The following is a 57,671-nucleotide window of genomic DNA, read 5'->3' on the forward strand; positions in this document are numbered from 1 at the left end:
CCCCCCCCCCCCCCCCCCCCCCGCCCGGGGTGACGGCACAGGCTGCGCGCCTGTGCCGTCACCCCGTTTTCGTGTACAGCAGCGGCGCCAGGCCGCCCGCCTTGTCGAAGGTGCGCCGCAGCTGGCCGCCGATCAGCTCCAGGGTGCTGGGGGAGCCGGGGCGGCAGGTGTCGGGCGGGCCGGAGACCACGGTGGACGGGCCGAGTCGCACCGGCGGACCGGCGCTCTTGAGGGTGGCCGCGAACCGGCAGTCGTACGTGGGCCCGGTGGCCTGCATCCGGAGCACGGTCTCGCCGGGTCTGCCCTGGATGAGGGTGAAGCGGCGGACATCCAGGGCGGAGTCGCCCACCGTCGTCGACCAGATGCCCAGGTAGCCGGCCGGAATGCCGCCGTCCGGCGCCGTGGTCCGGGCCGGGGCCTTCTCGGTGGCGACGGCGCTGCCGTCCGACCCGCCCAGCAGCGCGTACGCGGTGGCGGCACCCGCTCCGGCCAGCACCAGTGCGGCCGCGGCCAGCAGCGTCCGGCGGGTGCGGCGCGTGCGGCGGGTGCGGCGGCGGTGCGCCGGGGCCGGGGCGGCCGGCGGCGCCACGGTGGCGGGCGGCCCGGCGGCCGGGTCCGCGGCGGGTGACCCGTGCGGCCGGACGGCGGTCGGCGGGGCGGGCGTCCGGTCCGGGTCGTCGTGCGGGTTCTCCGCGTCCAGCAGCTCCACCGCGTGCCGCCCCAGGCGGGCGATCAGCGCGCCCGGGAGCCACGGTTCGTCGTCGGCCGCCCCGGTGGCGGGCAGGCCCTCCTCGGCCCACGCCGCCAGGTCCCCGGGCGCGGGGCGCCGGGCGGGGTCCTTCGCGAGGCAGGCGGTGACCAGGTCGTACAGCCCCTCGGGGAGGCCGGTCAGGTCCGGTTCCTCTTCGGCGATGCGGTACATCATGGCGTGCGGCAGGGTCGTGTCGGAGCCGAACGGCTGGCGGCCGGTGGCCGCGTACACCAGCACCGAGCCGAGGCAGAAGACGTCGCAGGCCGGGGTGAGCGGTGTGCCGCGGACCTGCTCGGGGGCCATGAAGCCGGGCGAGCCCACCGCCGCCCCCGTATGCGTCACCCCGCTCGCGGCCACCCCCTCCAGCGCCCGCGCGATGCCGAAGTCAATGACCCGCGGGCCGTCGATGGTGATCAGGATGTTGGACGGCTTGAGGTCGCGGTGGATGATCCCGGCGGCGTGCACCGACCGCAGCGCGCGGGCCAGCCCGGCGGCCAGGATCCGCACCGTGCGCTCCGGCAGCGGTGCGCCCCCGCCGACGACCTGCTGGAGGGAGGGGCCGGCGATGTACCCGGTGGCGAGCCAGGGGGTCTCGGCCTCGGTGTCCGCGTCCAGTACGGGAGCGGTCCACTCCCCGCCGACCTGCTGGGCGGCCCGTACCTCGCGCCGGAAGCGGGCCCGGAACTCCTCCTGGTGGGCCAGTTCCGTACGCACCAGTTTGACGGCGACGGTCCGGCCGCGGTCCGAACGGGCCAGGAACACCCGGCCCATGCCGCCCTCGCCGAGCCGTCCGATCAGGCGGTAGTCCCCGATCCACTGGGGATCCTGCGCGCCCAGCGGAGTCAGCCCTCCGGATCGGCCCGCCCGTCCTGAACGCCTCTGCTGTTCCATGATCCGCCGCCCCTTTGCCCGGTCTCCCCCGACCCCGCCCAGTGGGAGCGCCAACTCGTCCGCGGTGAGGATATCGAGGCCGTATGTCAGGCCGGTGGGGCGGGATTCGGCCAAGGCGTGCGCCCGTAGGGGCGGGCCGGGGCGCCGCCGTCCCCGAGGGCCGGGTTCCCCGCGGCGCGGCATACAGGGCGGTGGCCTGATGGGCTGCTGTGTCGTCAAGAGGGCTTCCCTGTCCGGGAATTGACGGAATGGATGTCTGATTCCGCGTCCCGGAACTTTACGGGGTTACCGATCGTCGAGAGCGGAGAACAACCGCACAGAGCGACGCACAGAGCGACGACAGACACCTCACGATGCCCAGGCGTGCACGATCCCCCGTCCCCCATCACAAGGAGACCGTGTGATACCCGCCGTACGAGCCCTCGCGCGCGCCGCGATGGCCGCCCGACCGGTTCCGCTGGCCGAGGTCCAGGCCCGCGCCGAACTCCTCGCCCGCTACAGCAGCACCTACCTCGTCCCGGTCGAGGTCTTCGCCGCCTTCGCGGCCGAACTCACCGACCGGCGACGCCCCGGCGGCCCGTTCGCGGTGCTGTGCATCAACGGCCGCCGCTGGTTCCGCTACCACTCCCTCTACTACGACACCCCCGACCTGCGCTCCTTCCACGACCACCGGCAGCGCAACCGGCTCCGCTTCAAGATCCGCGAGCGGCTCTACGCCGACACCGGAGAGCGGCAGTTCGAGATCAAGCTCAAGGGGCGGCACGGCGAAACGGTCAAACACCGCCAGCCGCTGATGCCCGGCGCCGCGGCCCTGGGCGACGCCCCGCGCGGCTTCCTCGCCTCCGTGCTCGACCGCACATACGGCATCCAGGCCCCCACCCAACTGGGCCGCTCCTTAGAGACCGACTACCAGCGCACCACCTTCGTGGCGGACGGCCAGCGCGTCACCTGCGACGCGGCCCTCCTCTGCCGCGACCTGGAGACCGGCCGCACCGTACGGGCCGACGGCGGGCTGGTCCTCGTCGACACGAAGACCTGCGGGCGGCTCACCGAGGCCGACCGGCTGCTGACCGGATACGGGCTCCAGGCCGCCGAGTTCACCAAGTACTGCGCCGGGTTGTCGGCGCTGCGGCCCCATCTGTACGCCAACCACTGGCAAGGGGCGGTCCGCACCGCCTTTCCCACCGCGGCGGCCTGACCGCCGTGCCCCGCGCGCCGCACGCCGAGCGCCGCGGTTCCTGACGGAGCCCGGGGGAGGTACCCCACCCCCGGGCATCCCTGGAGTTTCCTCCAGACCGTAGACATTCTGTCCGTGCGCGTGGTGAGCGCCATACACAGTGTCGGTACCGGTCGGCGGACCGTGATCCTTAGGCTGGGAGCCGTTCGCCGTTCCTGTCCAGCGGCGGACTCCCGCGACCGATCCGAGGTACCGACCGTGACCACGAAGCACCCCGACCCCGCCGCCGGCGCCGCGGTCAAGGCCGCCGACCGCGCGCACGTCTTCCACTCCTGGTCCGCACAGGGCCTGATCGACCCGCTGCCGGTCGCCGGTGCCGAGGGCTCGTACTTCTGGGACTACGACGGCAACCGCTACCTCGACTTCTCCTCCCAGCTGGTCAACACCAACATCGGCCACCAGCACCCCAAGGTCGTCGCGGCCATCCAGGAGCAGGCCGGCAAGCTCTGCACCCTCGCCCCGGGCTTCGCCGTGGACGTCCGCTCCGAGGCCGCCCGGCTGATCGCCGAGCGCACCCCCGGCGACCTCGACAAGATCTTCTTCACCAACGGCGGCGCCGAGGCCGTGGAGAACGCGGTCCGGATGGCCCGGCTGCACACCGGCCGCGCCAAGGTGCTGTCCACCTACCGCTCGTACCACGGCGCCACCGCCGCCGCGATCAACCTGACCGGCGACCCGCGCCGCTGGCCCTCCGACACCGCCTCGGCCGGCGTCGTCCACTTCTGGGGCCCGTTCCTCTACCGTTCGCCGTTCCACGCGGAAAGCGAAGCCCAGGAGTGCGAGCGCGCCCTGGCCCACCTGGAAGAGACCATCGCCTTCGAGGGCCCGCAGTCGATCGCCGCGATCATCCTGGAGACCGTCCCGGGCACCGCCGGGATCATGGTCCCGCCGCCCGGCTACCTCGCCGGCGTCCGCGAGATCTGCGACCGCCACGGCATCGTCTTCATCCTCGACGAGGTGATGGCCGGCTTCGGCCGCACCGGCCGCTGGTTCGCCGCCGACCACTTCGGCGTCACCCCCGACCTGCTCACCTTCGCCAAGGGCGTCAACTCCGGCTACGTACCGCTGGGCGGCGTCGCCATCAGCGCCGAGATCGCCGCCACCTTCGACCAGCGGCCCTACCCCGGCGGCCTGACCTACTCCGGCCACCCGCTGGCCTGCGCCTCCGCCGTCGCCACCCTCAACGCGATGGCCGAGGAGCGGATCGTGGAGAACGCCGCGGAGATCGGCGAGACGGTGATCGGCCCGGCGCTGCGCGCCATCGCCGAGCGGCACCCCTCGGTCGGCGAGGTCCGCGGCATGGGCGTCTTCTGGGCCCTGGACCTGGTGAAGAACAAGGAGACCCGCGAACCGCTGGTGCCCTACAACGCGTCCGGCGCCGCCAACGCCCCGATGGCCGAATTCGCCGCGGCCTGCAAGCGCGGCGGCCTGTGGCCCTTCGTGAACATGAACCGGACGCATGTCGTCCCGGCCTGCACCGTCACCGAGGCCGAGGCCAAGGAGGGCCTGGCCGCCCTCGACGAGGCGCTGACCGCCGCGGACGCGCACACCGCCTGAGCCGGCCGCGCGCGTGCACCCATCGGGAGGCACCGTGCCGCGGCCCTCGCCTATCGTGGGCGAGGGCCGCGCTCACCTGCGGTCATGGACGTCGAAGGGGACGCACCGGATGGCCGCCGGCGGAGAGAGCTCAGTCATACGGCGCAGCACCCTGCGCCAGCAGATCGCCGACGCGCTGCGCGACGAGGTGCTGGCCGGCCGGCTGCCGTGCGGCCACCCCTTCACCGTCAAGGAGATCGCCGACCAGTACGGCGTCTCCGCGACGCCGGTGCGCGAGGCGCTGCTCGACCTGTGCGCCCAGGGCCTGCTGGACGTCGAGCAGCACCGCGGCTTCAAGGTGCACGCCTTCACCGCCGACGACTTCCGCGCCATGGTCGAGGCCCGCACCCTGATCATCGAGGGCATCTTCCGCAGCGGCGCCGAACGGGCCCTGCTGGCCACCCCCGCCGAGGTGCTGATCTCCATCCGGCGCCGCGCCGAGGAGGCCGAGCGCGCCGCGCGGGCCGGCGACCTCGACGTCCTCATCGGCTACGACCTGCGGTTCTGGCGCGAGCTGAGCGGCATCGTCAAGAACCCCTACATCAGCGACTTCCTCGACCGGCTCCGGGTCCAGACCTGGATGTTCGCGGTGCCCGTGCTGCGCCGCGAGCCGCAGCTGCGCGGCCGCCTCTGGCACGGCCACAGCGAACTCGCCGACGCCCTCCTGCGGCACGACCTGCCGGACGCCCAGCGGCTGATCGCCGAGTACAACGAGCACTCCCTCGCTCTCGTCGGAAAGCCCGGGTAGCACTACGCTGTCCCGACCATCGGCCGTAATGGGCCGTACCCGTACCTGTACGTGCGCCGGTGTCCCCGTCCCCGACCGGAAGCGAGCCCTCACCCGTGGCATGTGACCTGTGGCTGGTACCCCTCGTCGATGTGCTGTGCCACAGCCCCGACAACCCGTTCTCCGAAGAGATCGCCGCCTACGACAACGCCCTGGCCGAGGCGGGCCTGCCCACGGTCCCGGTCTTCAGCTACATGCCGGGCCTCTCCGGCGACGTGGCACCGGTCGCCGGCTTCGACTACGACGCGCTGCACTTCCTGCGCCGCGCCTACCTCCTGCGGCTGTGTGGCCTGGAGGTGACCCCGGTCGACGAACTGGGCGGCGACTACGAGCAGTTGCTGGAGATGTTCGAGACCACCGCTCAGCAGTCCCACCTGGTCTGGCACTACGACCACGCGGGCGCGTACGTCCCGGTCGACTTCCCGCACCCGCTCGCCAACGACGAACTGCTCGCCGGCGGCGGTCCGCTGGGCTCCTCGCACGGCCTGCTGCGCGACCTCGAACTGGTCGCACCGGCCCTCGGCATCGACCCGACCAACCCGCCGGCCGCGCCCGCGCCGCCGGCCGGCCCCACCTCGCTGGAGGAGCGGGCGGGCGCGGCCCCTCTGGACGACGGCCCGTTCGCACGGGAGCGGCACGTCTGGCTCGGGCTGCACGCCGCCGCCACCCGGAGCCTGGGCCAAGGCTCCATGATCGTCTTCAGCTGAAGCGGTACGGACACCGCACCGGGCGGGCCGGTGGGGGCGCCCCACACCCCCGTCGGCCCGCCCGGATCCCGTCCTCCCACCGCGCACCCGGCGCGGGCGCACCCTCAGCGGGGCGCCTCCGGTGGCCGCTGCCGCGGCATGTTCGGCCGCGCACCGGGCGGCAGCACGAACCGCCCCGCCTGGCCCGGGCCCTCCTGCCGCGGCGCCGCCCACGGCAGCACCGCCTGCGTGGCCTGCGGCACCGGCCCGGACCGGAACTCCACCATCCAGTCCGCCGTCTCGGCCCGGACCAGCTCCCCGACGTCCTCGTTGAACCGCCGCAGCACCCCCAGGCAGCGCTCCGCCGCCTCGCTCGCGGTGCCCTCCGTCGGCCCGAGCACCTCGCGCACCCCCTCGGACGCCCAGTCGAACTGCAACGCCTCCAGCCGCCGGTGGATCGCCTGCGCGGTGGCCAGATCGCGCATCCAGCCGGTGGTCACCCCGAAATACCGGTCGCCGCCCACGCACACCGCCGCCAGCAGCAGCGCCAGCGCGCCCCACGGCGCCGCGTGCTCCCACACCCCGGCGAGGTCCAGCAGCGGCAGCGCCCCGCCCGCGGTCACCCCGGCCGCGGCGCCCAGCCGCAGCACCCGCGCGCCCCGGCGCTTGGCCAGCCGGTCGTGCAGATACCAGTCGGCGGTGCGCAGCGCGTTCTCCTCGGTCCACAGATAGAGCGCGTCCAGCCGGTCGGCCGGCTCGCCCCAGTCGCCGCCCGGAAAGGCCCGCCCGATGAGATCGCCCCGGCCCCGCATCCGGTCGGTGGCACGGCGCTCCAGCTGTCCCCGCTCCCGGAAGCGGTCCGGATGCCGCCCGTGGCCACGTCCCCGCCCGCCCTCCCCCCGAGGGGGCACCTCGGGCTGCATCTCCGGCTGACTCACCCGTGCGCTCCCTCTGTACGGATATGTGCGGTGCGCCCGTGGCGTAACGAGACAGCGGCTGCGCACGTCCCCCTTCCTACCGCCGAACGGCTGGCCACCGTCCCGCGGTCGCGCCGTTTCCGCCCGGAAGTGGTGCGGGATCGGGTATAGGGCCGCCGCGGATCTCACCCGAAAGAGTCGGCGCCGCGGGGGCGGACGGTTTCCGGCCCGCCCGGCGGCCCGTATCCGCGCCCGTGTCCATGTCCGCAGCCGTGCGGGCTGGCGTCGGGCCCGTCGCGCCGCTCGTCTAGGCTGCACTGCGTGAAGGTCCTCGTCATCGGCGGCGGCGCCCGCGAACACGCCCTGTGCCGCTCTCTGTCCCTCGACCCCGACGTCACCGCGCTGCACTGCGCTCCCGGCAACGCCGGCATCGCCGAGGTGGCCGAACTGCACGGTGTCAACGCCCTCGACGGCGCGGCCGTCGCCGAACTCGCCGTGGGCCTGGAGGCCGACCTCGTCGTCGTCGGCCCCGAGGCCCCCCTGGTGGCGGGCGTCGCCGACGCCGTGCGCGACCGCGGCATCCCGGTCTTCGGCCCGTCGGCCCAGGCCGCACAGCTGGAGGGCTCCAAGGCGTTCGCCAAGGACGTGATGGCCGCCGCAGCCGTGCCCACCGCCCGCAGCTACGTCTGCACCACCCCCGAGGAGATCGACGAGGCGCTGGACGCCTTCGGCGCCCCGTACGTGGTCAAGGACGACGGCCTGGCGGCCGGCAAGGGCGTCGTCGTCACCGAGGACGTGGCAGCCGCCCGCGCCCACGCGCTGGCCTGCGACCGCGTCGTGATCGAGGAGTTCCTGGACGGCCCCGAGGTCTCCCTCTTCGCCGTCACCGACGGCGACACCGTCGTCCCGCTCCAGCCCGCCCAGGACTTCAAGCGCGCCCACGACGGCGACGCGGGCCCCAACACCGGCGGGATGGGCGCCTACAGCCCGCTGCCCTGGGCCGACCCGAAGCTGGTCGACGAGGTCCTCAAGACCGTGCTCCAGCCCACCGTCGACGAACTGCGGCGCCGCGGCACCCCCTTCTCCGGGCTGCTCTACGCGGGCCTGGCGATCACCTCCCGCGGGGTCCGCGTGATCGAGTTCAACGCGCGGTTCGGCGACCCGGAGACCCAGGTCGTACTGGCCCGCCTCCAGACCCCGCTCGCCGGCCTGCTGCACGCCGCCGCGACCGGCACCCTGGCCACCTTCCCGCCGCTGCGCTGGACCGACGGCGCCGCGGTCACCGTCGTCATCGCCTCCCACAACTACCCGGGCACCCCGCGCACCGGCGACCCGATCGAGGGCCTGGCCGAGGTGGCCGAGCAGGACGCCCCCGATGCGTACGTGCTGCACGCCGGCACCGAGCGGGACGTGTCCGGCGCGGTGCTCAGCGCGGGCGGCCGGGTGCTGTCCGTCACGGCCACCGGCGCCGACCTGGCCACCGCCCGGGAGCGCGCCTACCGGGCCGTCGGCCGGATCTCCCTGGACGGCTCCCAGCACCGCACCGACATCGCCGCCAAGGCGGCGGCGGAGGCGTAGCGCGTCTCCGGCGCGCCCGCACGCGCCGCACACGTGGTCCGAGGCATATGTCATTCCCCATGGCATATGCCTCGACTCTTTCCGGGCCTTCCGGACACCCGGGAAGCGGCCCAGATCGACCGGTCACCGGTCCCCGGCTTTACCCAAAGCCATTCCATCGAGTGACCGCGCCGGTAACCGGCTGACGAAAGAACAACCCCCAACTAGGGTGCCGCGCAAGCGTCCTGCGGTCGCAGTGCCCTCATCCGGCACGGTTGCCACGGTGGCGTCCGGCAAGTGGGTCACCGGCATTGCGATGTCAGTGGCCAGTGCCACAGTGGTGGGGGAGTGACCTCGCTCGCCCACGCACCGCATCATCTTTTGTCCGTCCGTCCGTCCCGTTCCCCGTCCCGTGTTCTCTCTCCTTATCTCTCCGGTCCGGCTCCATCAGGACAGCAGGGGGTGTACAGGCTCGTGGCAAGTCCGGAAACAGGCGTCCTGGCGGCGCGTGCCCGCGCCCTGGCCGTACTCCGCGTCCGCGGCGCGGCGCTGGCCGCGGCGATACTGCCCGCCGCGGTCGCGGTCGTGCTCTTCGCGGGCGGCGCCACCGGCCATCTCGGCGCCGGCCTCGGCGCCGACGGCGGCTGGGGCATCGCCCGCTGGACGGTCAGCGGGGCCGCGGTGCTCACGCTCCTGCTGGCCGCCCTGGTGGCCGCGGTCGTCGTCCGCGCGCGGCCGGCCCTCAGCCCCTCCGTGCCGCTCTCCGAGGAGTCCGCCCCCGATCTCTACCGCCTCGTCCGCGACCTCGCCGACCGCCTCGACGTCCCCGCCCCGTCCGCGATAGCCCTCACCCCGGACTGCGACAGCTGGCTGGAGGACCGTACGCACCGCGCCCACGGCCCGCCGCGGCCCGCGCGGGGCGCCGGCCGCCGGGCGCCTGACGCCCCGGTCCTGGTGATCGGCTCACCGTTCCTGTGGTGGATGCGGGTCGCCGAACTGCGCGCCCTGCTGGCCCCGGTGGTCGCCGGCACCGGCCCGTCGGCGCACCCCGACATAGCCGCCGCCCGCCGCTTCATCCGCGGCCTGGACGCCGCGGTCGCGGTCGCGGCCCGCGCCCGGGGCCCGCTGCGCGGCCTCCCGCTCCGCTTCGTCGGCCGAGTGGCCCGGTTGCTGCTGCGCGCCTGCCGCGAACACGCCACGATCATGGAGCGCGGGGTGGCGGCCGCCGCCTCCGAGCGCGCCCAGACCGTCGACTACGGCCTGCGGATCGTCGCCCAGGAGCAGGTCGGGCTGGCGTACGCGGGCTGGGACCGGCTGCTGACCAGGGTCGCGCTGCCCGCCTGGCGGATGGGCCGCTGGCCCTCCCGGCTGGACGCCGGCGTGGTCTCCGCGCTCACTGAGCTCTCCCGCCGCGACCGCCTCGCCGAGGGCTTCGCCTCCCGCCTCGGCGAACGGCCCGCCTGCGACCTCCTGGAGGAGCCCGGCGCCATCGACCGCGCCGCCTCCCTGCTGGCCGCCCGGCTCTTCCACGGCGGCCCGGCCGAGCCGGGGCCCGACTGGTCACCGGTCGGCTGGCAGCAGTATCCGGAAGAGGTCGTGGACCGGAAGTGGCGCCTGGAGGCGGCCCGCCTGCACCGCGTCCTCGACGAACTCCCGGTGACCCCGCCGCCGGACACCGGCCCCGAGGACGGCCCCGCGTCCCGTACGCCGGACCGCCCCGCCGCCCCCGCCGAACCGTCCTCCCCGGCCCCGCCCACGGCGCCCACCACCACCCACCGCACCACCGCCACCGCCCCGCCGCTGGCCTACGCCCGCGCCCGCACCCGTGCGCCCGCCGGCCACCGCCCCGCGGGCCGGCCCGGCGGAGAGCCCCCCGGCTCGGCCACCGCCCCCGTGGCCGCCGCCTCCGCCGGCCCGACCCTGGCCCGGGTGATCGACCGCCTGGCCCGCGACTCCCGCACCGGCGATCTCGTCGCCGCCCGGCTGGGCGCGGAGGTCGCCCGCGAGGAGCGCGAGGAAGCCGCCCGCCAGGCGGCCCGCGGTAGTGGCACGCGGGACGCCGCAGGGGTGGCCTGGGGAGACGGCCTGGCCGAGGGCGGCCTCCCGCTGTTCCCCCTGCAACCACCGCGCACCGGCCGCGAACTGCTCGCCGACCACGTCACGGCCATGGTCTGCTGCGCCGCCGTCGACACCGCCGGCGCCGCCCCCGGCCTGGACTGGCTCGACGGCCCCGCCCTCATCGTCGACGGCACCCGCCGCGCCGACCTCGGCCGCCCGGTCCTCTGCCTCGTCGACGACGGCGACGCGGAACCGCTCCGCGGCTGGCTGACGACCATAGGCATCCGCCCCGAGAAGCCGGTCCGGCTGGTGTGACCGCTCGTGTGATCGCAGCGGACCGCCGAACCGGCTGAGTGTTCCCTTCCAGTTCATGCTTCGGGGCAAGCGGACCTAAATTCACGACGAAGGGTGACGAAGTGAGTGCGTAATGTGATGTGCTGGGGGACGGGTAAGGCCCGTTCGCCCCGATGCCGGGATCCGTCCCCGTGCGTACGGCGGCGGCCCGGAGCGGCGGCGGGCGGCGGCCACCCGCCCGGTCGGCCGCGGCCAAGGGGGACGCGGGAGGGGAGTGGAAGGTGGCGACGGAACAGATCAGGCGCTGGGAGTCGGGCGCCCTCGCCCACGCGGTCACGGACCCGTTCGGACAGGGCCCGCTGCCCTGGTTGCGCGGCAGCGAGACGTACTTCGACTCCGGCCACATCATTCCCTGGTACGTCGATCCCGCGGTCGCCCGCGGTGACCTGCTGGTGCCCGCGCCCCGCAAGCACAACGGCCCGCGCCCCGCCGACGACGTGCACTGCCAGATCAAGGGCTTCGCCGGCACCGGCACGGTGGCCCCCGGCGAGGCCATCGACTTCCGGGTCTCGGTCGACCCGCCGCAGCCCTTCAGCATCGACGTCTACCGCATCGGCCACTACGCCGGCGCCGGCGCCGCCAAGATCACCACCAGCCCCCGGCTCGCCGGCATCGTCCAGCCGTCCCCCATGCTGGTCGACCGCACGGTCTCCTGCCACCACTGGTGGCTGTCCTGGCGCCTCCAGGTCCCCACGTACTGGCAACTGGGCGCCTACGTCGCCGTGTTGACCACCGCCGACGGCCGCTACCGCTCCCACATCCCCTTCACCGTCCGCGACGACCAGCCCGCCGACCTCCTGCTGCTGCTCCCCGACATCACCTGGCAGGCGTACAACCTCTACCCCGAGGACGGCCGTACGGGCGCCAGCCTCTACCACGCCTGGGACGAGAAGGGCGCCCTTCTCGGCGAACGGGACGCCGCCACCACCGTCTCCTTCGACCGCCCCTACGCCGGCGCCGGCCTGCCCCTCCACGTAGGCCACGCCTACGACTTCATCCGCTGGGCCGAGCGCTACGGCTACGACCTCGCCTATGCCGACGCCCGCGATCTGCACGCCGGCCGCGTCGACCCCACGCGCTACCGCGGCCTGGTCTTCCCCGGCCACGACGAGTACTGGTCGGTGCCCATGCGCCGCACGATCGAGGGCGCCCGCGACGGCGGCACCTCCCTGGTCTTCCTCTCCGCCAACACCATGTACTGGCAGGTCGAGTTGTCCCCGTCGCCGTCCGGCCCCGCCGCCCTGCTCACCTGCCGCAAGCGCCAGGGCCCCGGCCGCCCCGCCCTCTGGCGCGAACTGGGCAACCCCGAACAGCGCCTGTTGGGCATCCAGTACGCGGGCCGGGTCCCCGAGCCCGCCCCCCTGGTCGTCCGCAACGCCGACCACTGGCTGTGGGAGGCCACCGGCGCCGACGAAGGCGACGAGATCCCCGGTCTGGTCGCCGGCGAGGCCGACCGCTACTTCCCGCGCACCAGCCTCCCCGAGCACACCCGCCGCATCCTGCTGGCCCACTCCCCGTACCGCGACAGCGAGGGCAACCGCCGCCATCAGGAGACCTCCCTCTACCGCGCCCCCAGCGGCGCGCTGGTCTTCTCCTCCGGCACCTTCGCCTGGTCGCCCGCCCTCGACCGCCCCGGCCACGTCGACCAGCGCGTCCAGCGCGCCACGGCCAACCTCCTCGACCGCATCTGCAAGCGCGACTAGGGCCCGGCCCATCGGACAGGCCCCGGGAACCGCCCGCAGCGCCCCCGGCGCCCGCACCGCCACCGGGACCTACCGCGCCGCGAACTCCCCCAACTCCCGCGCCAGCGCGACCGTCAGCGCCCGGAAGATCCGCACCTCCTGATGCGGGTCCCCGGCCCGCGTCACCAGCACGCTGTGCGCCCGCGGCGCGTCCAGCACCGGTACGAACACCGTGCCCGGCCAGGGGTAGTAGCGGGCGAAGGACTTCAGCCCGGACCCCGCGCCGCGCCCGGCCGCCACACTCGTCAGCACATCGTGCGGCGTCAGCGCGCAGTCCGGCGCCCGCCGCTCGCCGTCCCGGAAGTACAGATAGTCCACGAACGGCCGCGGGGTGCGCGCCGGCACCCGCAGAAACGGCAGATCGATGACGTCCGCGACCCGCAGCCCCTCGTGCGCCGCGTCCGCGAGCGGCGACCGCGCCGAGACCGCCACGATCCGCTGCTCGGTCGTCAGGACGTCCACCTCGATGCCCTCGGCCTCCACCGCGGGCCGTACGAACGCCACGTCCACCCGGTCCTCTCGCAGCGCGCTGCAGTGCTCGGTGAAGGTCAACTCCACCAGATGCACCGGCACTTCGGGACGCGCCCGGCGGAAGGCGCTCACCGCGGCCGGGGTCAGCTCCGCCGAACCGTGGCTCATCACCCCGACCCGCAGCCCGCGCGACGAGCGCCCCCGGGCGGCCTCGGCCACGTCCTCCATCGCGGCGTTCGCGGCGGCCAGCAGCGTCCGGGCGTGCGACGCCAGCCGCCGGCCCGCGACCGTCGGTACCACCGGCCCCCGGCCGCGGTCCAGCAGCCGCGCGCCGAACTCCCGCTCCAGCTGCTGCACGTGCTGGGTGACCGCGGCCGGCGACAGGAACAGCCGGGTCGCGGCCCGCCCGAAGTGCTCCTCCTCGACCACCGCCAGGAAGGAAGACAGCCGTCGCAGATCCATAGGCGCCACGATAAGCCGGGGCCGAAGCCTCCACCCCGGGCCGTTCACCATTCCTGAACGGAGGCGGCGCGCCGGCCCGCCCCCGCCGTACAACGTCCCCCATGCCCCTGTCACACACCCCGACGGCCCAGGTCGGCACCGCCGCCACCGCGGCCACCGCCACCGTCACCGCCCCCCGCCACTGGCTGCGCGCCGGCTGGCTGATGACCGCCTCTGGGTGGAGCGCCAACCAGTACTCCTCCCTCCTCGGCGCCTACCGCGCCCACCTCGGTCTGACCGCCGCCACCACCACCGCCCTGTTCGCCGTCTACGTCGTCGGCCTGATCCCCGGCCTCCTCGCCGGCGGCCCGCTCGCCGACCGCCACGGCCGCCGCCGGGTCACCTACACCGCCCTGGGCATCTCCGCCCTGGCGACCTGCCTGCTGATGGCCGGCCCGGCCGCCCCGGTGCTGCTGTGGCCCGGCCGCTTCCTCACCGGCGTCGGCGCCGGCACCCTGCTCACCGCCGGCAGCGTCTGGATCAAGGAACTCTCCACACCGCCGTACGGCACCGCGCCCACCCCCGGCGCCGCCGCCCGCCGTTCCGGCCTCTTCCTCTCCGCGGGCTTCGCCACCGGGGGCCTGGCCGCTTCCCTGATAGCCCAGTGGGCCCCGTACCCGATGACCCTGGCCTACGTCCCGCACCTGGTCCTGGTCGCGGTCGCCGCCCTGAGCGCCGCCCGCGCCCCCGAGACCGTCCCGGCCCGGACGCCGGGCACCGCGGCCCCGGATCCCGCCGTCCCCGCGTACCGCACGCCGTTCCGCCGCCTGGTCGTCCCGGTGGCGCCCTGGGTGTTCGCCGCCCCCGCGATCGCCTTCGCCGTCCTCCCCGGCCTCGTCGACACCGGCCTCCACGGCTGGCAGACCGTCTACGCCGGGATCATCACCGCCGTCACCCCCGGCGCCGGCCTCCTCGTCGCCCCGCTCGCCCGCCGGCTGACCGCCCGGCACCGGGTCGCCACCGGCGCCGTCGGCCTGCTCGTCACCGCCGCCGGCCTGCTGACCGGCGCCCTCGCGGTGGCGCGCGCGGAGCCCGCCGTGGCGCTGCTCGCCGCCGCGCTGCTCGGCGCCGGCTACGGCCTGTGCGTCGCCTACGGCCTGACGGAGGTCGCCGCCCTCGCGCCCCCGCACCACCTCGCCCGCCTCACCGCACGCTTCTGGACCGCCTGCTACCTGGGCTTCTGCGCCCCCTACGTGGTCACCCTGCTCACCGGCGCGCTCACCCCGCCCGCGATCCTCCTGGGCGCCGCCGCCCTCGCCCTGCTCACCCTCGCCACGGTCGCCCGCGCCGGAGCCCGTACCTCCGCGTGACCGCCGACCGCCGCCCCCGAAGCACGGACCGCCCGCCCCATACGGGAGAATCACCTCGACTCCTGGATCAACCTACGCGGAGGCAGCGTGTCCGGTTTCGTAGAAAAGCCCGAGCCCGTGCAGGTCCCGGGGCTCACCCACCTGCACACCGGCAAGGTGCGCGACCTCTACCAGAACGCCGACGGCGACCTGGTCATGGTCGCCAGCGACCGCACCTCCGCCTTCGACTGGGTGCTGCCCACCGAGATCCCCGACAAGGGCCGGGTCCTCACCCGGCTCTCCCTCTGGTGGTTCGACCAACTCGCCGACCTGGCCCCGCACCACGTCATCTCCACCGACGTCCCGCCCGGCGCCCCCGCCGACTGGGCCGGCCGCACCATGGTCTGCTCGTCCCTGGAGATGGTCCCGGTCGAGTGCGTCGCCCGCGGCTACCTCGCCGGCTCCGGCCTCGTCGAGTACGAGAAGTCCCGCACGGTCTGCGGCCTGGCCCTCCCCGAGGGCCTGGTCAACGGCTCCGAACTCCCCGCGCCGATCTTCACCCCGGCCACCAAGGCCGCCGTCGGCGACCACGACGAGAACGTCTCCTACGAGGAGACCGCCCGCCAGGTCGGTGCCGAGACCGCCGCCCAGCTCCGCCAGCTGACCCTCGCCATCTACGGCAGGGCCCGGGACATCGCCCGCGAGCGCGGCCTGATCCTCGCCGACACCAAGTTCGAGTTCGGCTTCCGTGAGGGCCGCCTCACCCTGGCCGACGAGGTCCTCACCCCCGACTCCTCGCGCTTCTGGCCCGCCGACCAGTGGCAGCCGGGCCGCGCCCAGCCGTCCTTCGACAAGCAGTTCGTCCGCGACTGGCTCACCTCCCCCGCCGCGGCCTGGGACCGCACCGGCGAGCAGCCCCCGCCGGCCCTCCCGCAGGACATCGTCGACCGCACCCGCGCCAAGTACCTCGAGGCGTACGAGCGCCTCACCGGCCACACCTGGTCCTGACCGCGGGCGCGGCCCGACCAGCACGAAAAGACCCCGGTCGGCAACCGACCGGGGTCTTCTCTCGGAGCGGACGACGAGGCTCGAACTCGCGACCTCAACCTTGGCAAGGTTGCGCTCTACCAACTGAGCTACGTCCGCATGCCCCACGCTTCCGCGCGGTGCGAGCCCCACTATAGCCAACCTCGCCGCCGTGTGACGCTCCCCGCCGTGCGACGGCGCCCCGCGCCCGCCTCCGCGGTGCCGCCCGACGGCCCGTTCCGCCCCGCCCCCGGCGACCGCGCGGCCCGCCCCCCGGCACAAGCGCCCGGCTCCCGCACCGCGTCTCCCGAACCGTCCGCGGCACCCCCTCGCCACCGACCCCGTCCCCCGCCAACTCCGGCCCCGCGCAACGGTCTGCGCGGCGCCCCTCCCGCGCACGACCTCCGCCGGCGCCGCGCCACCCCCACCGTCGCCACGGCCCCCGGCATGCCCACCCCGTCCCCCGCCCCACACCCCCGACCATCCCGGACGCGCCACGATCCCCGCCCCGCACCCCGGCGCCGCACCCCCGCCACAATGTGTCCACCGCCACACCCGCCGCAGCAGCCCCCGCTACGCCCACCACCCGCACGCGAGCACCCCCCTTCCGCCCCGGCGCATCGCCGGCACGCCGCGCCCGAGAAGCGTCAACCCGGCCCACTCCAGGGCGAGTAGCAGCACTACCAGCCCGTCTCGCCCGGGAAATACGCGCGCCCCGCAACGCCGTTCCTCGCGTACGCACGCACCCGCCCCGCGCGCCCGATCCCCATCCCCAGGCCCTTTGCCGTATGCGGAAATGTCCCCGGACCAACTCCCCGGCACCATGGCGGGCTTCGGCGTCCAGCCCGCCCGTGGGCCCGTCCCGGACAGGAACGGCACGGCCGCACCTCCCCCGGCAGTCGATGACACATGGCAGTCACCGGCGCCCCGCGCCCGGCGGAGCGCACCGAGCGCATACGCCCCGCCCCCAGCTGTGACGCAGATCGCAGCACCCCGTTCGCGTACGGCCATTCACCCCGTACCGGGGCAATCCGAACGCGGCGCGACGGCGGGAGGCCGGTCGAGGGCCCACCCGCGAGCCCGTGTCCGCAATGCCCGACCAGCAAAGCCGGGTCCGACCCGCAAAGCCCGACCCGCGAAGAAAGCGCCGGGAGAATCCCGGAAGCCGGGAAGTCCGCAAGCCCGCATGCCGGGAACCCGCGAGAGCCGCACGCCGGGAATCCGCCGGACCGCGACGGAAAATCAAGAAGGCCCCGGTCTCCAGGACCGGGGCCTTCTTTTCCTGAGCGGACGACGAGGCTCGAACTCGCGACCTCAACCTTGGCAAGGTTGCGCTCTACCAACTGAGCTACGTCCGCAGGCATCCACTCGGCTTTCACCAAGTGGCGCGACAGCTACTCTACCTGATCCTTTGGATCGGTTGAACTGTCAGAGCGGGTGACAGGGATTGCACACTGCGCCTCCCCCTTGGAAAGGGGGCGCTCTACTACTGAGCTACACCCGCGTGACTCCTCGGGGCCCGGCCTTTCGGCCTCGCCCCTCGGCGTGCTCCAGACTCTAGCTGATCAGTGGGGGTGCTGTGCAAGTCGGCGGTGTGCTGGCCCGCGGGTGCCGGTAAGTCGGTTAGTGGTTGGCCTCGTTGAAGGCTTCGTAGACCTTCTTGGGGATCCGGCCGCGCGGCGGGACGTCCATCTGATGGGAGCGCGCCCAGGCGCGGACCGCCGCGGGATCGGGGGTCACCGCGGTCCGGTGGAAGGTCTTGCCGGACTTGGCACGCTTGCGGCCGGCCTCCACGAACGGGGCGAGGGCGCCGCGCAGTTTCTTCGCATTGGCGGGATTGAGGTCGATCTCGTACGACTTCCCGTCCAAACCGAAGATGACCGTCTCTGCGGCTTCTCCTCCGTCGATGTCATCGGAGAGCGTTACTACTACGCGCTGCGCCACGGATATCGGTCCTTTCGGGGAGCGACCCCTTGTTGACATGGGGTGATGCTCCGGATCCGGCTGATTGGGATCAATGCTTTTTCATTTGTACAGCGATGGGCATTGCATTGTGAAGCCCAGTTAATTTCGTCAGCGTGTCTTCCCGCAATCAGGACTCCGGATCTTTTCGAGGATTTTCCCTGGAGCGCACTCCTGCCGATACCGGGTCGTGATCGGACGGCCTCATATCTATGCGCGTAGATTTTCGAACACGGTACTGTGAGGTCACCGCCTTACGCACCACACCACCGGGAGTGCCAGTGGCACGCGTCGTAGTCGACGTCATGCTCAAGCCGGAGATCCTCGACCCGCAGGGGCAGGCGGTGCAGCGCGCACTGCCACGCCTGGGTTTCGAGGGGATCGCCGACGTCCGTCAGGGCAAGCGTTTCGAACTTGAGGTGGAGGGTCCGGTCGACGAGGCCGCCCTCGCCCGTATCCATGAGATGGCCGAGACCTTCCTGGCCAACACCGTTATCGAGGACTTCACCGTCCGGGTCGACGAAGCCGAGCGGGCCGAGTCATGACCGTTCGTGTCGGAGTCATCACCTTTCCCGGCACGCTCGACGACCGCGACACCCAGCGCGCGGTCCGGGTGGCCGGGGCCGAGGCGGTGCCGCTGTGGCATCGCGACAAGGACCTCCACCAGGTCGACGCCGTGGTCCTGCCCGGTGGTTTCTCCTACGGGGACTACCTGCGGGCCGGGGCGATCTCGCGGTTCTCGCCGGTGATGGAGACCGTGATCGACCAGGCTCGGGCCGGGATGCCGGTCCTGGGCATCTGCAACGGCTTCCAGGTGCTCACCGAGACCCACCTGCTGCCCGGCGCGATGCTGCGCAACAACCACCTGCATTTCGTCTGCCGCGACCAGAAGCTGCGGGTGGAGAACGCCGGGACCGCCTGGACCACCGACTACGCGCGGGGCCAGGAGATCAGCGTTCCGCTGAAGAACATCGACGGCCGGTATGTGGCCGACGAGCGGACGCTGGACATGCTGGAGGCGGAGGGCCGGGTGGCGTTCCGTTATCTGGACGGCAACCCGAACGGTTCGCTGCGGGACATCGCCGGCATCACCAATGAGGCGGGCAATGTCGTGGGCCTGATGCCGCATCCCGAGCATGCGGTGGAGCCGCTGATCGGTACGGGGCGTACCGACGGTCTGGGGTTCTTCACCTCGATCCTGAAGAAGCTGGTGGGCGCATGAGCCTCGATACCGTCAAGCACGCGGCCGAGAGCCCGGAGGCGGCCCAGCCCTGGGCCGAGCTCGGCCTCAAGGAGGACGAGTACGCGCGGATCCGGGAGATCCTGGGGCGGCGTCCGACCGGCGCCGAGCTGGCGATGTACTCGGTGATGTGGTCCGAGCACTGCTCCTACAAGAGCAGCAAGGTCCACCTCAAGCAGTTCGGCGACAAGGCCCCCGAGAACGACGCGCTGCTCGTCGGCATCGGGGAGAACGCCGGTGTCGTGGACGTCGGTCAGGGGTACGCGGTGACCTTCAAGGTCGAGTCGCACAACCACCCCTCCTACATCGAGCCCTACCAGGGCGCGGCCACCGGTGTCGGCGGCATCGTCCGCGACATCCTGGCGATGGGCGCCCGACCGGTGGCGGTGATGGACCCGCTGCGGTTCGGTGCCGCTGACCACCCCGACACCAAGCGCGTCCTGCCCGGCGTGGTCGCCGGCATCGGCGGCTACGGCAACTGCCTGGGCCTGCCCAACATCGGTGGCGAGGTGGTCTTCGACCCCTGCTACCAGGGCAATCCGCTGGTCAACGCGCTGTGCGTGGGCGTGATGAAGCACGAGGACATCCACCTCGCGAAGGCGTCCGGCGCCGGCAACAAGGTGATCCTCTACGGTGCCCGCACCGGCGGCGACGGCATCGGCGGCGTGTCCGTGCTGGCGTCGGAGACGTTCGACGACGCCAAGCCGGCCAAGCGGCCCGCCGTGCAGGTCGGTGACCCGTTCCAGGAGAAGCTGCTGATCGAGTGCACCCTGGAGATCTTCAGGGAGCATCTGGTCGCCGGCATCCAGGACCTCGGCGGCGCCGGCCTGTCCTGCGCCACCAGCGAACTCGCCAGCGCCGGCTCCGGCGGCATGCGGGTGGAGCTGGATGCCGTTCCGCTGCGGGATTCCTCGCTCTCGCCGGAGGAGATCCTCATGAGCGAGTCGCAGGAGCGGATGTGCGCGATCGTCGAGCCCGGCAAGGTCGACCGCTTCCTGGAGATCTGCGAGAAGTGGGACGTGATCGCCACCGTCATCGGTGAGGTCACCGACGGCGAACGGCTGGAGATCTTCTGGCACGGCGAGCAGATCGTCGACGTCCCGCCGCGTTCGGTCGCCCACGAGGGCCCGACCTACCACCGCCCCTACGCCCGCCCCTCGTGGCAGGACGCCCTCCAGGCCGACGACGCCGCCCGCCTGCCGCGCCCGGCCACGGCCGAGGAACTGCGTGCCCAGGTGCTGCAGTTGGTCGGCTCGCCCAACCAGGCGTCCAAGGCGTGGGTCACCGACCAGTACGACCGGTTCGTGCAGGGCAACACCGTCCTGGCGCAGCCCGAGGACTCCGGCATGGTCCGGATCGACGAGGACACCAACCTGGGTGTCGCCGTCGCCACCGACGGCAACGGCCGCTACGCCAAGCTCGACCCGTATGCCGGTGCGCAGCTGGCGCTGGCCGAGGCGTATCGCAATGTCGCGGCCACCGGCGCCAAGCCGCTGGCGGTCTCGGACTGCCTGAACTTCGGCTCGCCGGAGGACCCGGCGGTCATGTGGCAGTTCGCCGAGGCCACCCGCGGTCTGGCCGATGCCTGCCAGACGCTGGGCACGCCGGTCACCGGCGGCAACGTCTCCCTCTACAACCAGACCGGTGAGACGGCCATCCACCCCACTCCGGTGGTGGCGGTGCTGGGTGTCATCGACGATGTCACCCGCCGCACCCCGGTGGCGTTCGCCGAAGAGGGTCAGCTGATCTACCTGTTGGGCGACACCCGCGAGGAGCTGGGTGGTTCGGCCTGGTCGCAGGTGGTCCACGACCACCTGGGGGGCATGCCGCCGCGGGTGGACCTGGACCGCGAGCAGCTGCTCGGCGAGATCCTGATCTCCGCCTCGCGGGACGGGATGGCCGACGCCGCCCACGACCTGTCCGACGGCGGGCTGATCCAGGCGGTGGTCGAGTCCTGCCTCAAGGGCGGCAAGGGCGCGCGCCTGGTCGTTCCCGACGGCCTGGACCCGTTCGTCTTCCTCTTCTCCGAATCCGCCGGCCGCGCCATCGTCGCGGTGCCCCGCAGCGAGGAACTCCGCTTCACCGACATGTGTGGCGCGCGGGGACTCCCCGCCACCCGCATCGGCGTCGTCGACGGCGAAACCCTCGACATCCAGGGACAGTTCAGCATCCCCCTCGCCGAACTGCGGCACGCCCACGAGACCACGATCCCGGGGCTGATCTCCTAGCGTCGCTCCCGGACCCCCGGTCCGCGTGTGCCGCCGTGCCGACACGGCCCGCCAGTACGCCTGGCGGGCCGTGTCGCCGTTTCGGCCCCGCACCCGCGGGCGCTCCGGCGTCCTGCGCAAGGGGTTGGCGCCTTTCGTACGAGGCACCGCCGACCACGTGATACGGCTGGAGACGATGTCGAACGCCGCCGGGTGCCGACGCCCGGCCGACCGCAGGGGGAGCCCCACATGAAGTCCGCCCGTTCCCGGCCCGCCCGCCCGCCCGGCCTCCCCGAGGCCGCGAAAACTCTTCCGGTACGCCGCCCGGTTGTGCCTGGTGGCGTTCCTCGCGTTGCTCGCCGGGAGCCTGTTCGCCGGTATTCCGGCCTGGTGGGCCTGGATCCCGTTGGGCCTGTGGATGCTGATCGGGGCCGGGGTCAACCGCCGGTCCGGGGCGGCGGAAACGGGCGGCGGGACCGGCGCCGCCGCCCGGGAGGCGGTGACGGTCGCCGCGCCGGTCGCCGGCCGCTGGACGGCCCTGAACAGCCCCGCCGACAAGGTCCCCAGCCACGGCACCCGCGACTACGGGCAGGAGTACGCCATCGACATCGTGGTCGCGCCGGGGGCGGGCTCCCGGTCCGGCCCCGACTGGTGGCCGCCGGCCCGGCCCGCCGCCGCCTTCCCGGCGTTCGGTGCGCCGCTGTTCGCCGTCGCCGATGCCACCGTCGTCCGCGTCGAGGACGGTCAGCGCGACCACCTCAGCCGTACGTCCTGGCTCGCGCTCGGCTACTTCTTCCTGGTCGAGAGCGTGGTGCGCTCGCTGGGCGGCGCCCGCCGGGTGATCGGCAACCATGTGGTCCTCGACCTGGGCGACGGCACCCACGCGCTCTACGCGCACGTCCGGCGCGGCTCGGCCGCCGTGCGTCCCGGTGACCGGGTGCGGACCGGTCAGCCGCTCGGCGAGTGCGGTAATTCCGGCAACAGCACCGAGCCGCACCTCCACTTCCAGCTGATGAACGGCGCCGACCCGGACACCGCCGACGGTGTCCCGTTCATCTGGCGGGGCATCGGCGTGCCGCGCAACGGCGAGACCTTCACGGCCGAGGAGCCCGAAAGCACCCCCGCGCGCCCCTGAACCCGGCCGATTGTCAGTGGTGCGGCCTAGGCTGATCACCATGTCGCCCACCGTCCGGAAGCCGCGCCCCCGCCAGTACGACCCCCGCAAGACCCGTGCGGCCGTCACCGCGCAGCTGGATCATGTCCGCGTGGCCGTGGGGGAGTTGACGCCGGAGGAGTTCGCGCTGCCGACCCGGCTGGGGGACTGGACGGTGCGGGAGCTGGCCGCGCATCTGTCCATGGCGGTCGGCAGCGTGGCGCGCGCCCTGCGGCTGCCGGTCCCGGAGCGGGCCGAGGCCGCTCTCCTGGACTGGCCGGCGGTCACCGCCGAGTACGCCCCCGGGGTCGACGCGCTCACCCGCGAGCTGGCCGCCGCCAACGATCCCGTGGAGCTGCTGGCGCGCACCGCCGAGGAATTCGCCGAGCTGCTGCCGCGGGAGCCGGACGACCGGGTGCTGCCCGCCCGGCCCGCCGCGATGCGACTGGACGACTTCCTGGTCACCCGCTGCATCGAGCTGGTCGTGCACACCGACGACCTGGCGGCGGCCACCGGCCGGGAGATCCCGTACGACCGCCAGGCGCTGGCCATCACCACCCGGCTGCTGGCCGACGCGCTGGCCTTGAAGGCGCCCGGCGGCTCGGTCGAGGTCCGGGTGCCGCCGTTCGCCGTCGTGCAGTGCGTCGAGGGCCCCCGGCACACCCGCGGCACCCCGCCGAACGTGGTCGAGACCGACCCGCTGACGTGGATACGCCTGGCCACCGGCCGGCTGGGCTGGGCCGAGGCGCTGGACGCGGCGGCGGTCGGCGCCAGCGGCGAACGCGCGGACATCAGCGGCGTTCTGCCGGTCATGAGCTGAGCCGGACCGGTGCCCGGCCCGTGCCCGGTCCGGGTGTCTCGCGCGGGCGTCGCGTATCTCACACCGACCGACCGGAAAGCAAAACCGGCATACACCGCATATGGCTTCAAGCCGCCTCGTCGCGAGTGCCGGGAAATGCACGAATGTGCAGCTCAGAGGTGGTGAAGTGGGCGCAGGCGAGAAATTCGGTGCCCGTCCTTCAGGGGGGCGGGGCGGGGGTGCCGGCCACGCGACCGGGGCGGGCGCGACGGCGCCGGTCGGGGCGCCGGGTGGCGCGGCGCACCGGGCGGGAGGTCAGGCGCGCCAAGGGTTTGCGGGGCCCGCGATGGCGGGGTGCGCGGCTGAATCGACGCGCACACGTCAAGCGTGCGCAATGCGCCGTTCATGCGCTCCTCCAGCTCCGCGCCCATCCCCGGTTCGGATGAATGCGCGACCTGCCCTAGACTCTGGAACGTGCCACGTGGTGACGGACGACTCAACCACGACCTGCTCCCCGGTGAGAAGGGCCCCCAGGACGCATGTGGCGTCTTCGGTGTCTGGGCTCCGGGTGAAGAGGTCGCCAAACTCACCTATTTCGGGCTGTACGCGCTGCAGCACCGTGGACAGGAGTCCGCGGGCATCGCGGTGAGCAACGGCTCCCAGATCCTCGTTTTCAAGGACATGGGCCTGGTTTCCCAGGTCTTCGACGAGACTTCGCTCGGCTCCCTCCAGGGCCACATCGCCGTGGGCCATGCCCGCTACTCCACCACCGGTGCCTCGGTGTGGGAGAACGCCCAGCCGACGTTCCGTGCCACCGCGCACGGCTCGATCGCGCTCGGCCACAACGGCAACCTGGTCAACACCGCCGAGCTGGCCGCCATGGTCGCCGCGCTGCCGCGGGACGGCGGCCGGGCGACCCAGGTCGCGGCCACCAACGACACCGACCTGGTGACCGCGCTGCTCGCCGGCCAGGTCGACGAGGACGGCAAGCCGCTGACCGTCGAGGAGGCCGCGCCGCGCGTCCTGCCGCAGGTCATGGGCGCCTTCTCCCTCTGCTTCATGGACGAGCACACGCTCTACGCCGCCCGTGACCCGCAGGGCATCCGCCCGCTGGTCCTCGGCCGCCTGGAGCGCGGCTGGGTGGTGGCCTCCGAGACGGCCGCCCTGGACATCGTCGGCGCCAGCTTCATCCGGGAGATCGAGCCCGGCGAGCTGGTCGCCATCGACGAGAACGGCCTGCGCAGCTCGCACTTCGCCGAGGCCCGCCCCAAGGGCTGCGTCTTCGAGTACGTCTACCTCGCCCGCCCGGACACCGACATCGCCGGCCGCAACGTCTATCTCTCGCGTGTCGAGATGGGCCGCAAGCTGGCCGCCGAGGCGCCGGCCGAGGCGGACCTGGTGATAGCGACCCCGGAGTCCGGGACCCCCGCCGCCGTCGGCTACGCCGAGGCCAGCGGCATCCCCTACGGCTCCGGCCTGGTTAAGAACTCCTACGTGGGCCGGACCTTCATCCAGCCCTCGCAGACCATCCGTCAGCTCGGTATCCGGCTCAAGCTCAACCCGCTCAAGGAAGTCATCCGGGGCAAGCGCCTGGTGGTCGTCGACGACTCGATCGTCCGCGGCAACACCCAGCGCGCGCTGGTCCGGATGCTCCGCGAGGCCGGCGCCACCGAGATCCACATCCGGATCTCGTCCCCGCCGATCAAGTGGCCGTGCTTCTTCGGCATCGACTTCGCCACCCGCGCGGAGCTGATCGCCAACGGGCTGAGCGTCGAGGAGATCGGCAAGTCGCTGGGCGCCGATTCGCTCGCGTTCATCTCCATCGACGGGATGATCGAGGCGACCACGATCGACAAGCCGAAGCTGTGCCGCGCCTGCTTCGACGGTGAATACCCGATGGAGCTGCCCGACCCGGAGCTGCTGGGCAAGCACCTCCTGGAGTCGGAGACCGCGGCCCCGTCCGCCTCCGACGTGGACGGTCTCCGGACGCTCACGGCCGGGGTCGGCGGCGCCGACGCGCTGCGTCGCCCGTAGTGCTCGTACCCACCCAAACGAAAGTTCTCAGCCATGTCCGCTGATTCCACCGGTGCCAGCTATGCGTCCGCGGGCGTCGACATCGAAGCCGGCGACCGCGCCGTGGACCTCATGAAGGAGTGGGTGTCGAAGGCCACCCGCCCGGAGGTCGTCGGCGGGCTGGGCGGTTTCGCCGGCCTCTTCGACGCCTCCGTGCTCAAGCGCTACGAGCGTCCGCTGCTGGCCTCGGCCACCGACGGCGTGGGCACGAAGGTCGACATCGCCCGCCGGATGGGCGTCTACGACACCGTCGGCCACGACCTGGTCGGCATGGTCGTCGACGACCTGGTCGTGTGCGGTGCCGAGCCGCTGTTCATGACCGACTACATCTGCGTCGGCAAGGTCTACCCGGAGCGGGTCGCGGCGATCGTCAAGGGCATCGCGGAGGGCTGTGTGCTGGCCGGCTGCGCGCTGGTCGGGGGCGAGACCGCCGAGCACCCGGGGCTGCTGGGCGCGGACGACTTCGACATCGCCGGCGCCGGCACGGGCGTGGTCGAGGCCGACCGGCTGCTGGGCGCGGATCGTATCCGTACGGGCGACGCGGTGATCGCGATGGCCTCCTCCGGACTTCACTCGAACGGGTACTCGCTGGTACGCCATGTGCTCTTCGACCGGGCCGGTATGGCCCTGGAGCGGGAGATCCCGGAGTTCGGCCGCACCCTCGGCGAGGAGCTGCTGGAGCCCACCAGGATCTACTCGCTGGACTGCCTGGCACTGACCCGGACGACCGAGGTGCACGCGTTCTCGCACATCACCGGCGGCGGGCTGGCCAACAACCTGGCCCGGGTCGTCCCGGACGGGCTGCACGCCACCGTGGACCGCTCCACCTGGACCCCGGGCGCGATCTTCGACGTGGTCGGCTCGGCCGGCTCGGTGGCGCGCCTGGAGCTGGAGAAGACCCTGAACATGGGCGTCGGCATGATCGCCGTCGTCCCCCAGGAGTCCGTGGACGCCGCCCTGACCACCCTCGCCGACCGCGGCGTGGACGCCTGGGTCAGCGGTGAGATCGTCGAGCGCGGCGACCACACCGAGGCAGTGACCCTCACCGGTGACTACGCGGCCTGAGTCGGCTGAGCCCTGGGGCCGCCGCACCGGCGGTCACCAGGGCAGCACAGAACCCGGTCCGGGCAATGCCCAGGACCGGGTCCGCGATGGTGTTATGAGTGCCGCTAGCGCGCAGAGTGTCAAGCGCGACGACGCTGGTTGGTCGAGTTGCCCTCGTCCTCGTCGTCATCGGTGTTGTACCGGTCTGCGTACTGTGCGTACGGGTCGTCGTCCTCGTCATCCTCGAACGGCTCGCCGTTCGGAGGCTGCTGGTTCGACGGCGTTGCACCCAGCTCGTCGGCCAGTCGTGAGAGATCCGTCCCACCGCTGCTGTACTTCAGCTGGCGGGCGACCTTTGTCTGCTTGGCCTTGGCCCGGCCGCGCCCCATGGGTCGACCCCCTCAATGACGGGGCTCGATGGCCCCAGAGTCTTGACACGCGTTCATGATTCAGAGCGGACTCTCGACAGAGAGACCGGCCCGTAGGGCTTTAACGGTACCTGCTTCCGCGGCCATACGGTACGTCGCCCGCATCACCCACCGCTCCGCACGACCGGCGAGGCGCCCCGTCCACGCTGGTCAACTGCGATTTTAACCTGTCCTGAACGGCGACCCGCCGACGGGTGGTGAGGGATGTCTCCCCCGCCGCCCGCGGTGGGTCACGCACGGTGTGTTTTCGGCCACCTGGGCCGCCCTGGACCGCGGAACGGCCGTCAGGTGCGCGGGCTCCCCGCCGTCCGCGCTTCGGCCATCCGCTGCTCGGCGATCCGGTCGGCCGCCTCGGCCGGGGGGATGCCCTCGGACTTCGCACGAGCGAATATTGACAGCGTGGTGTCGAAGATCTTCGCGGCCTTCGCCTTGCAGCGGTCGAAGTCGAAGCCGTGCAGCTCGTCGGCCACCTGGATGACGCCGCCGGCGTTCACGACGTAGTCCGGCGCGTAGAGGATCCCTCGGTCGGAGAGGTCCTTCTCCACGCCCGGGTGCGCCAGCTGGTTGTTGGCCGCGCCGCAGACCACCTTGGCGGTCAGCACCGGCACCGAGTCGTCGCTGAGCGCGCCGCCCAGCGCGCAGGGCGCGTACACGTCCAGGCCCTCGGTGCGGATCAGCGCCTCGGTGTCCGCGACGGCGGTCACCCGGGGGTGCCGCGCGAGGATCCGGTCCACCGACTCGGCGCGGACGTCCGTGATCACGACCTCGGCGCCGTCCTGGAGGAGGTGCTCGACCAGATGGTGACCCACCTTGCCGACGCCCGCGATGCCGACCTTGCGGTCCCGCAGCGTCGGATCGCCCCACAGGTGTTGGGCCGAGGCCCGCATGCCCTGGAACACGCCGTAGGCGGTCAGCACGGAGGAGTCGCCGGCGCCGCCGTTCTCGGGGGAGCGGCCGGTGGTCCACTTGTTGGTGCGGGCGACCACGTCCATGTCGGCCACGTACGTGCCGACGTCGCACGCGGTGACGTAGCGGCCCCCGAGGGAGGCCACGAACCGGCCGTAGGCGAGCAGCAGTTCCTCGGTCTTGATCAGGTCGGGATCGCCGATGATCACCGCCTTGCCGCCGCCGTGGTCCAGCCCGGCCAGGGCGTTCTTGTAGGACATGCCGCGCGACAGGTTCAGGGCGTCCAGCACGGCCTCCTCCTCGGAGGCGTAGGCATGGAAGCGGGTGCCGCCGAGGGCGGGGCCCAGCGCGGTGCTGTGGATGGCGATCACGGCCTTGAGGCCGCTCGCCCGGTCCTGGCAGAGAACGACTTGCTCGTGGCCGCCCTGCTCCGTGCGGAACAGGGTCTGCAGTACGCCGCTCTCGGCGCCTGCGGGGGCAGGACGTACGTCAGTCACGGTGGTGACTCCCATATGTCGCGAAGGACGCCCTCCTGCGGGTGGGGAGGGCCGGTTGGAACGAGCGTAAGACCTGGAGGGCGCGTTGATCCGCCTGGTACCGGGGATCACCCTCTCCCGGGGGACGGGCATGGGACGATCTGCCGTATCCAGACCGGGCGGGGGGTAGGCAACTCCGGGCGGTGGGCTTTCCTTTGAAGGAGCGGGCGTGGCCTTGGCGTCGTCGGTACGGGTCCCGTATGTCGCGTATCTGCGGGTCTACGAGCCGCTGGCCGCGTTCCCCGAGCCGGAGCGCTCCTACTGGGCGCGCTACGCCAAGCGCGACCACACGCCCACGGCCGTCGACGAGCAGCGCCGGGCACTGGCCGATCTGCTGCCGACCCCGCCGGTCCCGGTGCCGGTCCACGAGAGCGCCGACGCGTTCGTCGCCGTGGTGAACGAGGTCACCTGCGTGTGCCCCTGGCGCACCCGGCTGCGCGGCTGGCAGGCCCTGGAAGCCCTGGAGGAGCTGCTGCCGGCCTCGGTGCTGGACGCCGCGCTGCCCCCGGTGGTGCGCCGCCAGGCGGCCACCGACTACGAACGGTGGCGCGCGCGCAACCCGGACGCCCGGCCGTGGATCCGAGCGGCGACCTGGCACGTCCCGGTCCGCTGGTTCGTCCTCTTCTCGGACGGCGAGCGGGAGTACACGGAGGGTGAGCAAGGGTCCCTGCTGCGTTACCGGACGTCGATGGTGCAGGCGCGGCGCCGCGTCGCGCGCGGGTTGCGTACTCTTCGGGACGCCCTGGAAGAGGGGCCGCTCATCGACGGCCTGGTAGATGTGGGGCGCTGGCTCGAAGAATTCCATCCGCGTTCGCTCGTGGAGCTGGACTACGGAGGGCTGGTGCACGCGGTGCCCGAAGGGCAGCTCGCCGAGGACCGCTCCGCCGCGGAGGTGGCGGAGGGACTGGCGGCGCTGCGCGAGGGGGACGGCGAGCGGGCCGGCGCCGCGTACGAGAAGCTCTCGCAGCGGTGGCGCGCGGTGCGCGAACGTCAGTTCTCCAGCTGAATGCCCGGCGCCCGGGGCGGAGTTGCCGGGTGCGGCATCCCGGTGGTCAGGACGTACGGGACGTAGGTCCTGATCCGGGCTATTGCCTCAAGCGTGACCTAAAGCACTGACTTCGGGTCTTGCTCCCAAGGCGTACCCTCGTGCCAAAATAGGACAAGGAGCCTGACTCGGGCTCCTTCCGTCCAACTAAGGGCGGATAGATCGGTATTGCGCTCCTTGAGGGGTCTCGTGGTGGCTGGTCACGTTGTGACTGATCGTCACGGGGGTGTGACTGTCCGCTATGGCACGGTCCATCGGCATCCGCCAAGGTTGAACACCTGAGAGGGCAATTCCATCGGTTTGGCCGACGTGGCTGGACAGATGGTGTAGTTGTAGTGCCGAGGACAAGCCGTTCGTCCTATAACCGACTCGGCCCGCGTCTGCCATTTCGGGCAACGTGGGTCAAGGTGCAGAATTTAGAGGAAAGAACCGTGATGGTTCGGTTCTCCCGAGGAGGCCGCTCATGACCGCTCGCACCCCTGACGCCGAGCCGCTGCTTACCCCCGCCGAGGTTGCCACGATGTTCCGCGTGGACCCGAAGACGGTGACCCGCTGGGCCAAGGCAGGCAAGCTCACGTCCATCCGTACGCTCGGAGGGCACCGGCGTTACCGCGAGGCTGAGGTCCGCGCGCTGCTCGCGGGTATCCCGCAGCAGCGTAGCGAGTCCTGAATAACCGCATAACCAGGCTGTTTTCGGGCCCCCCAACCCGGAAACGCCCGTTTTGGCACCACATGCTTCACCCCGCTCCATAGAGCTCTTTACGACGCGGCGCCTGCCCCAACAGGCCCACACCCGCTCCATCTGGGTACGTCATCGATCGCGCTGGACTCCGCCGGGTCCAGCGCGATCTCTTTTTGTGTGCGGCCACTCCAGGGCCGCTCGCGGCACTCGGGCCGCCCTGGCGCCGGTGGACTCCGGCGGGGGCGTCACGACCCGCTCAGGGGCCCTGAGGGGGTCCGTCAGTGCGGACCTGGCGGGTTTGTTTCGGGGCGCTCGGCGGGGAGTGCAATTGCACATATTAAATTGACCGGTTGTAGATGGGTGGTAAGTTCCCCATCCCGCGAAACTTGTTCGGTGACTCCCATCACAGGGTGCGGTCCTTGAAGGCCATATGGCCCCTGCGGTAAAAGGCGCTCCGCCACCGCCCTGTCAACAGCCTGCCACCGCACCACCGGTGGCGCAGGCGTCCTTGGTCACCGGGCGGCGGGACTTTCGTCCTCCTCGGGCGCCTCGCAGACGGCCGGAGAGGGGGCGGAGGCGGCCGGGGGCGCGTCGGCCCCGGAGAGGGCCCCGTGCGGCTCCATGGCGAGCCGCAGCAGCTGATGGCAGACCGGGCATTGCCGGGTCAGATGGCGGGAGCCGTAGGCGAGGGCCGCCGACAGGTGGGCTCGCAACAGCGCCCTGGTCTCGTGCCGTACCGCAGCAGTCATCGCACGCCACCTCCCCGGCCCCCACGCCTCCTCTGTGAGTACCGGCGGCAGGTGCCGCCGTCAAGACGCCCGTCGCCGCCGGCCGGATCGGACGGGAGCCTTCGGGCCACGGGGCGGACGGCCCCGGGGAGGGGGTGCGCGGGGGTGCGGGCGACCGGGGGGATCGCGGTTGCCCGCCGGGGCGCGCTGCGGGGGCGTGTGCCGCGCACCGTACCGCGCCGCGGGCCTGCCCGGACAGCACAACGGCCCGCATCCGAGAAGGATGCGGGCCGTGAAAAAGCGGTCCTGACGGGATTTGAACCCGCGGCCTCCACCTTGACAGGGTGGCGAGCACTCCAAACTGCTCCACAGGACCTTGCGTTTCGCTTTCCGCTTGCAGCGGGCTGCGGAACAAGACTGTACAGCAGGTCAGGGGGTGCGGTCGAACTCGATCCCGGCACCCCGCCCGGGGCTATGGCGCCGCCGCGTCCACCGCCTTCACGATGCGCTTGTCGGAGATCGGGTACGCGGTCCCGAGGGCGTGCGCGAAGTAGCTGACCCGCAGCTCTTCGATCATCCAGCGGATCTCCCGGGCCGCGGCCGGCACCGGGCGGCCCGGGGGGAACTGCTCCAGCAGCCAGGCGTATTCGTCCTGCATCTCCTTCACCTTCGCCATGCGGGTGCGGTCCCGCTCGGCGTTGGTGGGCAGCTGCGTCAGACGGCGGTCGGCGGCCACCAGATAGCGCATCAGGTCAGGCAGCCGCTTGGCGCCGTGCGCGGTCACGAAGCCCGGCTTGATCAGCTCCGCCAGCTGCTCCTTGACGTCCGCCAGCGACGTCAGCAGCGACGGGAACGCGGTCGCCTTCAGCCGGCGCTCGCACGCCTGCCAGGCGGCCAGCACCTCCTGGACCTGCTGGATGGTCTTCAGCGTCGCGTCGACCAGGTCGGCGCGCACCGCGTCGTACAGCTTGCGGAAGGACTCCTCGTCCCACGCCGGGCCGCCCCGGGCCGTGATCAGCCGGTCCGCGGCGGCGGTCACGCAGTCCTCGAAGAGCGCCGCGATGGAACCGTGCGGATTACGGGACAGCGCGAGCTTCTGCTGGTTGCTCAGCCTGTCCTGGGCGAACTTGGCGGGGTTGGACGGGATGTTGAGCAGGATGAGCCGGCGGGTGCCCGCCCACATGGCCGTCAGCTGCTCGGCCTCGGTGTCGAAGAGGCGCACCGCGACGCTGGTGCCCTCGTCGACCAGCGCCGGGTACGCCTTGAGGGGCTGGCCCGCTCGACGGGTCTCGAAGGTGCGCGGCAGCGTGCCGATCGTCCACGACGTCAGGCCGGTGCGCTGCTCCAGGCCGGCCAGTGGGCCGCCGTCGCCGCGGCCGCCCCTGCCGTCCTTGGCGGGCCGCTCGGCGGCCTGCTCGAAGGCTTTGGAGATCGCCGCCCGGGTCTTCGGCTTGAGCTGGAGCCGCAGCGCTTCGAGGTCCTTGTCCTCGGCGAGCTTGCGGCGCCGCTCGTCGACCACCCTGAAGGTGATCTTGAGGTGGTCGGGGATCCTGGCGGTGTCGAAGTCCGCCGCCTCGACCGGGACGCCGACCATCCGCTGGAGCCCGGCCGCCAGGGAGGCGGTCAGGGCGCCCTGGAGGGGGACGGTGGTGTCCAGGAAGCGGGCGGCGAAGTTCGGTGCCGGGACGTAGTTGCGGCGGATCGGCTTGGGCAGCGAGCGGATCAGCTCCGTCACCAGCTGCTCGCGCAGGCCCGGGATCTGCCAGTCGAAGCCCTCGGAGGAGACCTGGTTGAGGACCTGGAGCGGGATGTGGACGGTCACGCCGTCCGCGTCCGCGCCCGGCTCGAACTGGTAGGTGACCTTGAACTTCAGCTTCCCCTGGCGCCAGGAATCCGGGTAGTCGTCCTTGGTGACGGCCTCGGCGGATTCGTTGATGAGCATCGAGTGCTCGAAATTGAGCAGCTCGGGCTCTTCGCCGCGCTTCTTCTTCCACCAGGAGTCGAAGTGCGCGCCGGAGACCACGTCCGCCGGGATCCGCTGGTCGTAGAAGTCGAAGAGCGTCTCGTCGTCCACGAGGATGTCGCGGCGCCGGGCCCGGTGCTCCAACTCCTCGACCTCGCCGAGCAGTTTGCGGTTGTCATGGAAGAACTGGTGGTGGGTGCGCCAGTCGCCCTCCACCAGGGCGTGCCGGATGAACAGGTCGCGGGAGACCTCGGGGTCGATCCGCCCGTAGTTGACCTTGCGCTGGGCGACGATCGGGACGCCGTAGAGCGTCACCCGCTCGTACGCCATCACCGCGGCCATCTTCTGTTCCCAGTGGGGCTCGCTGTAGTTGCGCTTCACCAGGTGCTGGGCCAGCGGTTCGAGCCATTCCGGCTCGATCCGGGCGTTCACCCGCGCCCACAGCCGGGAGGTCTCGACCAGCTCCGCGGACATCACCCAGCGCGGGGGCTTCTTGAAGAGGGCGGAGCCGGGGAAGACCGCGAACTTGGCGCTGCGGGCGCCCAGGTATTCGTTCTTGCCGGCCCCTTCTTTCCCGCCCTCCAGCCCTGCGTTCTTCAGCCCGATATGCGAAAGCAAACCGGACAGCAGGGAGATGTGGACGCGGTCCGGTGCCGCGTCCTGCTCCGACAGGTGGATGCCCATGCCCTTGGCGACCGTACGGAGCTGGGAGTAGATGTCCTGCCACTCGCGTATGCGGAGGTAGTTGAGGAACTCCGTGCGGCACATCCGGCGGAACGCGGACGACGACAGCGCCTTCTGCTGTTCGCGCACATAGCGCCAGAGGTTGAGGAACGCCAGGAAGTCGGACGTCTCGTCCTTGAAGCGGGCGTGCTGCTGGTCGGCCTGCTGCTGCTTGTCCGACGGCCGCTCGCGCGGGTCCTGGATGGACAGCGCCGCCGCGATGACCATGACCTCGCGGACGCAGCCGTTGCGGTCCGCCTCCAGCACCATCCGGGCCAGCCGCGGGTCCACCGGCAGCTGGGAGAGCTGGCGGCCCAGCGGGGTCAGCCGCTTCCTGAGGTCCTTCTGCTGGAGGTCGAGCGCGCCCAGCTCGCTCAGCAGGTCGACGCCGTCCTTGACGTTGCGGCGGTCCGGCGGGTCGATGAACGGGAACTTCTCGATGTCGCCGAGGCCGGCCGCGGTCATCTGGAGGATGACGGAGGCCAGGTTCGTCCGGAGGATCTCGGCGTCGGTGAACTCCGGGCGGGTGAGGAAGTCGTCCTCGGAGTAGAGGCGGATGCAGATGCCGTCGCTGGTCCGGCCGCAGCGGCCCTTGCGCTGGTTGGCGCTGGCCTGCGAGACCGGCTCGATGGGCAGCCGCTGCACCTTGGTACGGAAGCTGTAGCGGGAGATGCGGGCCATGCCGGGGTCGATGACGTACTTGATGCCCGGGACGGTCAGCGAGGTCTCGGCGACGTTCGTGGCAAGCACGATCCGTCTGCCCGTATGGCGCTGGAAGACGCGGTGCTGCTCGGCGTGCGACAGCCGGGCATACAGGGGCAGCACCTCCGTCGCCGGCAGGTTCTTCTTGTTGAGCGCGTCCGCGGTGTCCCGGATCTCGCGCTCACCGGACAGGAAGACCAGGACGTCGCCGGGCCCCTCGGCGCGCAGCTCGTCCACCGCGTCGCAGATCGCGGTGATCTGGTCGCGGTCGGGGTCTTGGCCGCCCTCTTCCAGCAGGGGGCGGTAGCGCACCTCCACCGGATACGTACGCCCGGAGACCTCGACGATCGGCGCGTCCCCGAAATGCCGGGAGAACCGCTCGGGGTCGATGGTCGCGGAGGTGATGACCACCTTCAGGTCCGGGCGCCTGGGCAGCAGCTGCGCCAGATACCCGAGGATGAAGTCGATGTTGAGGCTGCGCTCGTGCGCCTCGTCGATGATGATCGTGTCGTACTGGCGCAGCTCGCGGTCCGTCTGGATCTCGGCGAGCAGGATGCCGTCGGTCATCAGCTTGACCAGGGTGTCGTCGCCGACCTGGTCGGTGAAGCGGACCTTCCAGCCGACGCTCTCGCCCAGCGGGGTCTTCAGCTCCTCGGCGACCCGCTCGGCGACCGTACGGGCCGCGATCCGGCGCGGCTGGGTGTGCCCGATCAGGCCCTGGACGCCGCGGCCGAGCTCCAGGCAGATCTTGGGGATCTGGGTCGTCTTGCCGGAGCCGGTCTCGCCCGCGACGATCACGACCTGGTGGTCGCGGATCGCCGCGAGGATCTCGTCCTTCTTCTGGCTGACCGGGAGTTCTGCCGGATAGCCGATCTCCGGCATCGCGGCGCGCCGCTGGGCGACCCGCAGCTCCGCCTCGTCGATGCCGCCGGCGATCTCGGCGAGCACGGCGGCACGGGCTTCGGGCTTACGGATCCGGCGCGCGCCGTCGAGCCGGCGGCCCAGCCGCTGCTGATCGCGCAGCATCAGCTCGGGCAGCCGCTTCAGCAGCGCGGGCAGCGCGGGGGCGGTGCCGTCGGGCAGGGCGGAGGCAGGCTGACTGGACATACGTCCCCCAGGATCTCACCTCGCGCAAACGACTGGCGAACCATTTGACGGCGGTGACCGGATCGCGGACGGGACGGCGGCAGAGCCAGGGGGTCCGGGAGGGTATGTCCGACAACGGTGCTTTAGCGTGTTCATATGTTTGATCATGAAGGTGCATCGGTTCCGCACGGCGCACACGGAAGGCGCCCGACCCCCGCGGAGAGATGGGCCGCCTTCAAGAGATCGCCGTTCTTCCCGGCGGCCGTCCTGATCCTCATCGTCGCCGCGGCGGCCGGCCTCTTCGCCGGCTCGTACACCTACACCATGGCCAACCCGGCCCCGCGGCACATCCCCACCGCCGTCGTCGCCACCGCCGATGCCCCGCAGGAGGAGGCGTTCGTCCTCGGCATGGAGAAGGCTCTCAACGCCTCGCTCCGGCTGACCCGGTACGCCACCTACGAGGAGGCGCGCGTCGCCGTCGACGAGCAGCGCGAGTTCGCCGTCCTGAGGGCCCACGGCCGCGGCGTGGAGCTGGACGTGTCCGGCGCCTCGGGCGCGTCGGTGGCGCAGCTACTGAGCCAGGCGGGCGCCGAGGTCGGCCGGGCGACCGGCGTGGAGGTCCTGGTCCGGGACGTCAAACCGCTCCAGGAAGGCGATCCCCGCGGGCTCGCGCTCTTCTACATCTCGCTGGCCGCCGTGATCATCGGCTTCGTCGGGGCGATCCAGCTCAGCGTGCACGCCCGCGCCCTCAACCCGGCCGAGCGGATCGGCTGCACCCTCGCCTACGCGCTGCTCGGCGCCTTCGCCATCGCGGCGGTGGCCGACTGGTGGCTGGGCGCGCTGCGGCTCCCGTTCGCCGAGTCCTGGCTGATCCTGGCGCTGACCATGTTCACGTCCGGCATGGTCTTCACGATGTTCAACACCCTGATCGGCCGCTGGGCGATGATCCCCACCTGGGGCCTGATGGTCCTGCTGGGCAACCCCTCCTCCGGCGGCGCGGTCTCCTGGCCCCTGCTCCCCTCCGTGCTCGGCTCCATCGGCCGCTGGCTGCCCCCGGGCGCGTCGGTCAACGCCCAGCACACCGCGGTCTACTTCCGCGGCCACCAGCACCTCTTCCCGTTCCTGGTGCTGGCCGGCTGGTCGGCGCTCGCCTGCACGATCTTCCTGGTCTGGCGGCACCGGCACCCGGGTGGCCGCGACATCGCCCCGGCACATGCGGCGGACGGCTGACGCGGAGTCCGTTCCCGGACACGAAGAAGGCCCCGGTTCGGTGAACCGGGGCCTTCTCCCAATGGGTGTGGCTGGGGCCGGGGTCGAACCGGCGACCTATCGCTTTTCAGGCGATCGCTCGTACCAACTGAGCTACCCAGCCGCAGCGGTCCTGACGGGATTTGAACCCGCGGCCTCCACCTTGACAGGGTGGCGAGCACTCCAAACTGCTCCACAGGACCTTGCATTGTGCGAGCGGCGTGAACCAGTCTCGCACACGGTAATGCGTGCCCCCAACGGGATTCGAACCCGTGCTACCGCCTTGAAAGGGCGGCGTCCTGGGCCACTAGACGATGAGGGCTAACCGACCATGAGGCCACTTCTCTTCCGTCGTCCCCCACCAAAGGAAAGGGACGTGAGAAGCATGTGACTCCACTTCCCCCCGAAGGGTTCCGCTTCTCCTCTGATCCTATGGATCTCGGGACGGTCAAGCCCTGACCGGTGCGCTTGGGCACGTCGCAGACTCTACTACGGCATTCCGGCCCGGGCCAAACTCGATTCCGGAGAGGCCGACTGGCCGGGTTTCACCCGTTCGGGCAGGTGGCGGCTGACCTCGGCGCGGGCCAGGCCCAGGCCGCCCAGCGTGATCTCGTCCCACGCCTGGAGCCGCTTGGTGGCGCGGTCCAGATAGAGCACCGACGCCTGCACGGGCGCGGGCTGCCGGTTCTGCACGGCGCGCAGCCCGCCGCCGCCCGTGGAGCCCTCGACCATCAGCCGGGTGCCCTGGGGGAGCGTGCTGATCGCGCGCTGGTGGATGTGGCCCGCGAGCGCCAGCGGGGCCAGGCCGTCCGCCTCGGTCACCGCGGCCGGGTTGTGGGCGAGCGCGATGTCGACGGGGGTGCCGGCCAGCCGCTGGGTGCGCAGCGCGTCGGCGAGCCGCCCGCCGGCGGTGCGTTCGGCGGCGTCGCCGGCGGCCACTATCGAGCGGTCCGGGGTGAACTGCGGGTCGCCGACGCCCGCGATGCGCACCCCGGCCACCTGGGTGACCCGCCCGTTGTCGAGGACGATGACGTGCTTGCGGCCGGTCAGGTACCGCTGGGTGCCGCGCGAGTCGTGGTTGCCGCGCACCCAGACGTACGGCGCGCCCAGGGTGGAGACGGGGTCCAGGAAGTGGTTCTCGGCGGCCGAGCCGTGGTCCATGGTGTCGCCGGTGTCGATGATCACGTTGATCCGGTACTGCTTCACCAGGGAGGCGATGATGTGCCAGCTGGCCGGGTTCAGGTGGATGTCGGAGACGTGCAGGACGCGGATGGTGGTGGGGTCCGGCCGGTACGCGGGCAGCGTCGAGGCGGCGTCGTAGAGCTTGGTGACGTTGGTGACCAGGCGCGCCAACTCCTTTTGGTAGACGTTGAATTCGCTGACGATGCTGCGGGCGTTGCCGACGACGGACGGCGCGGAGGAGAGCAGTCCGGAGAAGCGCGGCTCCAGGACGGACTCGGGGTTCCAGGTGGCGTAGGCGGCGGCGCCGGAGGCGGTGAGCAGGGCGAGCGCCAGGCCGCCGGCGGCCAGTGCGCGGCGCGGGCGGCGGTAGACGACCAGGCCCAGCGCGGTGGCGCCGGAGGCCACCGCCACGCAGGAGGCCACGGCGAGGCCCGCGGCGCCGCGGAGGACGTCGTGGGTGACCTGGTCCTGGAGGCCGGCGAACCGCTCGGGGTGGTCGACCAGCTCCGCGGAGCGGGCCGGGTCCAGCCGGTCGACGTCGACATCGAGGCGGACGGGGGCGTAGTGGCTGTCCAGTTCCAGGTCGCCCAGGGGTGGGACGGTGATCCGGGTGCCGCCGGCCAGGGAGGGCCGCAGCGCCATGGTGGTGTCCATCGGGCCGACCGGGGCCTGGACGCTCCCGACGACGAGCAGCCCCAGCCACGCCCCGAGCACGGCGACGGCCGCCAGGCCGACGGCGCGGGCGTACGGGCGCGCGGGCGGGGCGAGCGTGACAGCGGCTGCCGTACGACGCGAGCGGTAGTGGCGGCGGACGGCTGCGGGCAGGCCCCGTACGGCGCTGGGCAGGTCCCGTACGGACGGCGTGCGGACGCCGGGGCGACGGGGGCGCGGTAGGCGGGGGTGCGGGCGGCCTGGCGGGTCGGGGTGCGGTGTCCGGGAGCGCGCTGCGCGGGCCATTGGCCCCATATGCCCGCGGTGCCGCCCGTTATGCGGGACGTTCCGGCTCCGCTTGGGCTGCGGGCCGGCGGCCGGTCCCCGACGATCGGTTGCGGAGCGGGCCGCGGGGTCCGCGCGTTCCCGGGCGGAGAATGGTGGTGTGCTGGAGATGACGCGCGAGGAGTTCGAGGAACTGGTCGCCGAGGCGCTGGACCGGATCCCGCCGGAGCTGACCCGGCTGATGGACAACGTGGCGGTCTTCGTCGAGGACGAGCCCCCGGCCGACGACCCCGAGCTGCTCGGCCTGTACGAGGGGACGCCGCTGACCGACCGCGGGGAGTGGTACGCGGGCGTCCTGCCGGACCGGATCACCATCTACCGCGGGCCGACGCTGCGGATGTGCGCCACGAAGGAGGACGTGGTCGCCGAGACGGAGGTGACGGTCGTTCACGAGGTGGCGCATCACTTCGGGATCGACGACGAGCGGCTGCACGCCCTGGGGTACGGCTGACGGGAGCCGCCGGCCGGCGGGCGCGATCGGGCGGGCGGTGCGCGTGTCCTCAAGCGGGGGGCGGGAGTTGGGCAGGGCGTCCGTCGCCGCCGTCCCTGCGCTCCGGATCCGGAGGTCCCGCCGTGCGCCCGATGCCACCCCGCCCCCCATTGCTTCCGCCGCGGCCGGCCGCGGAGCGCGTCGACCGCCGGGTCGCGCGCTCCGCGCCGCCGTCCGGGCGTCCGCTCGCGCGGGTCGCCGCCGTGGCGGTGACCGTCTCCGCGCTCGCCGTCTCGCTGGCCGGCTGCATGAGCGTCAGCGATCCCGGCCACCCGAAGCCGTCGGGCAGCGCCGCGCGGCACGGCGACGGGAAGGGCGCGAAGCCCAGCCCCGGCGGGCTCGCCGCCGACGGGCGCGGCAACGGGTCGCGGCGGACGGGGCACGGCCCCGGGCGTCCGGCGGGCGGCGATCCGGCCGCGGGCCGCTCGGGCGGGGGCGGGCCGTCGGCGAGTGCACAGCCCTCGTCGTCACCGGCCGCGCGGACGGAGCCCGAGCAGCCGGTCAAGCCGTCCGGCCCGGAGCCCGGAGCGGGGGCCGGGCGCGGCGGGTCCGGCGGCCGGGGCGGCGCCTCGGCGCCCGCGCAGCCCTCGCCTTCCCGCCCCGAGCGGCCGTCCGCGCCGGCCTCGCCTAGCGCGGGTGCGCCGAGCGCGGAGCCGTCCGGCCCTCCGCGCGGCGCCCAGTCGCCCGGCAGCACGCAGGCTTCCGGGCCGTCGCCCGCGTCCCCGATGTCCTCGGACGCCTCCCCGTCGTCCTCGCGCGGGGCGCACTCGTCCTCCTCGTCGGCCTCGGCGCCGTCGCTGTCGGCGCCGCAGGTGGAGTGGGACGCCTGAGGAACGGGCGGCGATCATGGGGGCATACGGGGGGCTACGGGGGCGTTGGTGAGGGGGTGGGGAGGGTGCGGGGAGCGGGTGGCCGGGGGCAATTTGCCTTCCGGGGGGCAGGGTGCGTATGGTGGTAGATCGTTTGATCCCATTTGCCCGGCGCCAGAAAAGAAGCGCGCCGCGTGGCGCGTTCTCTCCCTTGCCGTGGCTGACCGCATAGAGGCGGTCTTTGTGAAATCACACGGAGTTGTGGGCGCGTGCCGAGACTCCGGAAGGTTTCGCATTTCGCATGTCCATTTCCACTGATCAGTCCGCCCTGCCCGCGTTCGACGAGCAGCCGGCTCCCGAGGTCGCCGAAGCGGCAGAGGCCGAGACGGCCGCTGCCGGCGCCGAGACCGTGACGTTCGCGGACCTCGGACTCCCCGAGGGCGTCGTCCGCAAGCTCGCGCAGAACGGTGTCACCACCCCGTTCCCGATCCAGGCCGCGACCATCCCGGACGCGCTGGCCGGCAAGGACATCCTCGGCCGCGGCCGCACCGGCTCCGGCAAGACCCTCTCCTTCGGTCTGCCGACCCTGGCCCGGCTGGCCGGCGGCCACACCGACAAGAAGAAGCCGCGCGCGGTCATCCTCACCCCGACCCGCGAGCTGGCGATGCAGGTCGCGGACGCCCTCCAGCCGTACGGCGACGTCCTCGGCCTGAAGATGAAGGTCGTCTGCGGCGGTACGTCCATGGGCAACCAGATCTACGCCCTGGAGCGCGGCGTCGACATCCTCGTCGCCACCCCGGGCCGGCTGCGCGACATCATCAACCGCGGTGCCTGCTCCCTGGAGGACGTCCAGGTCGCGGTCCTCGACGAGGCCGACCAGATGTCCGACCTGGGCTTCCTGCCCGAGGTCACCGAGCTGCTGGACCAGGTGCCCGAGGGCGGCCAGCGGATGCTGTTCTCGGCCACGATGGAGAACGAGATCTCCACGCTGGTGAAGCGCTACCTGACCGACCCGGTCAGCCACGAGGTCGACAGCGCCCAGGGCAACGTCACCACCATGACCCACCACGTCCTCGTCGTGAAGCCGAAGGACAAGGCGCCGGTCACCGCCGCCATCGCCGCCCGCAAGGGCCGCACGATCATCTTCGTCCGCACCCAGCTGGGCGCCGACCGGATCGCCGAGCAGCTCGTCGAGGCGGGCGTGAAGGCGGACGCGCTGCACGGCGGGATGACCCAGGGCGCGCGCACCCGCGTCCTGGCCGACTTCAAGGACGGCTACGTCAACGCGCTGGTCGCCACCGACGTCGCCGCCCGCGGTATCCACGTCGACGGCATCGACCTGGTCCTGAACGTCGACCCGGCCGGCGACCACAAGGACTACCTGCACCGCTCGGGCCGTACCGCCCGCGCCGGCCAGTCCGGCACCGTCGTCTCGCTGTCGCTGCCGCACCAGCGCCGGCAGATCTTCCGCCTGATGGAGGACGCGGGCGTGGACGCCTCGCGCCACATCGTCGGCGGCGCCGGTGTCTTCGACGACGACGTCGCCCAGATCACCGGCGCGCGCTCGCTCACCGAGGTCCAGGCCGAGTCGGCCAACAACTCCGCCAAGCAGGCGGAGCGCGAGGTCGGCACGCTGACCCGCGAGCTGGAGCGGCTCCAGCGCCGCGCCGCCGAACTGCGCGAGGAGGCGGACCGGCTGACCGCCCGCGCCGCCCGCGAGCGCGGTGAGGACCCGGCGGAGGCGCTGGCGGCGACCGCCCAGGCTTCCGCGGAGGCGGAGGCCGAGGCCGAGGCCGCGGTGCCGGAGCAGGCGACGGGCGAGCGCCGGTCGTCCGACCGCCGTGACGAGCGGGGCAACTTCGAGCGCCGGGAGCGCCGCGACGACCGGCGTGACGACCGCTTCGGCGCCCGTTCCTTCGAGCGTCGTGACGACCGCCGTGACGACCGTGGTGGCTTCGGCCGGGACCGTGACCGTGACCGCCGTGACGACCGCTTCGGCGCCCGTTCCTTCGAGCGTCGTGACGACCGCCGTGACGACCGTGGTGGCTTCGGCCGGGACCGTGACCGTGACCGCCGTGACGAGCGCTCCGGTGGGCGGTCGTTCGAGCGCCGCGACGAGCGTCGCGACGACCGGGGCGGCTTCCAGCGGGACCGCCGTGACGACCGTGGCGGCTTCGGCCGCGACCGTGACCGCCGTGACGACCGCTTCGGCGCCCGTTCCTTCGAGCGTCGTGACGACCGCCGTGACGACCGTGGTGGCTTCGGCCGGGACCGTGACCGTGACCGCCGTGACGAGCGCTCCGGTGGGCGGTCGTTCGAGCGCCGCGACGACCGGGGCTTCAACCGCGACCGCGGCGACCGTCCGAGCCGTCCGTTCAACCGCGACGACCGTTCCGGCGGGCGCGCCTCCGGCGGTTACCGCTCCGGCGGCGGCGACCGCCCGTTCAACCGCGACGACCGCTCCAGCGGCCGTCCGTCCTCCGGCGGCTACCGCGGCGACCGTCCGTACGCCCGGCGTGACGACCACCGTGGTTCGGGCAGCGCGGCCGGCTCCTTCGGCCGCCGCGACGACAAGCCGCGCTGGAAGCGCAACGGCTGATCCCCGAAGCGCGACGGCCGAGATTCGGCCATAGCTTCCGCAGGGCCCGTACGGTACGCAAGTGCCGTACGGGCCCTGCGCGTTGGCGCAGGTGGCGGCATACGGGCGGACGGGTGCGGCAGCCGTCCGCGACGGCCGTACCGAGGCTCTCGCGGCCCCCGGGACACCGCGGTCGCGCCCGTGGCGGCACGCCGCCGATTGGCCGGATAGCCCATGCCTTCGGGCTGCGGGACGTCCTCGGGCTATGCTGCTCGGTGCGGGCCATTAGCTCAATTGGCAGAGCAGTGGACTTTTAATCCATTGGTTCAGGGTTCGAGCCCCTGATGGCCCACCGATTCCCTCGCAGGACAGGCCGCCTGACCTGCGGTTCAGCGCCTCGACCGGAACGCACCGGCCGGGGCGTTGCGCTTTTCCGGCCAGGCCCGGCCCGGCCCGGCGCGGGCGCCGCGTGGCGCGGACGGCTCGGCAGGCGCTGCGTCAGATGCCGGGCGGGCGAGGGGAATGCGGCGCGCGGCGGCGCGACTCGGCTCCGCGGAGCCGGTGCCGCAGACCAGGGCGACCGGCGGACGCTCCCGGGACGGAGCCCGGTCCCTGGAGCCCGGTGCCGGCCGTGCGTCGGTACAGGCGGACCCGGCCCCGCCCAGCCCGTCCGAGGCCCCTTACCGCCCCGTGCCCAGGCCCCGTACCGGCGCCCTCGTATTGACCCGTCCGGACCCCGAGGACTCGCCGCCCGGTCCCCGTACCGGCAAGCCTTGGGGGACGGTGTCCGTTCGTCCGCAGGCGAGGGCTCCCCCGTGGACGGGGCAGCCCTTGCGGGGCGCGGCCGGGTGGACGGAGTGGGAAGAGGCGTGTGCGGATGCGTCGAGGTGGCAGATACCGCACGGGCGACCGGGAGAGACGGGCGCGCCGGGAGCAGATGTCCCCGCTCGGCCGCCGCCTGGCGCGCTGGCTGCCGGCCGCGCTGATCGTCGGCGGCGTGGTCTTCGACTACGTCACGCCGCCCCAGTACACCGCGGCTCCGTTCCTCTCCGCCGCTCCCCTGGTGGCGGCCCCGCTCTACACCCTGCGGGCCACCGCCGTCACCGTCGTGGCCGCCGTCCTCAGCGAGGTGTGGGTCGTGACGTACCACGGCGAGAAGGACTACTACGAGTCGGTGACCGAGGCGGTCACGGTCGTCGTGGTGGCGCTGCTGGCGCTCGGCATCAACCGGGTCGTGCGGATGAGCGACGCCCGGCTGGCGTCCGTACGGGATGTCTCGGAGGCGGCCCAGCGGGCCGTGCTGCCCGCGCCGCCGGAGCAGTTGGCCGGGCTCGCGGTCGCCGCGCGCTACGTGGGCGCGCGGGCCGACGCCCGGATCGGCGGCGACCTCTACGCGGTGCAGGACACCCCGTACGGGGTGCGGATGATCGTCGGCGATGTGCGGGGCAAGGGCCTGGAGGCCGTGGAGGCGGCAGCGGTCCTCATCGGTGCCTTCCGGGAGGCGGCGGAGCAGGAGGCCACCCTGGAGGCGGTGGCCGGCCGGCTGGAACGTGCGCTCAAACGGGAGGGCGGGCGGCGCGAGGGGCCCGACCGGCACGAGGGCTTCACCACCGCCGTACTGGCGGAGGTCCCCGCCGGGGAGCGGTCCGTGGTGCGCGTCCTGAACCGCGGACACCCGGCCCCTCTGCTGCTCACCCCCGACGGCGGGCTGCGGGAGCTGATGCCCAGCTCGCCCGCGCTGCCGCTGGGGCTGAGCGATGTGGCCGGCTGGCCGGACCGGTCGGACGAGACGTTCCTTCCCGCCGGGGCGCTGCTGCTCCTGTTCACCGACGGGGTGACCGAGGCGCGGGACCTGCTGGGCCGGTTCTACGACCCGGGCGGCCGGTTGCGCGGCCGGCGCTTCGCCGGGCCCGACGACCTCCTGGAGCTGCTGCTCGACGATGTCGCCCGGCACTCGGGAGGGGCGCCGGCGGACGACATGGCGCTCCTGGCGGTGCAGCGGCCCCTAGAGGGGTAACGGTCCCTGGAGGGGGAACGGCCCCTGGAGGGAAGAGGGATGGGGGCAGTCGTCGCGGGTCTCACGGCCTCCCCGGTCACCGGAGCCAGTCCTCCCGGGTCACCGGAGCCAGTGCAGGCTCCGGCCCTGCGGTCCGGTGAGGGCCACCGGGCGCTCGTCCAGCGCGAGCGTCAGCAGCGCCGCGTCCTCCGGGCCGAGGGACGCGTGCTCCGGCGCGGTGATCCAGGGCAGCACGCTGTGGTGCTCCTGGGAGATCCAGTGCCCGCCGCCGTCCCGGTCGGCGAGCAGCGACCGCACGCGCTGCGCGAACTCCTCGCGCCGGGCGGGCGGAAGGCCGGCCAGTACGGCGCTGTGGAAGACGACGAGCGTGGCCTCCGGCGGCGCCTCGGCGGCCAGCGCGGGCAGTTCGCCGACCAGGTCGCCGCGCACGATACGAGGGCGCGGCGCCGGCCGGACCGCCTCGACGGCCGCCGACAGCCGCGCCATGCGGTCCGCGTCCTGTGGCCATACGAGGGCCCGCAGCCAGCGGAGGTCGTCCGGCTCGCCGACCGGGTCGAGGGGGTTCGGGTCGATACCGGCGCGCCAGACGATGTCGGGGAGCGCGCCGGCCGGGACCGTACCGCCGCTCGCGGCGCCCGCCACCCCGCTCGTACGGCAGCTGAAGGTCACGGGGCTGTCCGGGGCGCCGACCTCCTCGTACGCCGTCCCGTGGGGGCCGGCGGCGTCCGGTCCGGCACCGGAACCAGAACCAGAACGGGCACCGGAACCCGGGTTGGAGTCGGAACCGCCCGCCTCCTGCCCGGTATGGCAGTACCGGTACCGGTATCGGTCCGGATACAGGCACAACCCGGCCGATGCGCCGATCTCCAGGAGGGCCAGCGGCTGCGGTAGGCGGGCGAGCAGCGGCAGCAGGGCGGCGCAGTGGGCCGGTTCGCCGGTCCGGGGCGCGCGGCGCATGATCACCGCGCGGACCTCGTCCCAGTGCCGGACCGTCCACTCGCGCCAGCGCCCGTAGGCCGTCTCGTCACGCGGGCCCAACTCCGCGTGCGGGCCGTCGAGATAGCGCACGGCGGCGAGCAGCAGCTCCGGCTGCCGGCGGTCGCCGGCGGGCAGCGAGCCCGAGAGCAGGCCGCAGAATTCGGGGTCCTGGCTGATCCGTGCGGTCAACTCTTCGTGTGGGGCGGAACGTCCCCGGGCCTGTTGCCGGGAGAACTCCCGGTGCCGATTCGCCACTGCCTGAGCGCTGTTGACGGTGTTCCCGGTATTCCAGGTGTTCCCGGCGTTCCCGGTGTTCACGACGTTGACGACCATGATCCGACCGTACTGCTCTCACGCTCCGTGACCGCGGGGCGTCCCTGCGCATAACAACTGACACACCATCACCGCAAGATCACCTGGCGCGGTGCCGGCAGCTCGCCCCGCCTGCGCCCGCGCCGGCGGCCAAAGTCCCATGCCACGGCTCGTACGGAGCGCGGGCAAAACCCGTGCGGATTCGCGGGAACGCTTGGTATTCCGCCACCGTCTCTATTACTGTCCGATAACGGAGCGCGGTTGTCCCAGCCGTCGCCAGTGGCGGCACCGCGCGCCGACGCCGAATCCCGAATGCGCTGTTCCCGCACGTCCAGGACCACTCCGCACCACTCCGAACTGCTCGCTCGCACCCGTCCTGCAGGGCCGTAAAGAGCCGTCATGAGCCGTAAAGAGCCGTGCGGAATTGCCCAGAACTGCACCGGGTCGCCCGACGGGGCGCACCCGAATCCGCCGTATCTGCCTGGAATTGCGCAGCACCGCGCCAAGGGAACCGGGGAACCACCACCTTGGGGTGAATCGGACGCCTCTCGCCAGGGGGCGCCCGTAGGAGACCTTCCTGCTCCGAACCCGTCAGCTAACCCGGTAGGCGAGAAGGAAGGAAAGGAGTGCGCCCCCGTGGCGTCCAACAGGCCCGCCCCACACGCCCCGTCCGCCTACGACTTCGCCGGTCCGGGTCGCCGCGACGGCGTCGTCGGCTTCGACGTCCCCGCCACTGATCTCCCCGACCCGGGCGAGGGGCGGGACGCCTGCGAGAGCCCCGCCGACGCCACGGGATTCGCCGACACCAGGGGATTCGCCGACACCTCGGGATTCGCCGCCGCCCACGACGGCGCGTCCGGCGAGGGCGACGGCCTCTGGGAGGAGTGGAACCCCACCGAGGAGTCCGTCCGCCCCGTCCGCGGCAAGCACCGGGTGGCCAAGCAGCGCAGCGGCGGACTCGCCCGCGGCGGTACGGTCCTGGGCGTCGGCGTCATCGCGGCGGTCGGCGCCGGCGGGATGGCCACGGCCGAGGACCGGCCGCCGGTGCCGATATCGATGCCCGACCTCGGCGGGATGGCCGACGACCTTGCCGGCAAGCTCCCGGACGCCGCGTCGCTGCCCGGCATCGGCTCGCTCCTCTCCGACGGCGGGGGCACCGCGGCGGCATCGGCCGCCGGTACGGACGCCCCGTCCGCCGCCGGAGCGGACTCGGCCCCCGCGTCCGCCGGCACCTCCCGCCCCCTCTCCCAGGCGGGGGTGACGCACCACGCAGCCGGTCAGGGCACGGACGCGGCCGAGGCGCTGCGCAGCCGGATCCTCCAGCAGGCCGATACCCAGCAGGGCGCCGCGGACCGGGAAGCGCGTGAGAGCGCGGAGCACTCGGCGATCCAGGAGGCTGCGAAGGACGCGACCGTGCACCAGAAGACGGCGGAGCAGGCCGCTGCTGCCGAGAAGGAGGCGGCGGCGGAGGCCAAGCGCCAGGCGGCGGAGGCCGCCCGCCTCGCCGAACTGGCGAAGAGCTATGTCGTCCCGGTCTCCTCGTACACCCTCACCGCGAGCTTCGGGCAGGCCGGCGACCACTGGGCGGCGAACCACACCGGCCAGGACTTCGCGGCGCCAACGGGCTCGCTGGTCAAGGCGGTTCACTCCGGCACCATCACCAAGGCGGGCTGGGCCGGTCCCTACGGCTACCGCATCGTCCTCACCCTCGACGACGGCACGGAACTCTGGTTCTGCCATCTGTCCTCCATGGTGAAGACCTCCGGCAAGGTCACCACGGGAGACGTGATCGCCCGCGTCGGCGCCACCGGCAACGTCACCGGCCCGCACCTCCACCTGGAGGTGCGCCCGGACGCCGGCGATCCGACAGATCCGATGCCGTGGCTGCGCGACCACGGGGTCGGTGTCTGACGTACGGGGCACGCCCCCCGTGAAATGCGCGTAGCGCCGCGTTGCGGGGAGGCAGGCGAGGAGGGCGGCGAACGACTCCCCGCCCGCCGACGGAGTAACTTCCCGCCCGCCGGCGGAATATCTCCCCGTCCGCCGGCGCTGAAGCGACGCATGACGACCCACACCACCAAGACCATCGGCTCGCTGTCCGTCTCCCCGCTCTGCCTCGGGGGCAACGTCTTCGGCTGGACCGCCGACGAGGCGGAGTCCTTCCGGGTGCTCGACGCCTACGTGGCCGGCGGGGGGAACTTCATCGATACCGCCGACGCGTACTCGATGTGGGTGCCCGGCCACAGGGGCGGCGAGTCCGAGACCGTCATCGGCAACTGGCTGGCGGCCCGCGGCAACCGCGACCAGGTCGTCATCGCCACCAAGGTCGGTGCCCACCGGGATCTCAAGGGCCTGTCCGCCGCCACGATCAAGACCGCGGTCGAGGCGTCCCTGACCCGTCTCCGTACCGACCACATCGACCTCTACTACACCCACTACGACGACGAATCGGTTGAGGTGGCGGAGTTCCTGACCGCCCTCGACGAGCTGGTCCGCGCCGGCAAGGTCCGGGAGATCGGCGCGTCCAACATCTCCGCGCGGCGCCTGGACGAGTCGCTGGCCTTCTCCGACCGTGAGGGCCTGGCCCGCTATGTGGCGCTCCAGCCGCACTACAACCTGGTCTCCCGCGACACCTACGAGGGCGAACTCGCCGATGTGGCGGCCCGCCACGGCGTCGCCGCGGTCCCGTATTACGCCCTCGCCTCCGGCTTCCTGACCGGTAAGTACCGGCCGGGCGGCAGCGTCGACAGCGCCCGCTCCGGGAAGGCCGCCGCGTACCTGGAGACCGAGCGGGGCCGGCGCGTCCTCCAGGCCCTCGACACGGTCGCCGCCGCCCACGACGCCGAGCCCGCCACCGTCGCCCTGGCCTGGCTCGCCGCCCGGCCCACCGTCGCGGCCCCCATCGCCAGCGCCCGCAACGCCGCCCAGCTCCCGACCCTCCTGGCCGTCGCCGACCTCACCCTCACCGACGTCGAACTGGCCCTCCTCACGGAGGCGTCGGCCTGACACCCGCGCCCTGACCCCTGGGGGCGCGGTATCCGTGAGGGCGGGGAACCCGTGGGGGCGCGGAACCCTTGGCTGCGGGCGACCCTTGAGCGCGAGGGCCGACAACTGCGGGCCGGCACCAGTGGACTGACAACAGCGGACCGACAACAGCGAGCCGACAACAGCGAGCCGACAACAGTGGTGCGGGGCGGTAACCCTCTCCGCCCTGCACCACGAACACCACAACAACCCGGCCCCCGGGGGCGCCACTATCCCCGCCGATCCGCCACCACCCACGACGCCAGCGCCACCCCACCCGCGACCGCGAACACCGAAGGCCACGCCCCGATCTTCTTGGCCAGCGGATGCGACCCCGCAAACGCCGCCACGTAGGCCCCGCTCAGCGCAGCTGCCGCCTTCGTACCGGCCTTCTCCTGCCACCCCTTGGCCGCCACCGCCCCGGCAGCCGCCAGCGCCACCCCACCCAACGGCCGCTTCTTCGTCCACCGGGCGACGCCGTAGCCGGCCACCAGTCCACTCGCCGCGACCACACTCGTCGGTATACCGGCCATCAGAGAAACCTCCGTAATCCGTCCCGTATCAAGGTCGATGTCAAGGAGCCTAGGCTCGGACCTCGTGAACTTCGGGACCGCGCCCGCGCCCGGCGTCCCCGAAGGGCAGCGTCAAGGAACACCAGATCAAAAGGGAATGCGTACAGAGCCGTCGAGCGCGGTGGGCCGACCGACCCGCTGTGTTCACCGAGCCGGACGCGCAGTCGTGATTCCGCATTCTGCCCAGATAGGTGGCCCAGAGTAGGTGGCCCAGCTAGATGGCGCGGATAGGCGGCCCGGAGAGGTGGGTCAGGCCGGTGGGCTGGCCAGGCCCTGGTCGTCGACGGTCGGTCGGGTCCACGGCAGCAGCGCGGTGCGTGACGGCGGTTCGCCGATCACTCCTGGGCTTCCCGGGCTGCCGAGGTCAGGGACATGTCCGCGTAGCGGTCGCCGGCCACCTGGCCGGCGATCGGCTCCAGGAGGGCCAGCTCTTCGGCGGTCAGCGCGATGCGGGTGGCCGCGGCGTTTTCGAGGAGGCGGCTGCGCTTGCGGGTCCCCGGAATCGGCACGACGGTCAGGCCGTGCGTCTGGGCCCGGTGCTGTACCCAGGCCAGGGCGATCTGCGCCGTGGTGGCGCCGTGGTCGGCCGCGATCTTGTGCAGCGGCTCCAGGAGGGCGGCGTTCGCCCTGGCGTTGTCGCCGGTGAAGCGCGGCAGCAACTGCCGGAAGTCGCCGCCGGAGAGTTCGGTGCTCGCGTCGCTGAAGGCACCGGTCAGAAAGCCCCGGCCGAGCGGCGAGTACGGCACGAAGGCGACCCCGAGGGCGGCGGCCGCGCCCACCGCGCTGTGTTCGACGTCCCGGCTGAAGACCGACCACTCCGTCTGCAGCGCGGTGATCGGGTGGACGGCGTGCGCCTCGCGCAGTTCGGCACCGGTGACCTCGCTCAGGCCGAGGTGCTTGACCTTGCCTTCCCGCACCAGCTCGGCCATGGCGCCGACGGACTCGGCGAGCGGGATGGCCGGGTCGCGGCGGTGCATGTAGTAGAGGTCGATGACCTCGACGTTCAGGCGGCGCAGGCTCGCTTCGACGGCCTTCCTGACGTAGCCGGGGTCGTTGCGGATGGCCCGGTAGCTCGGGTCGTCGGCGCGGTATTCGATGCCGAACTTGGTGGCCAGGGTGATCTCGTCGCGGTGCGCGGCGACGAAGGGCGCGAGGAACTCCTCGTTGGCACCGACGCCGTACATGTCGGCGGTGTCGATGAGGGTGACGCCCGCCTCGACGGTGGCCTCCAGGGTGTCGCGGGCCGCCGCGTCGTCCGTCTGTCCGTAGGCGGCGCTGATGCCCATGGCCCCGAAGCCCTGGACGCCGACGAGGGGGCCGCCGGTGCCCAGCTCGACCTTGCGGATCTGTTCGATGGCGTTGCTCATGATGGCGCTCAGGCCCCTTCCGGCGCCTGGCGGGCGCCCGCATAGAAACTGATCTTGGCGTCGAGTACGGCGAGGGTGTCCTGCAACTCCGCGATGCGCGTGGCCACTTCGTGCCGGGTCTGCTCCAGGATCTCCCGGCGTTCGCCGAAGGTGACCTCGCCCTGGCGGACCAGTTCCGCGAAGCGGACCATGTCGGCGACCGGCATCCCGGTCAGCCGCAACCTGCCCACGAAGGTGAGCCAGTCCAGGTCCCTGTTGTCGAAGCGACGCTGGCCGGTGTGCGACCGCTCCACCTGCGGCATCAGACCGATCTGCTCGTACCAGCGCAGGGTGTGCGCCCTGAGCCCGGTGAACTCCGCGACCTCGCTGATCGTGTAGCGGTCCTGGCCGTCGGGTCGCGGATGCGCCGCACCCGCGGACACACAGGCGTCCACGGGCGGCGACGTCACGGGGGTGCTGTCGATCACCGTCATGCCGACCACGCTAGGACCTTCAAGTGCACTTGAAGCAAGTGCCCGTCGTGCGGTGCCTCTTGGGCCGTCGTGCGGTGCCTGTGCCTCTTGGACCGGGCTCGTCCGCGGCCCAGCACGTAGGGGCCTGCTGTCCGCGCTTAACCGGGCGACTGGTCCGCCTCATCGACGAGTGCCACGGCGCCCGGCCCGCCTTCCCCTTCCTTCCTCCCGCTCCTCCCCTTCCCCTCGTTCCTCTCTGTACCCATCCCCTCCACTTTCCGTGCCTTCCCCACCTTCCCTGCCTTCCGTGCCGTCTTCCCCTTGCTTCCCTCCCGGCTTGCCAGGGCCTGGATCAGAGCCGGTTCGGCCCACGGGCGGTAGTGCCACAGGAGGTCCAGCAGATCGCGCTCGCGGGCCGCGAAGTCCGGGGTGGTGCCCGTCAGGTGGGCGCGGCGCCGGTGGAAGGAGAGGGTGGTGGCGAGGGCGGTGTATTCGGTGACGGCGCGGGCGGCGGTGGGGCCGTGGGTGCGGCGGGCTATGTCGCGGGCCAGGGCGCGGGTTTTGAGGGAGGTGAGGGCGGTGGGTTCGGCGGGAGCGAGCCAGCCGGCGGTGATGTACGGGGCCAGGTAGGCGTGGAGGGAGAGCAGTTCCTGGTGGCGGACCCAGAGGGCGAGCCAGGTCACGACGAGGAGGACGGGGACGATGAACAGGCCGTAGATGGTGACGAAGCCGCTGTTGCCGAGGCTGGAGGCGGCGTTCCAGACGGCGTGCAGGAGGATCGCGGTGACCAGGCCGAGGACGGCGAGCGCGGCGCGGGCGGCGCGGCGCCGGGGGTAGCGGGTCGCGGCTATCCCGAACGCGAGGCCGGTGAGGATCGTGAAGAGGGGATGGGCGAAGGGGGAGACCACGATCCGTACGAAGAAGGTGCCGGCGGTGAGGGAGCCCAGCCCGCTGTGCCCCAGGGACTGGTCCTCGCCGAACGCGCTGCCCAGATAGAGGATGTTCTCGGTGAACGCGAAGCCGGTGGCGGTGATGCCGGCGATGACGATGCCGTCGGTGATGCCGTTGAAGTCGCGGCGCCGGAAGCGGTAGAGGAGGAGGACCGCGGCTGCCTTCACCACCTCCTCGATGACCGGCGCGATGGCGGTCGAGCCCCATGTCTCGGCTTCGGTGGGCGACGCGGAAGTGATGTTGGTGGCCAGCCAGTTGGTGGCGAAGCCGTTGGCCAGGACCGCGACCAGGGTGGCCGCGCAGGCGCCCCAGGCGAAGGCGAAGGCCAGATTGCGCCACGGCTCGGGTTCGACGCGGTCGAGCCAGCAGAACGCCGAGATGAGCAGCGGTACCGGGAAGACCGCCAGGCCGAGGCCGACCAGGAAGCCCTCGGTGCCGGTCTGGCGGCGGACGATGCCGATGATGAGTACGCCGGAGAGCGCGAGCAGCGACGCCAGCGCGATCGCGCGGACGGTCTTGCTGTGCCACGGTGCGGGCCGGCGCCCCGGCCGGGACCCGGGAGGGGCCTCGGCGTATGTGTACGGGGACGGGCCGGGTGAGCGCTCGGGGAGCGGCGGCGGGGACGGGTACACCCATAGACCCTAACGAGGCGCGGCCACATGACGCGCGGGTGGCGGGAAGACGTCGGCCGCCGGTCGGTTCGGTGTGGGGCTGATGCCGGCCGGTGGGCGAGGCCGGCGGTGGTGGGTGGAGCCGGTGCCGGTGGGCGAGACCGGTGTCCGGGGCCGGCCCCTGGGCACCCGCTGCCGGACGCCCTTGCCCACCGGCCGCTGCGGGAGTCGCTTCCGCACGGGCCGTTGCCGGACGCCCTGATGCGCGGCTGCCGCCGGAGCCGCTTACGCACCGGCACCGGATCAGGCTCCCGTCATACGGGCCGGTCCCGCGGCCCGAGCCGTTCTCAGCCGCGGCGCCGGAAGAGCAGGTCGTGGACGACATGCCCCTTGTCCAGACCCTGGCCCTCGAACCTGGTCAACGGGCGGAAGTCCGGCCGGGGCGCGTAACCGGGGTGCAGGTTCTCCAGCGTCGGCTCGGCGGAAAGCACCTCCAGCATCTGCTCGGCGTACGGCTCCCAGTCGGTCGCGCAGTGCACCAGGGCGCCGGGCGCGAGCCGGGTGGACGCCAGCGCGATGAACTCCGGCTGGACGAGGCGGCGCTTGTGGTGGCGCTTCTTGGGCCACGGGTCGGGAAAGTACACGCGCAGGCCGGCGAGCGAGCCGGGGGCCAGCATCTCGCGCAGCAGGATGATCGCGTCGCCGTTGGCCACCCGGATGTTGGACAGCCCGTTCCGCTCCGCGAGACCGAGCAGATTGCCCTGGCCGGGAGTGTGCACATCGCAGCCGAGAATGCCGGTCCCCGGGTCGGCGGCGGCCATCTGCGCGGTGGCCTCGCCCATGCCGAAGCCGATTTCCAGGACGACTGGCAGCCCGTCGAAGAACGCGTCGAGGTCGATACGGGAGAGCCCGTCGATGTCCACGCCCCACTTGGACCACAGCCGGCGCAGCGCATCCGCCTGCGACGGCGAGACGCGGCTGCGGCGCGGCTGGAAGGAGCGGATCCGGCGCTCGTGGTGCGAGCCCGCGGGGTCGGCCGCCGGACCGGTCCCGTCCGGGAACATCGGCTTGCCACGCCGGGGCACGGCGGCGGAGGCGGCGGTGGCACCGAGGGCGCGGGGCCCGCCGGCCTCGGGGGCCGGGGCGGCGGCCCGCTCTCCGGCGGCGCGGCCGTCCGTGTGCGTGGCGGGCCCGCGGGTGCGCGCGACGGCGGTGGCCGCGGCGTCGGCGCCCAGGGCGTCGACTTCGGGGGCGGTGGTCTCGGGGGTGGCGCGGTTCTCGGACACAGTGTGTCGATTCTACGGATGGTGGGGGAGGGGACGGGAGCGCTGGAGGGGGCGGCTGCGCGGGGCGGCGGTGCGGGAGAGAGGCGGTACGGGAGCGCTGTGGGGAGGGCGGCACGGGAGGGAGCCCGCTGACGGCATGCGGCCCGGGGCGGGCCCACGGGGGAAGTGAGGAGGTCTCCCCCTCACCCGCAGGTCTCCCCTCCCCTCACCCCCGCAGCACCCCCATTACCCGGCGGGCCACCTCCCGGCCGATGGGGAGTGAAGCCGTGGCGGCCGGGGACGGTGCGTTGAGGACGTGGATCATGCCCGGGGTCTCGGCGAAGAGGAAGTCGTCGACGAGGGTGCCGTCAGGGAGGACGGCCTGGGCGCGGACCCCGGCCGGGGAGGGCAGCAGGTCCTCCTCCTGGGCGGCGGGGAGCAGCCGGCGGACCGCGTCTGTGAAGGCGCGCCGGGACAGCGACCGGTGCAGCTCGCCGGCGCCGTAGCGCCAGTGGCGGCGGGCTATCCGCCAGGCGCCCGGATACGTGAGGGTGCCGGCCAGGTCGGCGGGGCGGACCGTGCGCCAGTCGTAGCCCTCGCGGGCGAGAGCAGGGACGGCGTTCGGGCCGATGTGGACGGCGCCGTCGATGCCGCGGGTGAGGTGGACGCCCAGGAACGGGAAGGCCGGGTCGGGGACCGGGTAGACCAGCCCGCGGACGAGGGCGGCGCGCTCCGGGGCGAGGGTGAAGTACTCCCCGCGGAAGGGGACGATCCGCATCCCGGGAGCGTCGCCCGCGAGCCGCGCGATGCGGTCGCAGTGCAGGCCGGCGCAGTTGACCAGGGCGCGGGCCCGGTAGACCGTGCCGGCGGCCGTGCGGACCGCGACCCGGCCGGGGCGGCGGGCGATGGTGGTGACGTCCTCGCCGTACGCGATCCGAGCGCCGTCCTCCTGCGCGAGGTGGCCGAGCTGCCGGGCCACCGCGCCGAAATCACAGACGCCGGTCGTGCCCACATGGATGGCGGCCAGGCCGTGCACCTCGGGCTCGTACTCGGCTATCTGGGCGGGGCCCAGCTCGCGCACCGGCAGGCCGTGCTCCCGGCCGCGCTGGATGAGGCCGTGCAGCCGGGGCAGCTCGCTGCGGTCCGTGGCCACGATGAGCTTGCCGGTGACTTCGTGGGCGATGTCGTGTTCGGCGCAGAACTTGACCATTTCCGCCGACCCCTGGAGGGCGAAGCGGGCCTTGAGCGAACCGGGCGGGTAGTAGATCCCGCTGTGGATCACGCCGCTGTTGCGTCCGGTCTGGTGGCGGGCCGGTCCGGGCTCCTTCTCCAGCACCACGACGCGTATACCGGGCACCGCGCGCGCCAGGGCATGGGCCGTGGACAGCCCCACGATCCCGGCACCGATCACCAGCACATCGCAGTCGTACGCCGCCACTGCACCTCCCCAACCGCATGCTCGCGGGCCTGCCCGTCGCCGCGGCCCCGCGCATCATCGCCGACGACGTACTCCATCATGACGGGCGGCACTGACAACGCGGCCCTGCCGCCACCGCTACCCCGCTCGCGGCCGCGCCATCCGCCCCGCCGCACGCCCACCCGATCAACTTGTCCCCTGAACCGCCACACCTTCGTCGACCGGTTCCCCCGACGACCGATGCCCGCTCGATTACCGGTATCCGATCGGCCACCGGTACCCGCTCGTCGACCGGCACCCCGCCAGCCGTTCCGACCGTTCCGACCGATCCAACCGTTCAGGCCGTTCCGCCCGTTCCGTCCGCTATGCCGGCGCCGCCAGCAACGGCCGTGCCCGCTCGCGGAGTTCCACCACCCGGGGCTCGTCCCCGTACGGCTCCAGGCGGTGCAGCAGATCGCGGACGTACTCGGTGGTGCGGGCGGAGGAGATCCGTCCCGCGACCTCCACGGCACGGGTGCCCGCCGCGCAGGCCGCGTCCAGATTGCCGGACTCCAGTTCGGCGACGGCGGACACGACGAGGCGCAGACCGTGCGAGCGGACGAACTCCTCCGTGGGACGGGAGAGCGCCTGCTCGGTGAACCGGCGCACCTGGCGGGGCAGCCGCAGATCCCGGTAGCACTCGGCCGCGTCGGCGGCGAACCGCTCGTACGAGTAGAAGTCCAGCCAGGAGGGGTCCGGATCGCCGCTGCGGGAGCGTTCCAGCCACCCCTCGGACGCCTTGAGCGCCACCTCGCAGGCGCGCGCCTCGCCGGCCTTGGCCTGCGCCCGCGCTTCCACCAGGCGGAAGAAGCTCATCGTGCGGGCCGTCGCCAGACCGCGGTTGCGCTCCAGGGCGGCCTGCGCGAGGTCGACGCCCTCGTCGGCGAAGCCCCGGTACGTCGCCTGGAGGGACATCGATGCCAGGACATAGCCGCCCAAGGGGACGTCGGCGGCGGCGCGGGCGAGCCGCAGTGCCTGGATGTAGTAGCGCTGGGCGGCCTCCTGCTGCCCGGTGTCGAAGGCCATCCACCCGGCCAGCCGGGTCAGTTCGGACGTCGCCCCGAAGAGCGCGCGGCCCACCTCGTCGCTGTACGAGGCGAGGAGCAGCGGTGCCGCGTCCACCCGGAGGCACTCCGGCACCATGGACGAACGCCAGTCCCCGCCGCCGTACTTGGAGTCCCAGCGCCGGGCGTCCTCGGCGGCCTCGCGCAGCTTGGTGACGTCGCTGTGGCCGACGTGCTGCGGGATCCCCGCGTCGCCGGCCGCCGCGGCGTCCCTGTCCCGCGCCTCGGCCGCCTCCCGCGCCACGGAGCTGTCGGCCGGGGATATCAGCCAGCGGGAGGCCGGGGTGGCGTACGCGCTGACGGAGAAGGATCCGGCCAGGCTCTGCCAGATGCCGCCCCCGCCGGCCCGTCGCCCGGCCAGATCGAGGCGGTAGAGCTCGGTCGCGGAGCGCACCGCGGCGCCCACGTCACGGGGAAACGCGAGGCCCACTTCGGGCGCCGGGTCGGCGTCGGCCAGTCCGATCTCGTGCAGCGGCACCGGACGCCCCAGCTTGCTGCCGATCGCGGACGCGATCAGATGGGGCGCGGCACCCTGGGGCACCATGCCCTTGGAGACCCATCGGGCCACCGACGTCTTGTCGTAGCGAAGCGTCAGGCCGCGTTGCGCACCGAGGTCGTTGACCCGGCGGGCGAGTCCGGCATTGCTGATCCCCGCGAGGGCGAGAACGGTGCCGAGCTTTTCGTTCGGCCCGCGTATATCCCTGGACATGCGCACCCCTCGACACAGCGACAGCCTCCCCGGTACCCCGGGGCATGCGTCCACCCAGAGTAGTTCGCCGGATCCCGACCGTTAAGAGTCGGTGTCCCGGATGGCGAGATTCGTGTTCAAACAGGGGTGCGGGAATTGGCATGTGCTCCGGGTACGTGTGCCCGTGCGCCCGTCCGTGCGCGCTGGCCGCCCGTCAGCGGGAGCGCTTCGATGATTCTGCGTGGGTCGGCCCGCTGCACTGGATCCAGTGGGCTGGGGGACACCGCCACCTCATTCCCCGCGGGTGGCGGTCCGGTCCGGGAGGCGCAGCCCGCTTCCCGGGCCGTCGCGGGGGCCGGGCGCCACTCGGCCACCGCACCGGACGACGCGGCACCCGACGTGTCGACCGGTCTCCAACTGGGTTGTACGGTACGGACTTTGGCCGAAAAGTGATGGGTGATGCTTTCACGC

At 72.7% G+C, this 57,671-nt stretch carries 42 protein-coding genes, 8 tRNA genes and 1 riboswitch; of the genes, 26 read left to right on the forward strand and 24 right to left on the reverse strand.

The window, feature by feature from the left end; genetic code table 11:
* Positions 1-58: 58 nt before the first annotated feature.
* Entirely contained in the window at positions 59-1,642 is a 1,584-nt protein-coding gene (locus tag ACO1BR_RS04350; RefSeq protein WP_426793671.1) for a serine/threonine-protein kinase, read from the reverse strand.
* Between the two features lie 400 nt (positions 1,643-2,042).
* Between ACO1BR_RS04350 and ACO1BR_RS04355 the strand changes: the two genes are divergently transcribed.
* The 4 genes from ACO1BR_RS04355 to ACO1BR_RS04370 all read left to right on the forward strand — a co-directional run bounded on the left by ACO1BR_RS04355 (position 2,043) and on the right by ACO1BR_RS04370 (position 5,969).
* Positions 2,043-2,840 (forward strand): polyphosphate polymerase domain-containing protein, encoded by a 798-nt coding sequence (locus ACO1BR_RS04355; protein WP_426793672.1) that lies wholly within the window; start codon positions 2,043-2,045, stop codon positions 2,838-2,840.
* Between the two features lie 237 nt (positions 2,841-3,077).
* The gene (locus ACO1BR_RS04360; protein WP_426793673.1) at positions 3,078-4,436 is read left to right on the forward strand and encodes an aspartate aminotransferase family protein; all 1,359 of its coding nucleotides are present in this window, start codon (positions 3,078-3,080) and stop codon (positions 4,434-4,436) included.
* Between the two features lie 109 nt (positions 4,437-4,545).
* Positions 4,546-5,223 (forward strand): GntR family transcriptional regulator, encoded by a 678-nt coding sequence (locus tag ACO1BR_RS04365; protein ID WP_426793674.1) that lies wholly within the window; start codon positions 4,546-4,548, stop codon positions 5,221-5,223.
* Between the two features lie 95 nt (positions 5,224-5,318).
* Positions 5,319-5,969, forward strand: coding sequence for a hypothetical protein (locus tag ACO1BR_RS04370; protein WP_426793675.1), 651 nt, complete (start codon positions 5,319-5,321; stop codon positions 5,967-5,969).
* A 104-nt stretch (positions 5,970-6,073) separates the two neighbouring features.
* Here ACO1BR_RS04370 and ACO1BR_RS04375 read toward each other — a convergent pair whose 3' ends face one another.
* On the reverse strand, positions 6,074-6,886 hold the full coding sequence (locus tag ACO1BR_RS04375; protein WP_426793676.1) for an SLATT domain-containing protein: 813 nt from the start codon (positions 6,884-6,886) through the stop codon (positions 6,074-6,076).
* 300 nt (positions 6,887-7,186) lie between these two features.
* On the opposite strand from ACO1BR_RS04375, the gene purD reads away from it, so the two are divergent.
* From purD to ACO1BR_RS04390, 3 genes are all read left to right on the forward strand, one after another.
* Complete coding sequence (gene purD / locus ACO1BR_RS04380) at positions 7,187-8,443, forward strand: phosphoribosylamine--glycine ligase (protein WP_426793677.1); 1,257 nt, start codon at positions 7,187-7,189, stop codon at positions 8,441-8,443.
* A 453-nt stretch (positions 8,444-8,896) separates the two neighbouring features.
* Positions 8,897-10,795 carry a hypothetical protein gene (locus tag ACO1BR_RS04385; RefSeq protein WP_426793678.1) on the forward strand — a complete coding sequence of 633 codons (1,899 nt, stop codon included), beginning with the start codon at positions 8,897-8,899 and terminating at the stop codon, positions 10,793-10,795.
* 260 nt (positions 10,796-11,055) lie between these two features.
* Positions 11,056-12,537 carry a N,N-dimethylformamidase beta subunit family domain-containing protein gene (locus ACO1BR_RS04390; RefSeq protein ID WP_426793679.1) on the forward strand — a complete coding sequence of 494 codons (1,482 nt, stop codon included), beginning with the start codon at positions 11,056-11,058 and terminating at the stop codon, positions 12,535-12,537.
* A 69-nt stretch (positions 12,538-12,606) separates the two neighbouring features.
* On the opposite strand, the gene ACO1BR_RS04395 is transcribed toward ACO1BR_RS04390, so the two are convergent.
* Positions 12,607-13,509, reverse strand: a complete 903-nt coding sequence (locus ACO1BR_RS04395; RefSeq protein ID WP_426793680.1) for a LysR substrate-binding domain-containing protein — start codon at positions 13,507-13,509, stop codon at positions 12,607-12,609.
* 101 nt (positions 13,510-13,610) lie between these two features.
* Between ACO1BR_RS04395 and ACO1BR_RS04400 the strand changes: the two genes are divergently transcribed.
* On the forward strand, positions 13,611-14,858 hold the full coding sequence (locus ACO1BR_RS04400; protein WP_426793681.1) for an MFS transporter: 1,248 nt from the start codon (positions 13,611-13,613) through the stop codon (positions 14,856-14,858).
* Positions 14,859-14,945: 87 nt separating this feature from the next.
* Positions 14,946-15,845 (forward strand): phosphoribosylaminoimidazolesuccinocarboxamide synthase, encoded by a 900-nt coding sequence (locus tag ACO1BR_RS04405; protein ID WP_426793682.1) that lies wholly within the window; start codon positions 14,946-14,948, stop codon positions 15,843-15,845.
* A 65-nt stretch (positions 15,846-15,910) separates the two neighbouring features.
* On the opposite strand, the gene ACO1BR_RS04410 is transcribed toward ACO1BR_RS04405, so the two are convergent.
* The 4 genes from ACO1BR_RS04410 to ACO1BR_RS04425 all read right to left on the reverse strand — a co-directional run bounded on the left by ACO1BR_RS04410 (position 15,911) and on the right by ACO1BR_RS04425 (position 17,807).
* Positions 15,911-15,983 (reverse strand) — tRNA-Gly (locus tag ACO1BR_RS04410).
* Positions 15,984-17,148: 1,165 nt separating this feature from the next.
* Positions 17,149-17,221 (reverse strand) — tRNA-Gly (locus ACO1BR_RS04415).
* A gap of 74 nt (positions 17,222-17,295) precedes the next feature.
* Positions 17,296-17,367: transfer RNA gene (locus ACO1BR_RS04420), tRNA-Gly, on the reverse strand.
* 119 nt (positions 17,368-17,486) lie between these two features.
* A complete protein-coding gene (locus ACO1BR_RS04425) occupies positions 17,487-17,807 on the reverse strand; it encodes a histone-like nucleoid-structuring protein Lsr2 (RefSeq protein ID WP_159503010.1) in 321 nt (106 codons plus the stop codon).
* A 299-nt stretch (positions 17,808-18,106) separates the two neighbouring features.
* On the opposite strand from ACO1BR_RS04425, the gene purS reads away from it, so the two are divergent.
* From purS to purM, 7 genes are all read left to right on the forward strand, one after another.
* A complete protein-coding gene (gene purS, locus ACO1BR_RS04430; protein WP_159503011.1) occupies positions 18,107-18,370 on the forward strand; it encodes a phosphoribosylformylglycinamidine synthase subunit PurS in 264 nt (87 codons plus the stop codon).
* Positions 18,367-19,047, forward strand: a complete 681-nt coding sequence (gene purQ, locus ACO1BR_RS04435; protein ID WP_426793683.1) for a phosphoribosylformylglycinamidine synthase subunit PurQ — start codon at positions 18,367-18,369, stop codon at positions 19,045-19,047. The genes purS and purQ overlap by 4 nt, the downstream gene beginning before the upstream one ends.
* Positions 19,044-21,293, forward strand: coding sequence for a phosphoribosylformylglycinamidine synthase subunit PurL (gene purL, locus ACO1BR_RS04440; RefSeq protein ID WP_426793684.1), 2,250 nt, complete (start codon positions 19,044-19,046; stop codon positions 21,291-21,293). The genes purQ and purL overlap by 4 nt, the downstream gene beginning before the upstream one ends.
* A gap of 313 nt (positions 21,294-21,606) precedes the next feature.
* Positions 21,607-22,407 carry a M23 family metallopeptidase gene (locus ACO1BR_RS04445; protein WP_426793729.1) on the forward strand — a complete coding sequence of 267 codons (801 nt, stop codon included), beginning with the start codon at positions 21,607-21,609 and terminating at the stop codon, positions 22,405-22,407.
* 40 nt (positions 22,408-22,447) lie between these two features.
* Entirely contained in the window at positions 22,448-23,245 is a 798-nt protein-coding gene (locus ACO1BR_RS04450) for a sterol carrier family protein (protein ID WP_426793685.1), read from the forward strand.
* Positions 23,246-23,698: 453 nt separating this feature from the next.
* The gene (gene purF / locus ACO1BR_RS04455; RefSeq protein ID WP_426793686.1) at positions 23,699-25,258 is read left to right on the forward strand and encodes an amidophosphoribosyltransferase; all 1,560 of its coding nucleotides are present in this window, start codon (positions 23,699-23,701) and stop codon (positions 25,256-25,258) included.
* 33 nt (positions 25,259-25,291) lie between these two features.
* A complete protein-coding gene (purM, locus tag ACO1BR_RS04460; RefSeq protein ID WP_426793687.1) occupies positions 25,292-26,362 on the forward strand; it encodes a phosphoribosylformylglycinamidine cyclo-ligase in 1,071 nt (356 codons plus the stop codon).
* 119 nt (positions 26,363-26,481) lie between these two features.
* Here the strand turns inward: purM and ACO1BR_RS04465 are convergent, their stop codons facing one another.
* Both ACO1BR_RS04465 and ACO1BR_RS04470 read right to left on the reverse strand, forming a co-directional pair.
* Entirely contained in the window at positions 26,482-26,730 is a 249-nt protein-coding gene (locus ACO1BR_RS04465) for a DUF3073 domain-containing protein (RefSeq protein WP_159503018.1), read from the reverse strand.
* 323 nt (positions 26,731-27,053) lie between these two features.
* The gene (locus ACO1BR_RS04470) at positions 27,054-28,187 is read right to left on the reverse strand and encodes a Leu/Phe/Val dehydrogenase (protein ID WP_426793688.1); all 1,134 of its coding nucleotides are present in this window, start codon (positions 28,185-28,187) and stop codon (positions 27,054-27,056) included.
* 193 nt (positions 28,188-28,380) lie between these two features.
* On the opposite strand from ACO1BR_RS04470, the gene ACO1BR_RS04475 reads away from it, so the two are divergent.
* Together ACO1BR_RS04475 and bldC are read left to right on the forward strand one after the other, a co-directional pair.
* Positions 28,381-29,217, forward strand: a complete 837-nt coding sequence (locus tag ACO1BR_RS04475) for a hypothetical protein (protein WP_426793689.1) — start codon at positions 28,381-28,383, stop codon at positions 29,215-29,217.
* A 502-nt stretch (positions 29,218-29,719) separates the two neighbouring features.
* A complete protein-coding gene (bldC, locus tag ACO1BR_RS04480; RefSeq protein ID WP_003980577.1) occupies positions 29,720-29,926 on the forward strand; it encodes a developmental transcriptional regulator BldC in 207 nt (68 codons plus the stop codon).
* Between the two features lie 524 nt (positions 29,927-30,450).
* Here the strand turns inward: bldC and ACO1BR_RS04485 are convergent.
* The 3 genes from ACO1BR_RS04485 to hrpA all read right to left on the reverse strand — a co-directional run bounded on the left by ACO1BR_RS04485 (position 30,451) and on the right by hrpA (position 35,161).
* Entirely contained in the window at positions 30,451-30,687 is a 237-nt protein-coding gene (locus ACO1BR_RS04485) for a DUF6274 family protein (protein WP_426793690.1), read from the reverse strand.
* Between the two features lie 280 nt (positions 30,688-30,967).
* Positions 30,968-31,042, reverse strand: a tRNA-Asp gene (locus tag ACO1BR_RS04490).
* Between the two features lie 96 nt (positions 31,043-31,138).
* A complete protein-coding gene (gene hrpA, locus ACO1BR_RS04495; protein WP_426793691.1) occupies positions 31,139-35,161 on the reverse strand; it encodes an ATP-dependent RNA helicase HrpA in 4,023 nt (1,340 codons plus the stop codon).
* A 135-nt stretch (positions 35,162-35,296) separates the two neighbouring features.
* Between hrpA and ACO1BR_RS04500 the strand changes: the two genes are divergently transcribed.
* Positions 35,297-36,370, forward strand: a complete 1,074-nt coding sequence (locus ACO1BR_RS04500; protein WP_426793692.1) for an ABC transporter permease — start codon at positions 35,297-35,299, stop codon at positions 36,368-36,370.
* 68 nt (positions 36,371-36,438) lie between these two features.
* On the opposite strand, the gene ACO1BR_RS04505 is transcribed toward ACO1BR_RS04500, so the two are convergent.
* The 4 genes from ACO1BR_RS04505 to ACO1BR_RS04520 form a co-directional block, all read right to left on the reverse strand.
* Positions 36,439-36,512: transfer RNA gene (locus tag ACO1BR_RS04505), tRNA-Phe, on the reverse strand.
* Positions 36,513-36,516: 4 nt separating this feature from the next.
* A tRNA-Asp gene (locus ACO1BR_RS04510) sits at positions 36,517-36,591 on the reverse strand.
* Positions 36,592-36,637: 46 nt separating this feature from the next.
* A tRNA-Glu gene (locus ACO1BR_RS04515) sits at positions 36,638-36,710 on the reverse strand.
* 167 nt (positions 36,711-36,877) lie between these two features.
* Positions 36,878-38,527 (reverse strand): metallophosphoesterase family protein, encoded by a 1,650-nt coding sequence (locus tag ACO1BR_RS04520; protein ID WP_426793693.1) that lies wholly within the window; start codon positions 38,525-38,527, stop codon positions 36,878-36,880.
* A gap of 139 nt (positions 38,528-38,666) precedes the next feature.
* Between ACO1BR_RS04520 and ACO1BR_RS04525 the strand changes: the two genes are divergently transcribed.
* The 5 genes from ACO1BR_RS04525 to ACO1BR_RS04545 all read left to right on the forward strand — a co-directional run bounded on the left by ACO1BR_RS04525 (position 38,667) and on the right by ACO1BR_RS04545 (position 44,460).
* A complete protein-coding gene (locus tag ACO1BR_RS04525; RefSeq protein WP_426793694.1) occupies positions 38,667-39,017 on the forward strand; it encodes a metallopeptidase family protein in 351 nt (116 codons plus the stop codon).
* A 131-nt stretch (positions 39,018-39,148) separates the two neighbouring features.
* A complete protein-coding gene (locus ACO1BR_RS04530) occupies positions 39,149-39,886 on the forward strand; it encodes a hypothetical protein (RefSeq protein WP_426793695.1) in 738 nt (245 codons plus the stop codon).
* Positions 39,887-40,166: 280 nt separating this feature from the next.
* Positions 40,167-42,464, forward strand: a complete 2,298-nt coding sequence (locus ACO1BR_RS04535) for a DEAD/DEAH box helicase (protein ID WP_426793696.1) — start codon at positions 40,167-40,169, stop codon at positions 42,462-42,464.
* Between the two features lie 258 nt (positions 42,465-42,722).
* Positions 42,723-42,795 (forward strand) — tRNA-Lys (locus ACO1BR_RS04540).
* 585 nt (positions 42,796-43,380) lie between these two features.
* On the forward strand, positions 43,381-44,460 hold the full coding sequence (locus ACO1BR_RS04545) for a PP2C family protein-serine/threonine phosphatase (protein WP_426793697.1): 1,080 nt from the start codon (positions 43,381-43,383) through the stop codon (positions 44,458-44,460).
* A 99-nt stretch (positions 44,461-44,559) separates the two neighbouring features.
* Here the strand turns inward: ACO1BR_RS04545 and ACO1BR_RS04550 are convergent, their stop codons facing one another.
* Positions 44,560-45,771: a DUF2332 family protein gene (locus tag ACO1BR_RS04550; protein ID WP_426793698.1), complete on the reverse strand. Its 1,212-nt coding sequence runs from the start codon at positions 45,769-45,771 to the stop codon at positions 44,560-44,562.
* Between the two features lie 459 nt (positions 45,772-46,230).
* Positions 46,231-46,375: riboswitch (cyclic di-AMP (ydaO/yuaA leader) on the forward strand.
* Positions 46,376-46,386: 11 nt separating this feature from the next.
* Between ACO1BR_RS04550 and ACO1BR_RS04555 the strand changes: the two genes are divergently transcribed.
* Together ACO1BR_RS04555 and ACO1BR_RS04560 are read left to right on the forward strand one after the other, a co-directional pair.
* Complete coding sequence (locus tag ACO1BR_RS04555) at positions 46,387-47,661, forward strand: M23 family metallopeptidase (RefSeq protein ID WP_426793699.1); 1,275 nt, start codon at positions 46,387-46,389, stop codon at positions 47,659-47,661.
* 150 nt (positions 47,662-47,811) lie between these two features.
* Positions 47,812-48,756 (forward strand): aldo/keto reductase, encoded by a 945-nt coding sequence (locus ACO1BR_RS04560; RefSeq protein ID WP_426793700.1) that lies wholly within the window; start codon positions 47,812-47,814, stop codon positions 48,754-48,756.
* Positions 48,757-49,004: 248 nt separating this feature from the next.
* Here the strand turns inward: ACO1BR_RS04560 and ACO1BR_RS04565 are convergent, their stop codons facing one another.
* The 7 genes from ACO1BR_RS04565 to ACO1BR_RS04595 all read right to left on the reverse strand — a co-directional run bounded on the left by ACO1BR_RS04565 (position 49,005) and on the right by ACO1BR_RS04595 (position 57,221).
* Complete coding sequence (locus ACO1BR_RS04565; protein WP_043265018.1) at positions 49,005-49,307, reverse strand: hypothetical protein; 303 nt, start codon at positions 49,305-49,307, stop codon at positions 49,005-49,007.
* A 374-nt stretch (positions 49,308-49,681) separates the two neighbouring features.
* A complete protein-coding gene (locus tag ACO1BR_RS04570; RefSeq protein WP_426793701.1) occupies positions 49,682-50,713 on the reverse strand; it encodes an aldo/keto reductase in 1,032 nt (343 codons plus the stop codon).
* Between the two features lie 8 nt (positions 50,714-50,721).
* On the reverse strand, positions 50,722-51,186 hold the full coding sequence (locus ACO1BR_RS04575; protein ID WP_426793702.1) for a MerR family transcriptional regulator: 465 nt from the start codon (positions 51,184-51,186) through the stop codon (positions 50,722-50,724).
* A gap of 137 nt (positions 51,187-51,323) precedes the next feature.
* A complete protein-coding gene (locus ACO1BR_RS04580) occupies positions 51,324-52,748 on the reverse strand; it encodes a PrsW family intramembrane metalloprotease (RefSeq protein ID WP_426793703.1) in 1,425 nt (474 codons plus the stop codon).
* Positions 52,749-53,074: 326 nt separating this feature from the next.
* A complete protein-coding gene (trmB, locus tag ACO1BR_RS04585) occupies positions 53,075-54,013 on the reverse strand; it encodes a tRNA (guanosine(46)-N7)-methyltransferase TrmB (protein ID WP_426793704.1) in 939 nt (312 codons plus the stop codon).
* A 205-nt stretch (positions 54,014-54,218) separates the two neighbouring features.
* Positions 54,219-55,430: an L-2-hydroxyglutarate oxidase gene (gene lhgO, locus ACO1BR_RS04590; RefSeq protein WP_426793705.1), complete on the reverse strand. Its 1,212-nt coding sequence runs from the start codon at positions 55,428-55,430 to the stop codon at positions 54,219-54,221.
* A 342-nt stretch (positions 55,431-55,772) separates the two neighbouring features.
* Entirely contained in the window at positions 55,773-57,221 is a 1,449-nt protein-coding gene (locus ACO1BR_RS04595) for an MFS transporter (RefSeq protein ID WP_159503036.1), read from the reverse strand.
* Positions 57,222-57,671 lie beyond the last annotated feature (450 nt).

This window comes from Streptomyces sp. YGL11-2 (assembly GCF_050054615.1).
GTDB lineage: Bacteria > Actinomycetota > Actinomycetes > Streptomycetales > Streptomycetaceae > Streptomyces.

Coding starts and splice junctions, on each gene's coding strand:
- ACO1BR_RS04350 (WP_426793671.1), bottom strand. CDS start 1,642: ATGGAACAGCAGAGGCGTTCAGGACGGGCGGGCCGATCCGGAGGGCTG.
- ACO1BR_RS04365 (WP_426793674.1), top strand. CDS start 4,546: ATGGCCGCCGGCGGAGAGAGCTCAGTCATACGGCGCAGCACCCTGCGC.
- ACO1BR_RS04395 (WP_426793680.1), bottom strand. CDS start 13,509: ATGGATCTGCGACGGCTGTCTTCCTTCCTGGCGGTGGTCGAGGAGGAG.
- ACO1BR_RS04400 (WP_426793681.1), top strand. CDS start 13,611: ATGCCCCTGTCACACACCCCGACGGCCCAGGTCGGCACCGCCGCCACC.
- purQ (WP_426793683.1), top strand. CDS start 18,367: ATGACCGTTCGTGTCGGAGTCATCACCTTTCCCGGCACGCTCGACGAC.
- purL (WP_426793684.1), top strand. CDS start 19,044: ATGAGCCTCGATACCGTCAAGCACGCGGCCGAGAGCCCGGAGGCGGCC.
- ACO1BR_RS04450 (WP_426793685.1), top strand. CDS start 22,448: ATGTCGCCCACCGTCCGGAAGCCGCGCCCCCGCCAGTACGACCCCCGC.
- purM (WP_426793687.1), top strand. CDS start 25,292: ATGTCCGCTGATTCCACCGGTGCCAGCTATGCGTCCGCGGGCGTCGAC.
- ACO1BR_RS04465 (WP_159503018.1), bottom strand. CDS start 26,730: ATGGGGCGCGGCCGGGCCAAGGCCAAGCAGACAAAGGTCGCCCGCCAG.
- ACO1BR_RS04470 (WP_426793688.1), bottom strand. CDS start 28,187: ATGGGAGTCACCACCGTGACTGACGTACGTCCTGCCCCCGCAGGCGCC.
- bldC (WP_003980577.1), top strand. CDS start 29,720: ATGACCGCTCGCACCCCTGACGCCGAGCCGCTGCTTACCCCCGCCGAG.
- ACO1BR_RS04485 (WP_426793690.1), bottom strand. CDS start 30,687: ATGACTGCTGCGGTACGGCACGAGACCAGGGCGCTGTTGCGAGCCCAC.
- hrpA (WP_426793691.1), bottom strand. CDS start 35,161: ATGTCCAGTCAGCCTGCCTCCGCCCTGCCCGACGGCACCGCCCCCGCG.
- ACO1BR_RS04500 (WP_426793692.1), top strand. CDS start 35,297: ATGTTTGATCATGAAGGTGCATCGGTTCCGCACGGCGCACACGGAAGG.
- ACO1BR_RS04520 (WP_426793693.1), bottom strand. CDS start 38,527: ATGGCCCGCGCAGCGCGCTCCCGGACACCGCACCCCGACCCGCCAGGC.
- ACO1BR_RS04530 (WP_426793695.1), top strand. CDS start 39,149: ATGCCACCCCGCCCCCCATTGCTTCCGCCGCGGCCGGCCGCGGAGCGC.
- ACO1BR_RS04535 (WP_426793696.1), top strand. CDS start 40,167: ATGTCCATTTCCACTGATCAGTCCGCCCTGCCCGCGTTCGACGAGCAG.
- ACO1BR_RS04545 (WP_426793697.1), top strand. CDS start 43,381: ATGTCCCCGCTCGGCCGCCGCCTGGCGCGCTGGCTGCCGGCCGCGCTG.
- ACO1BR_RS04550 (WP_426793698.1), bottom strand. CDS start 45,771: ATGGTCGTCAACGTCGTGAACACCGGGAACGCCGGGAACACCTGGAAT.
- ACO1BR_RS04560 (WP_426793700.1), top strand. CDS start 47,812: ATGACGACCCACACCACCAAGACCATCGGCTCGCTGTCCGTCTCCCCG.
- ACO1BR_RS04565 (WP_043265018.1), bottom strand. CDS start 49,307: ATGGCCGGTATACCGACGAGTGTGGTCGCGGCGAGTGGACTGGTGGCC.
- ACO1BR_RS04570 (WP_426793701.1), bottom strand. CDS start 50,713: ATGAGCAACGCCATCGAACAGATCCGCAAGGTCGAGCTGGGCACCGGC.
- ACO1BR_RS04575 (WP_426793702.1), bottom strand. CDS start 51,186: ATGACGGTGATCGACAGCACCCCCGTGACGTCGCCGCCCGTGGACGCC.
- ACO1BR_RS04595 (WP_159503036.1), bottom strand. CDS start 57,221: ATGTCCAGGGATATACGCGGGCCGAACGAAAAGCTCGGCACCGTTCTC.